The sequence below is a fragment of the Parapedobacter defluvii genome (assembly GCF_014642075.1).
GTDB classification, from domain to species: Bacteria; Bacteroidota; Bacteroidia; order Sphingobacteriales; family Sphingobacteriaceae; genus Parapedobacter; species Parapedobacter defluvii.
This window is the reverse complement of sequence record NZ_BMIK01000006.1, coordinates 115343-173013: the sequence shown is the minus strand read 5'-3', so window position 1 is coordinate 173013 and position 57671 is coordinate 115343. Positions and strand designations below refer to the sequence as shown.

Annotated in this window: 53 protein-coding genes and 1 tRNA gene (2 of these 54 running past the window's edge); 29 read left to right on the top strand and 25 right to left on the bottom strand. The window is 47.9% G+C overall.

The annotated features are described in order from the left end of the window. The 8 genes from lysA to IEX60_RS11220 form a co-directional block, all read right to left on the bottom strand. Positions 1-981 carry the 5' portion of a diaminopimelate decarboxylase gene (gene lysA, locus IEX60_RS11255; protein ID WP_188750604.1) on the bottom strand. Its footprint begins 201 nt before the window's first position, so 981 of the gene's 1182 nt are visible here — the first part of the coding sequence; the start codon lies at positions 979-981; the stop codon falls past the left edge of the window. A gap of 22 nt (positions 982-1003) precedes the next feature. After that, positions 1004-2317, bottom strand: a complete 1314-nt coding sequence (locus tag IEX60_RS11250) for an aspartate kinase (protein WP_188750603.1) — start codon at positions 2315-2317, stop codon at positions 1004-1006. Positions 2318-2336: 19 nt separating this feature from the next. After that, positions 2337-3284, bottom strand: coding sequence for a D-2-hydroxyacid dehydrogenase (locus tag IEX60_RS11245; protein ID WP_188750601.1), 948 nt, complete (start codon positions 3282-3284; stop codon positions 2337-2339). Between the two features lie 84 nt (positions 3285-3368). Further along, complete coding sequence (gene serC / locus IEX60_RS11240; RefSeq protein ID WP_188750599.1) at positions 3369-4436, bottom strand: 3-phosphoserine/phosphohydroxythreonine transaminase; 1068 nt, start codon at positions 4434-4436, stop codon at positions 3369-3371. 147 nt (positions 4437-4583) lie between these two features. Further along, complete coding sequence (locus IEX60_RS11235; RefSeq protein WP_188750597.1) at positions 4584-5951, bottom strand: sigma-54-dependent transcriptional regulator; 1368 nt, start codon at positions 5949-5951, stop codon at positions 4584-4586. 32 nt (positions 5952-5983) lie between these two features. Continuing rightward, the gene (icd, locus tag IEX60_RS11230; protein ID WP_188750594.1) at positions 5984-7276 is read right to left on the bottom strand and encodes an NADP-dependent isocitrate dehydrogenase; all 1293 of its coding nucleotides are present in this window, start codon (positions 7274-7276) and stop codon (positions 5984-5986) included. A gap of 6 nt (positions 7277-7282) precedes the next feature. Next, entirely contained in the window at positions 7283-9415 is a 2133-nt protein-coding gene (locus IEX60_RS11225) for a cation:proton antiporter (RefSeq protein ID WP_188750592.1), read from the bottom strand. A 178-nt stretch (positions 9416-9593) separates the two neighbouring features. Then, positions 9594-10796 carry an ABC transporter permease gene (locus tag IEX60_RS11220; protein ID WP_262892316.1) on the bottom strand — a complete coding sequence of 401 codons (1203 nt, stop codon included), beginning with the start codon at positions 10794-10796 and terminating at the stop codon, positions 9594-9596. An 89-nt stretch (positions 10797-10885) separates the two neighbouring features. Here IEX60_RS11220 and fmt point away from each other — a divergent pair, with 89 nt between their 5' ends. Both fmt and IEX60_RS11210 read left to right on the top strand, forming a co-directional pair. Beyond that, a complete protein-coding gene (fmt, locus tag IEX60_RS11215) occupies positions 10886-11827 on the top strand; it encodes a methionyl-tRNA formyltransferase (RefSeq protein ID WP_188750588.1) in 942 nt (313 codons plus the stop codon). 255 nt (positions 11828-12082) lie between these two features. Then, the gene (locus tag IEX60_RS11210) at positions 12083-12943 is read left to right on the top strand and encodes a sigma-70 family RNA polymerase sigma factor (RefSeq protein ID WP_090972378.1); all 861 of its coding nucleotides are present in this window, start codon (positions 12083-12085) and stop codon (positions 12941-12943) included. A gap of 77 nt (positions 12944-13020) precedes the next feature. On the opposite strand, the gene IEX60_RS11205 is transcribed toward IEX60_RS11210, so the two are convergent. After that, positions 13021-15852, bottom strand: a complete 2832-nt coding sequence (locus tag IEX60_RS11205; RefSeq protein ID WP_188750586.1) for a M16 family metallopeptidase — start codon at positions 15850-15852, stop codon at positions 13021-13023. A gap of 196 nt (positions 15853-16048) precedes the next feature. On the opposite strand from IEX60_RS11205, the gene IEX60_RS11200 reads away from it, so the two are divergent. The 9 genes from IEX60_RS11200 (at position 16049) to IEX60_RS11160 (ending at position 27104) form a co-directional block, all read left to right on the top strand. Then, a complete protein-coding gene (locus IEX60_RS11200; RefSeq protein ID WP_188750584.1) occupies positions 16049-18478 on the top strand; it encodes a heavy metal translocating P-type ATPase in 2430 nt (809 codons plus the stop codon). A 136-nt stretch (positions 18479-18614) separates the two neighbouring features. Further along, complete coding sequence (locus tag IEX60_RS11195) at positions 18615-18833, top strand: heavy metal transport/detoxification protein (protein WP_188750582.1); 219 nt, start codon at positions 18615-18617, stop codon at positions 18831-18833. A gap of 98 nt (positions 18834-18931) precedes the next feature. Beyond that, the gene (locus tag IEX60_RS11190) at positions 18932-19780 is read left to right on the top strand and encodes a DUF3347 domain-containing protein (RefSeq protein ID WP_188750580.1); all 849 of its coding nucleotides are present in this window, start codon (positions 18932-18934) and stop codon (positions 19778-19780) included. Beyond that, positions 19777-21915 (top strand): multicopper oxidase domain-containing protein, encoded by a 2139-nt coding sequence (locus tag IEX60_RS11185; RefSeq protein WP_188750578.1) that lies wholly within the window; start codon positions 19777-19779, stop codon positions 21913-21915. Before IEX60_RS11190 ends, IEX60_RS11185 begins: the two co-directional genes overlap by 4 nt. A 30-nt stretch (positions 21916-21945) precedes the next feature. Then, entirely contained in the window at positions 21946-22614 is a 669-nt protein-coding gene (locus IEX60_RS11180) for an HAD family hydrolase (RefSeq protein WP_188750576.1), read from the top strand. Further along, positions 22607-23362, top strand: a complete 756-nt coding sequence (locus IEX60_RS11175) for a sulfite exporter TauE/SafE family protein (RefSeq protein WP_188750574.1) — start codon at positions 22607-22609, stop codon at positions 23360-23362. The genes IEX60_RS11180 and IEX60_RS11175 overlap by 8 nt, the downstream gene beginning before the upstream one ends. A 77-nt stretch (positions 23363-23439) precedes the next feature. Continuing rightward, the gene (locus IEX60_RS11170; protein ID WP_188750572.1) at positions 23440-23856 is read left to right on the top strand and encodes a Fur family transcriptional regulator; all 417 of its coding nucleotides are present in this window, start codon (positions 23440-23442) and stop codon (positions 23854-23856) included. Between the two features lie 206 nt (positions 23857-24062). Beyond that, positions 24063-26033: a heavy metal translocating P-type ATPase gene (locus tag IEX60_RS11165; protein WP_229717528.1), complete on the top strand. Its 1971-nt coding sequence runs from the start codon at positions 24063-24065 to the stop codon at positions 26031-26033. A gap of 189 nt (positions 26034-26222) precedes the next feature. Continuing rightward, a complete protein-coding gene (locus IEX60_RS11160) occupies positions 26223-27104 on the top strand; it encodes a sugar phosphate isomerase/epimerase family protein (protein ID WP_188750568.1) in 882 nt (293 codons plus the stop codon). 22 nt (positions 27105-27126) lie between these two features. On the opposite strand, the gene IEX60_RS11155 is transcribed toward IEX60_RS11160, so the two are convergent. Continuing rightward, the gene (locus tag IEX60_RS11155) at positions 27127-29004 is read right to left on the bottom strand and encodes a vWA domain-containing protein (protein ID WP_188750566.1); all 1878 of its coding nucleotides are present in this window, start codon (positions 29002-29004) and stop codon (positions 27127-27129) included. 77 nt (positions 29005-29081) lie between these two features. Between IEX60_RS11155 and IEX60_RS11150 the strand changes: the two genes are divergently transcribed. From IEX60_RS11150 to IEX60_RS11140, 3 genes are all read left to right on the top strand, one after another. Next, positions 29082-29660 (top strand): RNA polymerase sigma factor, encoded by a 579-nt coding sequence (locus IEX60_RS11150; RefSeq protein ID WP_188750564.1) that lies wholly within the window; start codon positions 29082-29084, stop codon positions 29658-29660. Beyond that, entirely contained in the window at positions 29647-30759 is a 1113-nt protein-coding gene (locus IEX60_RS11145) for a TonB family protein (protein ID WP_188750562.1), read from the top strand. The genes IEX60_RS11150 and IEX60_RS11145 overlap by 14 nt, the downstream gene beginning before the upstream one ends. 75 nt (positions 30760-30834) lie before the next feature. Next, complete coding sequence (locus IEX60_RS11140) at positions 30835-32160, top strand: alpha/beta fold hydrolase (protein WP_188750560.1); 1326 nt, start codon at positions 30835-30837, stop codon at positions 32158-32160. On the opposite strand, the gene IEX60_RS11135 is transcribed toward IEX60_RS11140, so the two are convergent. Beyond that, positions 32130-33548 (bottom strand): DUF1501 domain-containing protein, encoded by a 1419-nt coding sequence (locus IEX60_RS11135; RefSeq protein ID WP_188750558.1) that lies wholly within the window; start codon positions 33546-33548, stop codon positions 32130-32132. The two genes, IEX60_RS11140 and IEX60_RS11135, sit on opposite strands and share 31 nt — an antisense overlap. A gap of 6 nt (positions 33549-33554) precedes the next feature. Further along, positions 33555-36023, bottom strand: a complete 2469-nt coding sequence (locus IEX60_RS11130; protein WP_188750555.1) for a DUF1549 domain-containing protein — start codon at positions 36021-36023, stop codon at positions 33555-33557. A gap of 242 nt (positions 36024-36265) precedes the next feature. Between IEX60_RS11130 and IEX60_RS11125 the strand changes: the two genes are divergently transcribed. The 5 genes from IEX60_RS11125 (at position 36266) to IEX60_RS11105 (ending at position 39858) form a co-directional block, all read left to right on the top strand. Next, on the top strand, positions 36266-36598 hold the full coding sequence (locus IEX60_RS11125) for a hypothetical protein (RefSeq protein WP_188750553.1): 333 nt from the start codon (positions 36266-36268) through the stop codon (positions 36596-36598). Between the two features lie 83 nt (positions 36599-36681). After that, positions 36682-36769, top strand: a tRNA-Ser gene (locus IEX60_RS11120). Between the two features lie 270 nt (positions 36770-37039). After that, complete coding sequence (locus IEX60_RS11115) at positions 37040-38152, top strand: helix-turn-helix domain-containing protein (protein ID WP_188750551.1); 1113 nt, start codon at positions 37040-37042, stop codon at positions 38150-38152. Positions 38153-38257: 105 nt separating this feature from the next. Beyond that, positions 38258-38938 (top strand): hypothetical protein, encoded by a 681-nt coding sequence (locus IEX60_RS11110; protein ID WP_188750549.1) that lies wholly within the window; start codon positions 38258-38260, stop codon positions 38936-38938. Further along, entirely contained in the window at positions 38935-39858 is a 924-nt protein-coding gene (locus tag IEX60_RS11105) for a hypothetical protein (RefSeq protein WP_188750547.1), read from the top strand. The genes IEX60_RS11110 and IEX60_RS11105 overlap by 4 nt, the downstream gene beginning before the upstream one ends. A 122-nt stretch (positions 39859-39980) precedes the next feature. Here IEX60_RS11105 and IEX60_RS11100 read toward each other — a convergent pair whose 3' ends face one another. From IEX60_RS11100 to IEX60_RS11090, 3 genes are all read right to left on the bottom strand, one after another. After that, positions 39981-40454: a VOC family protein gene (locus IEX60_RS11100; RefSeq protein WP_188750545.1), complete on the bottom strand. Its 474-nt coding sequence runs from the start codon at positions 40452-40454 to the stop codon at positions 39981-39983. A gap of 4 nt (positions 40455-40458) precedes the next feature. Continuing rightward, positions 40459-40848, bottom strand: a complete 390-nt coding sequence (locus tag IEX60_RS11095) for a DoxX family membrane protein (protein ID WP_188750543.1) — start codon at positions 40846-40848, stop codon at positions 40459-40461. A gap of 213 nt (positions 40849-41061) precedes the next feature. Then, the gene (locus IEX60_RS11090; RefSeq protein ID WP_188750542.1) at positions 41062-41310 is read right to left on the bottom strand and encodes a hypothetical protein; all 249 of its coding nucleotides are present in this window, start codon (positions 41308-41310) and stop codon (positions 41062-41064) included. Positions 41311-41859: 549 nt separating this feature from the next. On the opposite strand from IEX60_RS11090, the gene IEX60_RS11085 reads away from it, so the two are divergent. The 3 genes from IEX60_RS11085 (at position 41860) to IEX60_RS11075 (ending at position 43774) form a co-directional block, all read left to right on the top strand. Continuing rightward, positions 41860-42420: a hypothetical protein gene (locus IEX60_RS11085; protein WP_188750540.1), complete on the top strand. Its 561-nt coding sequence runs from the start codon at positions 41860-41862 to the stop codon at positions 42418-42420. 89 nt (positions 42421-42509) lie between these two features. Continuing rightward, positions 42510-42809: a hypothetical protein gene (locus tag IEX60_RS11080; RefSeq protein WP_188750538.1), complete on the top strand. Its 300-nt coding sequence runs from the start codon at positions 42510-42512 to the stop codon at positions 42807-42809. 140 nt (positions 42810-42949) lie between these two features. Further along, complete coding sequence (locus IEX60_RS11075) at positions 42950-43774, top strand: phytanoyl-CoA dioxygenase family protein (protein ID WP_188750537.1); 825 nt, start codon at positions 42950-42952, stop codon at positions 43772-43774. Here the strand turns inward: IEX60_RS11075 and IEX60_RS11070 are convergent. The 3 genes from IEX60_RS11070 to IEX60_RS11060 form a co-directional block, all read right to left on the bottom strand. Beyond that, entirely contained in the window at positions 43763-44629 is an 867-nt protein-coding gene (locus tag IEX60_RS11070; RefSeq protein ID WP_188750535.1) for an AraC family transcriptional regulator, read from the bottom strand. The two genes, IEX60_RS11075 and IEX60_RS11070, sit on opposite strands and share 12 nt — an antisense overlap. A gap of 239 nt (positions 44630-44868) precedes the next feature. Continuing rightward, positions 44869-45681 (bottom strand): alpha/beta hydrolase, encoded by an 813-nt coding sequence (locus IEX60_RS11065; protein WP_188750533.1) that lies wholly within the window; start codon positions 45679-45681, stop codon positions 44869-44871. 94 nt (positions 45682-45775) lie between these two features. Then, on the bottom strand, positions 45776-46657 hold the full coding sequence (locus IEX60_RS11060; protein WP_188750531.1) for a hypothetical protein: 882 nt from the start codon (positions 46655-46657) through the stop codon (positions 45776-45778). Positions 46658-46726: 69 nt separating this feature from the next. On the opposite strand from IEX60_RS11060, the gene IEX60_RS11055 reads away from it, so the two are divergent. Together IEX60_RS11055 and IEX60_RS11050 are read left to right on the top strand one after the other, a co-directional pair. Beyond that, positions 46727-48067 (top strand): MBL fold metallo-hydrolase, encoded by a 1341-nt coding sequence (locus tag IEX60_RS11055; protein ID WP_188750529.1) that lies wholly within the window; start codon positions 46727-46729, stop codon positions 48065-48067. Next, complete coding sequence (locus IEX60_RS11050; protein ID WP_188750528.1) at positions 48067-48564, top strand: rhodanese-like domain-containing protein; 498 nt, start codon at positions 48067-48069, stop codon at positions 48562-48564. The genes IEX60_RS11055 and IEX60_RS11050 overlap by 1 nt, the downstream gene beginning before the upstream one ends. Before the next feature lie 11 nt (positions 48565-48575). Here the strand turns inward: IEX60_RS11050 and trxB are convergent, their stop codons facing one another. From trxB to IEX60_RS11020, 6 genes are all read right to left on the bottom strand, one after another. Beyond that, positions 48576-49529 carry a thioredoxin-disulfide reductase gene (gene trxB, locus IEX60_RS11045; protein ID WP_188750526.1) on the bottom strand — a complete coding sequence of 318 codons (954 nt, stop codon included), beginning with the start codon at positions 49527-49529 and terminating at the stop codon, positions 48576-48578. 96 nt (positions 49530-49625) lie between these two features. Beyond that, positions 49626-50624, bottom strand: a complete 999-nt coding sequence (locus IEX60_RS11040; protein ID WP_188750524.1) for a 3'-5' exonuclease — start codon at positions 50622-50624, stop codon at positions 49626-49628. Positions 50625-50797: 173 nt separating this feature from the next. Beyond that, positions 50798-52084 (bottom strand): serine hydrolase domain-containing protein, encoded by a 1287-nt coding sequence (locus tag IEX60_RS11035; protein ID WP_229717527.1) that lies wholly within the window; start codon positions 52082-52084, stop codon positions 50798-50800. 88 nt (positions 52085-52172) lie between these two features. After that, positions 52173-52397 (bottom strand): hypothetical protein, encoded by a 225-nt coding sequence (locus IEX60_RS11030; protein WP_188750520.1) that lies wholly within the window; start codon positions 52395-52397, stop codon positions 52173-52175. Continuing rightward, positions 52394-52807 carry a hypothetical protein gene (locus IEX60_RS11025; protein ID WP_188750518.1) on the bottom strand — a complete coding sequence of 138 codons (414 nt, stop codon included), beginning with the start codon at positions 52805-52807 and terminating at the stop codon, positions 52394-52396. Before IEX60_RS11025 ends, IEX60_RS11030 begins: the two co-directional genes overlap by 4 nt. A 23-nt stretch (positions 52808-52830) precedes the next feature. After that, positions 52831-53379 carry an RNA polymerase sigma factor gene (locus IEX60_RS11020; protein ID WP_188750516.1) on the bottom strand — a complete coding sequence of 183 codons (549 nt, stop codon included), beginning with the start codon at positions 53377-53379 and terminating at the stop codon, positions 52831-52833. Positions 53380-53506: 127 nt separating this feature from the next. Between IEX60_RS11020 and IEX60_RS11015 the strand changes: the two genes are divergently transcribed. Both IEX60_RS11015 and IEX60_RS11010 read left to right on the top strand, forming a co-directional pair. Next, a complete protein-coding gene (locus tag IEX60_RS11015) occupies positions 53507-54643 on the top strand; it encodes a cysteine desulfurase family protein (protein WP_188750514.1) in 1137 nt (378 codons plus the stop codon). A gap of 74 nt (positions 54644-54717) precedes the next feature. After that, positions 54718-54918, top strand: coding sequence for a hypothetical protein (locus IEX60_RS11010; protein ID WP_188750512.1), 201 nt, complete (start codon positions 54718-54720; stop codon positions 54916-54918). On the opposite strand, the gene IEX60_RS11005 is transcribed toward IEX60_RS11010, so the two are convergent. Continuing rightward, positions 54919-55251: a tetratricopeptide repeat protein gene (locus IEX60_RS11005; RefSeq protein ID WP_188750510.1), complete on the bottom strand. Its 333-nt coding sequence runs from the start codon at positions 55249-55251 to the stop codon at positions 54919-54921. A gap of 120 nt (positions 55252-55371) precedes the next feature. Here IEX60_RS11005 and IEX60_RS11000 point away from each other — a divergent pair, with 120 nt between their 5' ends. The 3 genes from IEX60_RS11000 to IEX60_RS10990 form a co-directional block, all read left to right on the top strand. Further along, positions 55372-56109, top strand: a complete 738-nt coding sequence (locus IEX60_RS11000) for an electron transfer flavoprotein subunit beta/FixA family protein (RefSeq protein WP_188750508.1) — start codon at positions 55372-55374, stop codon at positions 56107-56109. Between the two features lie 45 nt (positions 56110-56154). Continuing rightward, complete coding sequence (locus IEX60_RS10995) at positions 56155-57126, top strand: electron transfer flavoprotein subunit alpha/FixB family protein (protein ID WP_188750506.1); 972 nt, start codon at positions 56155-56157, stop codon at positions 57124-57126. Between the two features lie 81 nt (positions 57127-57207). Then, on the top strand, positions 57208-57671 hold the 5' portion of the coding sequence (locus IEX60_RS10990; RefSeq protein WP_188750504.1) for a bifunctional nuclease family protein. It continues 145 nt past the right edge of the window; only the first 464 of its 609 coding nucleotides appear in the window; it begins with the start codon at positions 57208-57210; the stop codon falls past the right edge of the window.

Sequence of the window (57671 nt, the reverse complement as noted above, 5' to 3'; positions counted from 1 at the left end):
CTGCTCCTCATCGCTTTCCGTTGCTGCCGTGAGTTTTTCGATCTGATGATACGCCTGGTATAGTGCCGGCCGCATCAGTTCTGTCATTCCGGCATCAAGAATAAGGAAATTCTTTTTAAGGCCATTTTTTACATACAGCACCCGGCTGATCAGACTGCCACATTGCGACACCAATGCCCTTCCCAATTCAAAATGGACCTCCTGACCCGGTTTACGCTCCAGGAAATCATTAAATATGGAAAAATAAGACCGAAAGTCCGGAATTGGATGGACGTCGGGCTGATGGTAATCTACGCCGAGCCCCCCTCCTACGTTCAGCACACGTAGGCGGAACCCCCGTTCATCAAACCAATTGTTTAATTCGTTGACTTTTACGCAAAGACTTTTAAAAACATTCAGATCAATTATCTGCGAACCGATGTGGAAGTGAATACCGATTAATTCAAGATGTTCGGATTGACCGAGCACCTCCACGGCGTCTCCGAGTTGCCAGTACGCGATGCCGAATTTATTTTCATCCAATCCGGTAGTTATGTATTGGTGGGTCTGTGCGTCGACATTCGGATTAATGCGAAGAGCAACGCGTGCTTTCTTCCCCCGGTCGGCGGCTAATGCGTTAATGACCTTCAATTCTTCAATCGATTCTACATTAAATGCGAAAATATCGTAATCCAATGCATCACTGATCTCTTTGTCCGATTTACCTACACCCGCAAAGACAACATCACCGGCATTAAAGCCGATTTCAATCGCCTTCCTGACTTCGTTTCCGCTTACACAGTCGGCTCCGAAACCTGCCTCCCGGATCAGGTTAAGTATCCGGTCGTTGAAATTGGCTTTCAAAGCGTAATGTACCTGAAAGCCATGTACATCAGCCACTTGTTTTGCCGTGCTCAATGTTTTCTGAAGCAACGTCAGATCGTAGTAGTAAAACGGCGTCTCCTGAATGAAAAAAGACTCGATGAGGTTTGCATCAAACATAGTCGGTCACTCGCTTATTTCGTTAAAAAAGCCTGTTGTGTAAGGACCGTAGCGCCTCTGCCTTATGCTCCGTCTGCAACAGCATGGATATATTGTAGTTGCTACCGCCGTAAGAAATCATCCGTATGGGGATGTGTTTTACCGCATCCAGCACACGCGCGGCATAGCCGTGTGTATTCACTCCAAAATCGCCCACTACACATACGATGGTTTGATCGCGATCGATTTCAACAGATCCAAAGTCAGTTAGCTCACGTTCGATATCGGACAAGTATTTGACATCATCAATGGTCAGTGATATGGCTACTTCCGATGTAGTAATCATGTCGATGGGAGTTTTATACCGTTCAAACACTTCGAATACCCGCCGCAGGAATCCATAGGCGAGCAACATCCGTGAGGAATGGATCCGGATTGCAGTAATACCGTCCTTCGCAGCGATTGAACGCACAATTCCCTTTGCCGTGCCTTCCTTGTTAATCAGCGTACCCGGGGCATCGGGCTCCATTGTATTTAACAACCGCACGGGAACATTGTAGCGCTGTGCCGGAAAAACACTTTGGGGATGCAGAATCTTGGCACCGAAATACGCCAATTCAGCCGCTTCATTGAAACTTAGGTTGGCGATGGGTTTTGTGCCGTTCACGATACGTGGGTCATTGTTATGCATCCCGTCTATATCCGTCCATATCTGAATTTCATCGGCACCGATAGCTGCCCCGATCAAGGAAGCCGTATAATCACTGCCCCCACGCCGCAGATTGTCAATTTCACCAAAGGCATTTCGGCATATATACCCTTGTGTAATAAAGAGATTATGATCGCTCGATTGAAGTAATAATTCACTTAGGTTCTCGCGAATGAAATCAATTTTCGGCTCATTGTCTTCATCGATTTTCATGAAATCAAGTGCCGGCAATAACTTCGACCGGATCCCCAATTCGGTTAAGTGAAAATGGAAAAGCGTGGTAGAAATCAGTTCGCCCTGCGCAAGAATGATTTTTTCTTCGATGGGCGTAAAAAGATCACTTGAGAATGAGGCGATGAGATTAAAATGGTAATCAATCAATTCGGTTCCATTCTGAAGCCCCTCCTCCGTAGTGAAAAGATCGACAATAAGCGTCCGATAACGGTCGTGCAGCGTGTGGATCAGGGACGCTGCCCGATCTTTGTCGCCCGCTGCAAACGCTTGGGATATCTCAACCAGCGCATTGGTTGTACCCGCTACGGCCGAAAGCACGACGATCTGGCGTTCCTGCGGACGGATAATATCCAGCAATCCCTTGATCCGTTCAGCACTTCCTACAGATGTTCCCCCAAATTTCAGTATCTTCATCTCACCGTTTCCCGCTATGTTATTTCTTTAAGTGCTCAATAATCAGGTTAGCCAGCTCCTCTCCGATGCGTTCCTGCGCTTCATTAGTTGCCGCACCGATGTGGGGAGTTAGGGACACCTTCGGATGCGTGAGCAGTTCCTTCCTGGGAGTAGGTTCGTTATCGAATACGTCGAGACCGGCAAATGCTACTTTTCCGCTGTCAAGCGCCTCTATCAGGGCAAGTTCATCGATCACACCGCCGCGCGATGCATTGACGATTCCCACTCCCGGTTTGAGTAATGCAAACTCAGCGGAACCGATGATGGGTTTATCCGTAAAGGGCACGTGCAGTGAAATGAAATCAGCACGTTCCAATAAATCCGCAATTTCTACCTGTTGAATGGGAACATCTACGGTGATACCACCTGACAGGGTTAAAGGCAGGCTCTTGGGGGCTTCGAACAGATCACTTACAATGACATCCATACCGAGGCCCAGCCCCACCTTAGCCGTTTCCCGACCGATCCGCCCAAAACCGATTACACCGAGCGTTTTGCCGCGCAGTTCGACTCCTTTGGCATATGCCTTTTTGAGTCCTCCAAAATTCGTATCGCCTTCTACGGGCATTTTGCGTTGTGAGTCGTATAAAAACCGGACACCACCTAACAGGTGCGCAAATACCAGTTCGGCTACGGATAACGAAGATGCAGCTGGTGTATTGACCACCGCTACTCCTTTTGAACGGGCATACTCCACATCGATATTATCCATGCCTACGCCTCCCCTGCCAATGAGTTTCAGATTTGGGCATGCGTCAATCAGTGCCTGCCGTACTTTGGTTGCACTGCGCACGGTGATGGCATCGTATGCTTGCAATCGTTCTGCTAATTCTTCCTGTGGTATGTGGTTGGTATCTACGGAAAACCCTGCATCTTCAAGCAATTGTCTACCCAAAGGATCTATTCCGTCATTTGCTAAAATCTTCATTTTTTTTAGATGTGAGATGTGAGATGTGAGATGTGAGATTTGTGACCTAAGACAATCTCACATCTGGTGTCTCCTATCTTATATTTACGAATTTTTTTCTTCAAACTCCTGCATGGCGTCAACCAAGGCGTTGACCCCGGAAATACTCAACGCATTATAAATGGATGCCCTGAATCCGCCTACGCTCCGGTGTCCTTTCAACCCCACCAATCCCCTTTCCTTTGCCAGGTCAAGGAATGCAGCCTCATGGGCCTTATCTTCCGTTACGAAGGTTACGTTCATCCGGGAGCGATCCTCTTTTGCGGCTGTACCCTTGAAAAGCGGATTGCGGTCAATCTCGTCATAAAGTGTACGTGCCTTGATAATATTTTCCTGTTCAATCACTTCCACTCCACCCTTTGCTTTTAACCACCGCAGGTTTAGCATAGACACATAAATGGAAAATACCGGAGGGGTATTATACATCGAACCGGCTGCAATATGGGGTTGGTAATCAAATATCGTGGGCAATGTCCGTCCGGTTTTCCCCAACAACTCATCCTTTACAATCACGACGGTTGCACCTGCCGGCCCCATGTTTTTCTGTGCACCGGCGTAGATCAGTCCGAAATCGGACACGTTGATTTTGCGGCTCAGGATATCCGATGACATGTCAGATACCAATGGAATGTTGCTTTGCGGTGTTTCAAACACTTCGGTACCAAAAATCGTGTTGTTTGACGTGTAATGGAAGTATGCCGCATCAGCCGGGATGTCATAGCTTTTGGGAATGTATGTATAGTTTGCATCGGCAGACGACGCCACAACGTCTACACCTCCGATTTTCTTAGCTTCCTTGATGGCTTTGCTTGACCATGTTCCGGTGTCCAGGTACGCTGCTTTGCCCCCTTCGGGAAGCAGGTTCATAGGCACCATGGCAAACTGGGTACTTGCGCCCCCTTGCAGGAAGAGAATGGAATATCCTTGGGGCACGGAAAGCAATTCGCGCACAAGTCTTTCTGTTTCGGCCATTACGGCTTCAAATTCCTTACTCCGGTGTGAAATTTCCAGAATAGACAATCCGGTGTCATTGAAATTAAGTACTGCTTGGGAAGCCTCCTGGAAAACTTCCTGGGGTAATATGCACGGTCCCGCTCCAAAATTGTGTTTCATATACGCTTTTTTGTTAATCTCACGATAACTCGTGTTTATTTCAGCTGAAAGGTGTATGCTGTTTAATTGCCCGCAAAAATAATAATTATTTATTGAAATTCATTCAATAATTTTTATTGTTTGTTGCGAATAATTCAATAGAAAAGACTACTCAATGCCGTATTTTTCCATCTTGTTGTAGAGGGTCTTCCGGTCTATGTTAAGCATTTGGGCTGCTTTACTTTTGTTATACTTTGCTTTTTGCAACACATCCATAATCAGTTTACGCTCATGAGCCTCGCTATGCAGGCGCAGATCGGGATTATCGGAAGAGGGTTTGGGCGTTGCACTGTCCGGATTCTTGAGGACAAAGACCATTTCTTCGGGAAGCGCCGAAACTTCGGCCCGGCTACCGGTTGAAAGGAGTACCATCCGTTTGATTACGTTTTTCAGTTCTCTCAGGTTTCCCGGCCAATCATACGCACCGAAAATCTCCATCACTTCATCAGACAGCTCACTGACCTGCCTGCCAAGTTCTGCATTCGCCTTACTGATAAAAAAATCAACAAACTGCTGGAAATCGCTCCGTCGGTCCCTGAGTGCGGGCACAATAATTTCAAACTCGTTGATGCGGTGGTAAAGATCTTCCCTGAATTTTCCTGACCCCAGCAGGTCTTCGTTAGTTGCCGCGATAACCCGTACATCTACGTTGATGGTTTTATTCGCGCCCACAGGTTGGATCACTTTTTCCTGCAAAGCCCTCAACAATTTGACCTGCACATCGTAGGAAAGGTTGCCTATTTCATCCAAAAACAGCGTACCACCGGAAGCCTCTACAAATTGACCTGTTTTGTCGTTAAGGGCACCGGTGAAAGAGCCCTTGACGTGGCCGAATAATTCACTGGAAGCTAGTTCTTTCGAAAGCGTACCGCAATCGATCGACACGAAAGGCTTATCCGCCCGTTTGCTCATGCGGTGAATCGATCTTGCGACATACTCTTTACCTGTACCGCTTTCCCCACGGATCAAGACCGACATATCGGTGGGAGCTACCAGGGCAATGTAGTCATGCAGTTTACGGGCTGCCGCGCTGGTTCCCTCCACGAAGTCTCCTTCTTCCGCATTTGCTGCACCGCTGGGCTGATTGCGCAGCGCAGGGCGTTCCCGCTCGGCCGATTTGCCTTGCAGCGCTTCGTTTACGACCATCAGTAGCTCATCTGGATTAACCGGTTTGGTGATGTAATCAAAAACTCCCTGGCGGATGGCTTTCACGGCTGTGCGGACATCGTTGAAACTGGTCATAATAATAGAGGGAATCGTTTTGTCTTCCGCCCGTAACGCCTCCACAATATCCAGCCCGATGCCGTCACCTAACCGGTAGTCCAGCAGAATCAGGTGAAATGTATGGTGCTTAAGTGCCTCAATACCGCTTTTTACGCTGTATTTTACGACCACTTCAAAGCCCTTTTTCTTTAAAAAGTTTTCAAGTATTGTGGCAAACGTTGTATCGTCCTCTACCAACAGAATATTGGCCATGTATCAAAGATTAAAAATGTAGTCTGTCTGTTTTAGTATATCGAACGGTCAAAGCCGGCTTTTATTTTATCGACAATCGCCGTTGCGAATTCGCTCGTTTTTAATAATTTTCCATCGGTCATTTGATTAAAGAAATCCACGGTGACAGTTTTCTGCAGAATGGTTTCCTGCAGTGCTTCCACAATCGCCGTAGCTGCTTCACTCCAGCCGATGTATTCAAATAGCATAACGCCGCTCAGAATGACGGATGACGGATTCATGCTGTCTGTATCTGCAAACCTCGGGGCTGTACCATGCGTGGCCTCAAAAACGGCATAACCTGTATGGTAATTGATGTTTGCGCCCGGTGCTATTCCTATGCCGCCCACGATGGCCGCCAATGCGTCTGAAATGTAGTCGCCATTGAGGTTCAATGTAGCAATAACGGAATAATCTTTGGGATTTAATAGAATTTGCTGCAAAAAATTATCGGCAATCACATCTTTGACAATGATTTTCCCTGTGGTTTCCGCCGTTTTCAATTCCGTGTTTGCCTGTTGTTCACCCAGCGCCTCTTTGGTCCGCTCCCACTGCGCCCAAGTATAGGTATATTCGGCAAATTCGGTCTCCGCAACTTCATATCCCCATCCCTTAAATGCGCCTTCGGTATACTTCATGATATTTCCTTTATGCACAAGCGCTACAGAAGGTAATCTGTGTTGGACTGCGTGATTCAGGGCGGCGCGGATTAACCGCTTTGAGCCTGTCTCGGAAACGGTTTTTATGCCGATGGCTGTATCTTCGGTAAAGTTAAAATCCACAGCCATTTCGTAATGGAGGAAATCTTTCACGCGAGCAGCCTCAGCTGTGCCTGCGGGGAATTCGATGCCGGTATAGATGTCTTCCGTGTTTTCCCTGAAGATCACCATATCCACCAGTTCCGGATGTTTCACAGGCGATGGCACGCCTTCAAACCAACGGGTTGGCCGTTGGCAGACATACAGATCGAGCGCCTTGCGTATGGCTACATTTAGGGAACGTATACCGCCCCCTATGGGTGTGGTAAGCGGTCCTTTGATTCCGACCAGGTGATCCCGGATGGTATCTATGGTGACTTGCGGGAGCCATTCACCCGTTTGATCGAACGCTTTTCCACCAGCCAGTACTTCTTTCCAATTGACCTTGCGCGCCCCACCGTATACGGTTTCTACAGCGGCATCAAATACACGGACTGCAGCTCGCCAGATATCGGGACCAATGCCATCGCCGATGATAAACGGGATGTCCACGTGATCAGGAACGTCAAATGTTCCATCGGATTTTTTTGTAATTCTTGTAGGGGCCATGAAACATCAATGTTTATCCTTGGTAAAGATGCTACCGATACCTCTGCCAATCCGTTGCAAAATCGGTGCGGCGGATATATCTTCGTATTCGTCTAATGAGTATCCACCCCTCCTGCTCGGGAAAATCAATATCCGGTTATGCTGTGCATAAATTTTACCCAACTTTTTGGGAATACCGTCAAACGAGTGACGATAGGATACTTCGCCCTGACGCGCAGAGATAAACACAACAAAATCATTTTCTTTTACAAATGTGCGCAGCCCCGAGAGATCATCCCAATCCTGATAGCTCGAAAATAACACACGCGAACTATTTTTGTTTCGCTCAATGTATTCCGTAATGGCCCGCTCCGTCCGGGTATCACAAACATATAAAATAGGAATAGACAGTTCCTGACTTAATCTCAGTATCTTTCCCATGCAAAAATCGAATCCAAGTTCAGATTCAGATAACGGCGGGCAGAATACAACAATACGTTTTTGCATCACCAACGACTTATCCACATGACACATAAACAGGTTAGCGTCGGTCTGATTGAGGATACTTTCAGTTTTTTCCCCTACCATCTTTTCGATGATACCTGGTTTGCTCGGCCAGCCAAGCAGGATGCCATCTGCGTCTTCTTCCCGGGCCGCCCGGCTGATGCCATTCGCGATGTTATGATCAATTGTGGCAATCATGCTTACTTCGGTTTCACTACCTGATGCGTATTTGGCGGTCGAATCCAGATTTTTACGAGCTCTTTGCAGGTTCTGCTCCGCCATTTCATTGTTGGGGACAACCGTTAATACCGTAATCGGATGGGGGGAATGTTTGCTTTTAATCAGTGTTGCAAAATCCAACAGGGATTCCATGTTGTTAAGATTTGCAATGGGCAGCATCAACTGTTCTTCCCGCGCTATATTTTTCTCGCTGGGCACTTCATCCTGCTCACCTGCCAATACGACCTTCTTGGATGCCGCCTCCGTTGCCAAGGAAGCAACAATACAGGTTACCAAGATCAGCACGATGGTGCCGTTAAGTACATTTTCATCAATGATCCCGTATCTGTGCCCAACCATGATAACAGCCAGCGTTGCCGCCGCGTGCGCGCTGCTTAGTCCAAAAATCACTTGCCGCTGGGCGGAAGAATACCGAAAAGAAAGTTGTGTGAACCAGGCAGCAATCCACTTGCTAAAGATGGCTACCAACGTAAGTGTCGCCGCAATGATTAGGGCGGCGGGTCCATTCAGCAATACGCTGATATCTACGATCATGCCCACGCTGATCAAGAAAAAGGGGATGAAGATCGCGTTGCCGATAAACTCGATCCGATTCATCAGTGCGGACGAATGGGGAATCAGTTTATTGAGTGCCAGGCCAGCAACGAATGCGCCGATGATGTGTTCGAGACCAGCAATTTCGGCCAGAAAGGCAGCAAAAAAAACTACAAAGAGCACAAAAATATAATGTGCTGTCTTTTCTCCTTCTATCTTCTGGAAGAACCATTTGGCAATCCGGGGGATAACCCCGAACATAATCAGCAGGAAAACTGCAAATGAAAATCCAAGGGTTAGCCAGAACTCTTTTCCGAGCTGGCCCTGAGAAGCACCGATAATAACCGCAAGTATAATCAGTACCGCCGTATCGGTAAGAATGGTGCCACCGATGGTAATGGCTACCGCCTCATTTTTTGAGATTCCGTAACTGTTTACCACCGGATACGCAACCAGCGTATGTGTGGCAAACATACTGGAAATCATGATACTGGACAACACATCGTATCCCAGCACGTAGTAACAAACCGGATAACCGATGAGGATGGGAATTGCAAACGTGAAAAATCCGAAAAGAACACTTCTATGCCGGGTTTTCCGGAATTCATTCATGTCCAATTCCAATCCGGCAATAAACATGATATACAAAAGCCCGATGGTGGAAAATAAGTCGACTGCTGAACTTCTCTCCAGCAGGTTCAGTCCATGTGGTCCGATAACCACCCCCGAAAGGATCAACCCGATAATTCCCGGAATTTTTATCCTGCGTAATAATATGGGTGATAAAAGAATGATGAAAAGAATGAGTGCGAAAACGAGCACAGGGTTGCTCAAAGGGATGTCAAATGCGTGGCTGATATGGTCGAGAAAGTTTTTGATCATAAATAACAAGTTTCTTCATCGCAGCAATGCAATAAAGACGCCCTCAAACTTAGGCAAAGTTGCCTTTTTATGCAATTATAATCGCGTTAAATAAAAAGCAACTAGTGGAATTCTCCCCCGCTGCCAAGAGACGACTTTAGGGAGGAAATATAATAAAATCAGACCACAATTACCTATTTTATTGAAACTGGATGGCTTTAATCGGGCTGATTTTACTGATTAGATACGATGGAATCAACAATACGGCCAGGGTAACCACGACAACGCCTGCGTTGAGGAAAACCACCTCCAGCAAGGTGATGCTGACCGGAACATAGGAAACATAATACGACGCTTCGTCCAGTTTAAAATACCGGGTGTGATCCTGGAACCAATACAACCCTCCGCCCAATAGATTGCCTAAAAGTAAACCCAACCCAATTAAATAGGCCGCCTGATACAGAAAAACCTTTCGGATTCCCCCATCTGTATACCCCAACGCTTTTAACAGGCCGATCATGGACGTACGCTCCAAAATGATGATCAGCAGGGCGGATATCATATTTACGGTGGCCACCACCATCATGAGGATTAAAATAATGACAGTATTAACGTCCAATAAGTCCAACCACTGAAAAATTTCAGGTAGTTGGTCACGTACATTCACCGCATCCACTTCGATCGGCAGTATATCCCGGATTTCGTCGGTCACGTCGTTGAGTCTGTTGAAATCCGCGATGGATACCTCGTACCCCCCTACCTCGTCTTCGCTCCAGTCATTGAGCCTACGGATCAGGGAGAGAGAGCCGACCACGTAGGTTTTATCCAGTTCTTCCACCCCTGTATGATAAATGCCGGCAATCTGGAATTTGCGACGTCTTACAGGCTCCTGAACAAAATACATGATAAAATCGTCGCCCACGGTTAACTTCAGCCGATTGGCGGTATATTGTGAAATCAGAATCTGCCCGGATGCATGGGTACTGTCCGAAAAATCGATGGGCTGCCCGGCTACCAACAACCCGTTCAGAAAACGGGCATCGTATGTGTCATCGATCCCTTTAAGCAATACACCCTCCACCTCGTTGTTCACATTGATGATGCCGGGCTTTGTTGCAAAATAATGAATGGATGAAACACCGGAAATGTCTTTCAGTTCCTGCACCTCGGCAGTCGTAAGTGCAAACGGCGTAGGCTCGTATGACATATTGAGGTCATATTTGCTGAGTACGATATCACCGAAAAAGCCACGCTGTTTAGCTGTTATTTCACCTTTGAACCCTTTAAGCACCGCGATGGATAACAACATGGCGGCAACCCCCAATGTAATGGCCCCAATGGCAACCCGGACAATGAGTCCCGAGAAAGTCCGCTTGCCGCTGATGGCTGCCCGTTTTGCCAAAAAATAAGGGAAATTCAAGCCTTTCGATATATTTTGTACCTTTGCAAAGGTAAGACACGAGATTAGAAATACGAAATCAGAAATTCAAGATGCGCATTATTTTCATGGGAACTCCTGAGTTTGCCGTTGCTTCACTGGATGCGCTGCTGGAAGCCGGAGAAGATGTGGTAGCGGTGGTTACCGCACCGGACAAACCGGCCGGCCGGGGGCAGAAACTTCAGCAGTCGGCAGTAAAAACGTACGCTATTTCGCGCGGGATCCCGGTTCTCCAACCCATAAAGTTACGTGATCCTCAATTTCTAAGTAATTTAAAATCGTTAGGAGCCGACCTGCAGGTGGTTGTTGCTTTCCGGATGCTGCCGGAGGTCGTTTGGAACATGCCTCCTTTGGGAACGGTCAACCTTCATGCCTCCCTTCTGCCCCAATACCGCGGTGCAGCCCCCATCAATCACGCAGTTATCAACGGCGAAACCGAGAGCGGCGTCACTACGTTCCTCCTGCAACATGAAATTGATACCGGTAACATTTTGTTCACTGAAAAAGTGGCTATCGGCCCCGACGATACGGCAGGTGATCTACATGACAAGTTGATGGCGGTCGGTGCCGGATTGCTCGTTAGGACCGTAAAAGCCTTAGCAGCGGGGAAAACCAACCCCACTCCGCAGGGACGTCTGGCTCCGGGGGATGTGCTAAAACATGCTCCAAAAATATTCAAAGAAGATGGCAAAATCGATTGGAACCGACCGGTTGATGATGTATATAACCTGATCCGGGGGCTGAGCCCTTATCCTACCGCCTATACCGAACTGGATGGACAGGTGTTGAAGATTTTTAAGGCTACCAAAGAAAAGACCGCTGTTAACCACCCTGTAGGCACATACTTCACTGATGGGACGTCGTTCCTGAAGTTCGCGTGTCCGGATGGTTATATAAGCATACAGGAACTTCAGCTCGCCGGAAAAAAAAGAATGGACATTCAGGCATTTTTGAGAGGATATCGCTCAGATTCTGTCACAATTTTCTCACAATGAAACGATGAATGATCCCGCCTATTTCGCAAATAAAAACATAAATACCTAAAAATAAACATATTAATAAATAAGCCCAATTTCACACTGCCATTCTGACACAAATTATTTGGAACACTTTTTGTTAAAGAATACATTAAAAAAAAATCCGATAATTTCCTCTAAATCAGACAACTTTTTCCAAAAAAATCAGTTAATATGATGGAGAAAAGTCGTATTTTTGCAAACTTTTTAGAAAGGAAGGTACTAATATATTAAATGAGACAGCTCAAAATTACACAATCCATTACCAATCGGGAGTCGCAGTCGTTAGACAAGTACTTGCATGAGATTGGTAAAGTAGACTTAATTACAGCCGAAGAAGAGGTCATCCTTGCCCAGAAAATTCGGGAAGGCGATCAGGCTGCGTTAGAGCGGTTGACCAAAACGAATTTGCGTTTTGTGGTTTCTGTAGCGAAACAATACCAAAACCAGGGGCTTACCTTGGGTGATTTAATCAATGAGGGAAACTTAGGTTTAATCAAGGCCGCCAAACGGTTTGACGAGACCAAAGGATTTAAATTTATCTCTTATGCAGTTTGGTGGATTCGTCAATCCATCCTTCAGGCCATTGCAGAGCAATCACGTATTGTACGTCTTCCACTTAATCAGGTAGGTTCACTAAGTAAAATCAGCAAAGCCTTTTCCAAATTGGAACAGGAATATGAGCGGGAACCCTCACCGGAAGAATTGGCTGACATTTTAGAAACAACGGTAGACAAAGTTTCCGATACGCTGAGCAACTCAGGCCGTCATGTGTCAATGGATGCACCGTTTGTACAGGGTGAGGAGAATACGTTGCTGGATGTGCTGGAAAACAGTGATCCGGATACAGACAGTACGTTGATCGATGAATCGCTTTCTGAGGAAATCAAACGTTCATTGGCTACGCTTACCGAGCGTGAACGGGAAATCATTGTATTGTTTTTTGGCCTGGGTTCCAACCATCAGTTGTCGTTGGAAGAAATCGGCGAAAAATTCAACCTGACTCGTGAACGCGTTCGTCAAATCAAGGATAAAGCCTTGCAACGGCTCCGTCATACTTCACGCAGCCGGATCTTGAAATCCTATTTAGGTTGATTATTAATTTTATCATTTGTCAAAAAAAGCGCCCTGTTCAGGGCGCTTTTTTATTGACAGTGGTTTGGACGTGGTACTTATTGCGCCTCCGGCATTAACATGAATTTGAACAGTCGTTCTTCAACGAGGTATTTATTCGCCACCGCTTTTACGCTTTCTACGGTCACATTGCTCAACTCATCCAGGTATCTCAGGATATAGGCGGGATCTTCATTGTTTTGATACGAACCCGAAAGGTGCCCTAACCAAAAGCTGTTTTCCCTGAGCTGCACTTCCAATACACGTTTTTGTTCACTTACAAACTTATCAATATCGACCTGTTCCGGACCGTTTTGCTTAATTTTATTAATTTCATCCAAAGCGGATTTCATCAACGGTTCCACTTTGTCGGGGCTGGTGCCATACGCCACGCTGAACGAATAACGGTGGCGGGGATATTTGGTGTAAGAGGCACGTGCGGCCACACCGTAAACTCCGCTTTCAGCTTCCCGAAGCCGTTCAATCAATTTGATATTCAGGATACTTTCCAGTGCATCTAACTGCATGTTTTCGTCTTCCGAATAATCATATTCGCCGAAATAATACAAGCGTACGCTGGATTTTTGTTCTTTACCCCGGTATACGGTACGTTCCAATCCTTTTTCAGGCGGATAAATACCTAGATCGCGTGCTGCTTCCTTTCTTCCCACATTGGGCAAGCCTCCCAGGTATTCCAATATCAACGGCATAATCTCATCCTCGGTAAAGCTACCTACAATTGTTACTGTGAAATCAGTTGCATCCGCAAACCGTTCCTTATAAATCTCATAGGCTCGTTGGGGATCGATGAGATCCACCTGTTCAACCGTCATGCTGGTACGACGGATGTTATTGTGATATAAAACAGCGTTGATGGTATCCGCAAAAACAGCATCCGGATCATCCAGCCGATTGGCAAGCGAAGCCTTTATCCGTTGCATATACCCGTGGAAAACATCCATGTCCAGCCTTGGTACCGCAAAATATGCATAAATAAGCTCAAAGGCCGTTGGTAGATCCTTCTTGCCGCTGGAAGCACGGAATCCTTCGGTAAGCTCGCCAATGTAAGGTTGCACGGAAACATTCTTGCCACTTAGATACTTGGTAAGCTGAGTAGCGTTATACGGGCCGAGACCGCTTCCGCCCACCACCGAAGCGGCATAGGCAGCCGAAAGGAAATCGGTGTCGCTATACAGGGAAGTGCCTCCGGGACTGAAAGCTGTGATATCAATTTCATCGTTTTTGAAATCCGTCGGTTTCATCACGACCTTTACCCCGTTGCTCAATGTCAGTTCGGTTACTCCCAATTCGGGTTTCTCAACCCGTTTGCTTACCGTTCCGGCCTGCGGGGGCGTTTCCAGAAGGGGTACATCCTGCATGTTGTCATCATAAGGCGCTAGGTCAGCGTCCTTGATTTCCGTCATCCAGCCGGTTACCGCAGTTTCATCAGGCAGGCTGTCTTTATCTTTATCGGGTGCTAATATGAGGATATCACGGTTATGGTCTACGTAGTACTGCTTGCCCAATGCATTGACGTCTTCTATCGAAATCGTGCCGATGAGCTGTTTTCCAAGCTGATAGCGATTTTCGTTGCTCAATGCACGTTCTCCTTCCAAAAAATGGTTGAGGTAACTATCCACGTAGCTTTGTGACTTGCGCTTATCCCGCTCGGCATAAGCCGATTCCAGACCGGTCAAAAAATTGCTTTTGGCGCGATCCAGTTCAGTCTCCGTGAAACCGTATCTGCGGATGCGCTCGAATTCGGTCACGACCGACTCAAACCCACGTTTGATTTCGCCGGGTTTGGCAACCACATACATCGTAAATGCGTCCAATCCCCTCAAAAAACCACCGATACTTCCTCCTCCCTGGATAAAGGGAGGATCCGACTGGCGCGTAAGCTCTGCGAAACGTGCCCCCGCCATCTGGTTGAACAACGACTTCGATAGCTGCATACGGTAATCGGCTACGGTTCTTACTTTTGCTTCGGGATGCTTGACAACCACCTGCACCACCGTTTGTGGCATTTCCGGATCCGTCACCGCCAAAAATTGATTCTTGCCGGTCAACGGAATCTCGTATTCATCACGAGTCGGTTCCTGCTCGGGATTTTTCAGGTCAGAAAACAGTGTCTTGATCTGTGTTTCCATTTCGGATACATCGATATCACCCACAATTATGATCGCCTGCAGATCGGGCCGGTACCACTTGCGATGAAAGTCACGGAGTGTTTCGTAAGCAAAGCCTTCAATATTTTCCTTTGTGCCTATCGGCAACCGTTTTGCATAGCGCGATTGGTTGAGAATCATTGGCAGATACTGATCGCGCATACGCTGTTCCGCACCGCGCCCCCCCAGCATCTCATTAAGCACCACACCACGCTCCTTGTCAATCTCCTCTTCATCGAGTAAGGCATCCTGCGCCCAATCGCGTAGCACCTGCAGTCCGTTTTTGAGCAGCTCGGGATCATCCGATGGTATCGGCAATTGGTACACCGTTTCATCAAAACTTGTGTAAGCATTCAGGTCTGATCCGAAACGTACACCCGCCTTCTGCAAGTAGTTCACCAGCTCATTCTTAGGGAAGTTTTTCGTTCCATTGAACTGCATGTGTTCGAGGAAATGTGCTAGTCCCAGCTCGTCTTCCGTTTCGAGTATAGACCCCACCTTCGTAGCAAGGTACATCACCACACGGTCTTTGGGTTCCTCGTTATGACGGATGTAATAAGCAAGTCCATTTTCAAGCCGCCCTCTCACCACCGTCCCATCCATCGGCAGGGTGTCAGTAAGCGGAACATTGCCGGCTTGTTGGGCGGTTGACGCCTGGATTGAAAGCAAAAGGAACAGGAGTGGTAACACCACCGCACTGATCAATCCGTTTTTGTTATGCATACGATATTATTTAATTCAAAAGGTATTAACTTGATTCTGAACATATGGTTACGGCTCAAAAATAGTATTTTTTTGCACTTTCCGGCACACGGTACATCCGATAAATTTATCCATTAAACCATAAACATTTCCCATCATTCCATAAAACTTCCGGTAAGTTAACACCGACATTTGTAGTGTTCAATCAGAAAAAGTTATGGGACACACAAACAATACGATATACTTGCCACTTGAAAACGTCGACAGCGAGCACTGTGCAATGATTGTAGATAAGGGATTGGCAGAGATACCGGAAATCAGCAACCATCACGTCGAACTGAACAATCGCCGTGCTGTAATTACATCCGGCAATGCGATTGATGCCATACCCCGGGCCGTAGAAAAAATCCGTGATCTGGGTTATGGCGTTTCCACCGTAAAACAATCTTTTCCGGTGCTAAATCTTTCCTGCGCTTCCTGCGCCAACAGCACGGAAACCATCCTCACGGCTCAGCCCGGCGTGCTTTCTGCAACGGTCAACTATGCCAATGCCACTGCGCAGGTGGAATACGTACCAGGCATCACGGATGCCCAGCAATTGAGGGCAGCCGTTCAATCCATCGGATATGACCTGATGGTTGACGACTCGGCAGAAGCCGCTGAGTCGCTGGAGGCATTGCAACAGTCTCACTTCAAGTCGTTGCAAAAACGTACGATCGGTGCCATCCTGCTATCCATACCGTTGGTCATCATCGGAATGACCCCGGCACTGATGAACCAGGGATGGGCCAACTATAGTATGTGGTTGCTGGCTACACCCGTCGTATTCGTATTCGGTCGGCAATTTTACGTCGGCGCATACAAGCAGGCTAAACACCGCTCAGCCAACATGGATACCTTAGTAGCCCTGAGCACCGGCGTTGCATACCTGTTCAGCGTGTTCAACGTGCTCTTCCCCGGGTTCTGGCATAGCCGTGGATTGCATGCACACGTATATTTTGAATCGGCCGCTGTGGTCATCGCCTTCATCTTACTGGGTAAATTGCTGGAGGAGCGGGCAAAAGGAAATACTTCGTCAGCCATCAAAAAATTGATGGGTCTACAGCCGAAGACTGTAACCGTGGTGCATGGAGGCGGCCATCAACAGGAAATCCCTATTGCTAAAGTTACTGTGGGTGACATACTCTTGGTAAAGCCCGGCGAAAAAGTCGCGGTTGATGGTACTGTAGTCTCCGGCAACTCCTACGTGGATGAAAGTATGATCAGCGGTGAACCGGTACCCGTAGCCAAGCAGCCGGGAGCTGCGGTCTTTGCCGGCACCATCAATCAGAAAGGGAGCTTCCAGTTTAAAGCGGAAAAAGTAGGCGGAGCCACCTTATTGGGTCAGATCATTAAAATGGTGCAGGACGCCCAGGGCAGTAAGGCCCCGGTACAGAAGCTGGTCGACCGGATAGCCGGAATTTTTGTGCCGATCGTGATCGGTATCGCCATTCTCAGTTTCGGACTGTGGATCGTTTTCGACGGGCAGGAAGGATTTACGCACGGCTTGTTGGCATTGGTTACAGTGCTCGTTATCGCCTGCCCCTGTGCGCTCGGGCTAGCCACCCCTACCGCCATCATGGTGGGCGTGGGCAAAGGCGCCGAACAGGGCATCCTGATCAAAGACGCCGAGAGCCTGGAACTTGCAAAGAAGCTGGATGCCATCGTGCTTGATAAAACGGGTACCATTACGGAAGGCAAACCAGATGTCGTAGCCCTGCATTGGTTTGTACCCGAAACCGGCGAACTGCGCAACCTCCTATATAGCATTGAGAAATCGTCTGAGCATCCATTGGCCGATGCGGTGGTGAAGACACTTGCCGACCAGGCCGCTTTCCTTCAAGGCATAACGGTAGAAAACATCACCGGACAGGGTATACAGGGCACCTACGGCTCGAAGAATTACCTGATTGGCAATGCCGTGCTATTGAAAGACCATGGCATTGCAGTAAATGAGCACGCACGGCAGTGGATCGATGACCAATTGGAACTTGCCCATACCGTCATCCATTTTGCGGACGAATCTACGTTGCTGGCAGCCGTTGCCATTGCCGATAAGATAAAACCTACGTCGGTAGAGGCAATCAGCAAATTGCAGTCGGCCGGCGTAGACGTCTATATGCTAACCGGCGACAACGAGCAGACGGCGCAGGCGGTTGCCGAACAAACCGGAATCAATCACTACAGGGCGAACGTACTACCCGCCGAAAAAGCAGATTTCGTGAAGGAGTTGCAAGCAAAGGGGCATGTCGTGGGCATGGTGGGCGACGGTATCAATGACAGCAATGCCCTTGCCCAGGCCGATGTGGGTATTGCGATGGGCAAAGGCAGCGATATCGCCATGGATGTTGCTAAGATGACGATCATCTCAAGCGACCTTACGCGAATTCCCACTGCCATCCAGCTTTCGAGGAAAACGGTGGCTGCCATCAAACAAAATCTTTTTTGGGCGTTTATCTATAATATCATCGGTATTCCGATTGCAGCCGGACTGTTATATCCCATCAACGGATTCCTGTTGGACCCGATGATTGCCGGTGCCGCCATGGCACTCAGCAGCGTGAGTGTGGTGAGCAATAGTCTGCGGCTTCGGTTAATTGATAATTGATAATTGATAATTGATAATTGTTAATTGTTAATTGTTAATTGTTAATTGATAATTGATAATTGATAATTGATAATTGATAATGATGGTTAGGGAAAAAACAAAAACACAGCAAACAAAAACACATTTAAAAAACAATATGGAAACTACACTTAAATTCAAAACAACGATTAACTGCGGTGGCTGCCTGGCGGCCGTAACACCTTCTCTCAACCAGTCTGTTGGCGAAGGAAATTGGCAGGTAGATATTAACAATCCGGATAAAATCCTGACGGTAAATGCCAATGCTGCCGATGCGGATACGGTTGTTGCGGCGGTCAGCAAGGCCGGGTTCAAAGCAGAATCTGTAGTACAATAAATGTAATAAAACACGGACGACGCAGAAAAACAACACCTAAATCAGCGGAAAAATCCGTTCAATCCGCGTCATCCGTGTTCAATCAAAACTAACTTGTCATGAAGATTACTTTGTTATTATCGATGTTACTCCACATAGGGAATATGGCACCCGCACAGCTCCCGAATGCGAAGACAGAAACCTTCCGTATCGCAGGCAATTGCGGTATGTGCAAGCAAACCATCGAAGCTGCCGGCACCAGGAAGGGTGAAAGTGTCCTATCCTGGAATGCAGATACCCATTTTGCGGAGCTTACCTACGATTCCGCAGCAACAACTGCCGATGTGGTACTGAAACGGGTAGCCTATGCTGGTTACGACAACGAACATTACCTGGCTCCTGCCGAAGCTTATGCTGCATTAAAAAACTGTTGCCAATATGAACGTGCTCCACAGGCTACCGCGCTAACAACGAACAATGACCCGGCACGCGTTGAACACGGCATACCCCATGCCGATCACCCATCACCGACCACCGGTCACCATTCACCTGTAGACGGTGTGCTTCCCTCCTACTTCAAATTGAAAGACGCCCTTGTAGCTGGCAATGCGAAAAATGTGTCTGCCGTTGCAGCGGATCTGTCCAAGCAGCTGGAAGGGCTATCGGCACCGGAAGCCAAAGAGGCGGCCACCCATGCAGCCGCGGTAGCCAAGGCCAAAACCCTCGAAGACCAGCGGATCCGATTTGCCGCGCTGTCTGAAAGCCTGTATCGCTTCACGAAAACGAATTCGCCTTCGTCTTTGGTTTATTATCAGCACTGCCCGATGTATAACAAAGGAAAAGGTGCCAACTGGCTGAGCAACGAGAAAGCCATCCGGAATCCTTATTACGGAGACCAGATGCTAACCTGTGGCAATGTCGTTGAAACACTGGGTGGAAAGGATGCTGAAACACATTCACACGAATGAGGGGCATCCATAACATACATAGGGTATTATTGGTCTTGTTGTTGACGGCCAGTATGTCGGTGGCTACCGCACAGCAGACGGTCCGTTACGATCTCGACGTCACCGATACGGTGGTTAACTACACCGGGAAAACCCGGAAGGCCATCGCCATCAATGGGCAGCTGCCCGCTCCTACCCTTCATTTCACCGAAGGTGACACCGCGGAAATCCACGTGCACAACCACATGCATCACGAGACATCCATCCACTGGCATGGCATTCTTTTACCCAACGAACAGGACGGGGTTCCTTACCTGACCACGGCCCCGATCAAAGGTATGAGTACCCACGTATACCGGTTTCCCATCCGGCAAAGTGGCACGTACTGGTATCATTCACATACCATGCTGCAGGAGCAGATCGGCCTATACGGCGCGTTCATCATCCATAAAAGAAATGAGCGCCCGGTAAATGAGGAGGTCATGCTGCTGAGCGATTGGAGCGACGAAAATCCCCACCAGATCGAGCGGTCGCTGCACCGGGCGACCGACTGGTACGGCATCCGGAAAGGCGCTGCCCAAAGCTATGGCGAAGGATTGATGTCCGGACATTTGGGCACCAAATTCGTAAATGAGTGGAAACGGATGCATGCCATGGACGTGAGCGATGTCTATTATGAACGCTTCTTTGTGAATGGCCATGCGGAAGAACAACGTCAACACTACCGCAAAGGCGATAAGGTTCGGGTACGCATCATCAATGGCAGTTCATCCACATATTTCTGGCTTACCTATTCGGGTGGACCCCTTACCGTGGTGGCTTCGGATGGCGCCGACGTAGAACCGGTAACCGTAGACCGGCTTATTGTAGGCGTATCAGAAACCTACGATATAGAAGTGACCATCCCGGCAGACGGAGCTGCTTACGAGTTGGCGGCGACTTCTGAAGACCGCATGGGCCAGGTATCCCTGTGGCTAGGCGATGGCGTCAAACAGCTGAAGCAACCGCTCGGCAAACTGGATTATTTTGAAGGGATGAAGATGATGAACGGCATGATGACCGTGGGTGGCAATATGAAAGATATGGGCATGAACATGAGCCTGCAACAGATGGACATGAATGTGGTCATGTATCCCGAAGGAAACAGTCCGAAGACGCTCAATTACGCCATGCTGCGGTCGCCCCAGCCCACTACACTACCAGACAAGCCTTTCCGGACACTCCATTTTGAGCTGACCGGCAACATGAACCGCTATGTGTGGACCCTGAATAACCGCACGGTGTCCGAGAGCGATAAAATCCGGATCAAAAAGGGAGAAAACATCCGTATTATCCTCACCAACAATTCCATGATGCGCCACCCGATGCACCTGCATGGTCACTTTTTCCGGGTAATCAACGGGCAGGGCGACCATGCGCCATTGAAAAACGTATTGGATATCATGCCCATGGAAACCGATACGTTGGAATTCAACGCCTCGGAAGAATACGGCGACTGGTTTTTCCACTGCCACATCCTCTATCACATGATGAGCGGCATGGGCCGGATCTTCACGTATGAACATTCGCCGCCCAATCCACAGATTCCCGATCCGGAAAAAGGCCTGCGTAAGGTATACGCCGACGACCGGCGATTTTACCTAGGTGCTGAAATCGGTATCGAGACCAACGCGAGTGATGGCGACGTTGTGCTGGAAAATACACGCTGGGCCTGGCAGACGGATTGGCACCTCGGCCCCAACAAGCGCCGTGGCTACGAAGTCGATACCCGCTTCGGTAGGTATCTCGACCGTAACCAGTTCCTAATGGTCTTTGTTGGAGGAGAATGGCGCTACCGTGAAGGTGGACATGCCGACCGCAACTGGTTTGGACAGGTTAATACGAAAGATGACCGCACGGCTTTCAACATCGGATTGCAATACACGCTCCCCTGGTTCATCGTGGCCGATCTGCGTGTGAACCACAAGGGATACGTTCGTCTGCAGATTGAGCGGGATGATATTCCCATCACTACACGGCTGCGGCTGCGGGGACTCTACAACAGCGACGGCGAATACACCGTGGGTGCGAAATATATCCTCACCAAATACCTGGCGTTATCTAGCCATTACGACAGCGACATGGGTTGGGGAGGTGGATTAACATTTACGTATTGATTCGTATCAAAAAGCCTTACATTTGGGGCCATGGATAACTACGCGGTCATTTTTGACATGGATGGTGTCATCGCGCACACCAATCCTTACCATTCCGAAGCATTCAGGCAGTTTTTTGACAACTATAACGTTCCCTATACCGATCAGGAATTCGAGGACCACATGTATGGCAAACACAACGACTACATCATGCGGTATTTTTTCAAGCGTGAGCTCAGCGACGAAGAAGTCAAACGCCTGGCTGATGAGAAAGAGGCCTTGTTTCGTGAAATCTACCGCTCCCATTTAGAGCCCATCGCTGGATTACCGGAATTCCTCGCCGCACTCAGATCCGAGGGGATCCACATTGGTGTTGCCACATCCGCGCCGCGCGCTAATCTGGATTTTATCCTTGATGGCCTCGCCTTACGGCCGTTGATGGATTCCGTCTTAGCTAGTGAAGACGTAACTGCCCATAAGCCTGACCCGGAAATTTACCTGAAATCAGCTGCAAATCTGGACACCCGGCCCGCGAACTGTGTAATTTTCGAAGATTCTTTTTCAGGCGTATCTGCAGCCATCAATGCCGGAGCCAAGGTGGTCGGTGTGCTTACCTCGCATACAAAAGAACAGCTACCTCCCTGCCAACACTATGTCCGGAATTATTACCAGGTTGACGTAGCAAAAATCAAGCAAATGCTGGCAATTCATCATGCCTGATTTTTCCAACCTGCTGCATGGCCCCGGAGAGTGGGTTCTTTTCTTCTTCTGCGCGATGCTCATTGGTATGTCTAAAACAGGCGTCCAAAATATCGGTACGGCAACCATACCTGTTTTCGCATTGCTTTTCGGCGCCAAACACTCGACCGGTATTGTACTACCTATGCTTTGTATGGCCGACTTATTGGCTGTCATCTATTACCGGAAAAAATTCCATCGGGATCTCGTAATCAAGCCCATGCCCTGGGCACTGATGGGATTGGTTGTTGCCCTTATACTGGGACATATGGTTCCTGAATCGGGCTTTAAGATACTAATGGGTGGATGCGTTCTGCTGGGTGTGGTGACAATGGCCGGAATGAATCGTCCCGAATCGCTGAACAAGGTTACAGCATCACGTTGGTTTGCACCGGTAATCGGGTTTGTCCTCGGTTTTTCCACCATGATTGGCAATGCTGCCGGCCCTATCCTCACCGTCTATCTGTTGGCCATGCGGCTTCCCAAATTTGCATTTGTAGCAACGGGTGCGTGGTTTATCATGATCTTAAATTACCTAAAAATACCCCTTCAGATTTTTGTTTGGGATAATGTGTCCTGGGCAGGCTTTACGCTCAGCCTAACTGCTCTCCCTTTTATTCTCGTGGGCGGCTTTGTTGGCATCCGGATTGTCCACATCCTACCGGAGCGACATTTCAAAATACTCATGATTACGTTAACAATCGTATCAACCTTATTTTTGCTGATTTAGCGGGATTACTTTAAGGTGGATACACAAAACGGTCGGCATCCGATTAATTTATGTACCTTTGTATTGCTGGGATACCGATGAATGAGAAGCAACTGACAACGATTTTGAATGCCCGCTCGGTTAAGCCAACTGCGATGCGGTTGTTGGTGCTTGACATGCTCGCACGGCAGGAAACTGCGATCAGCCTATCAGATCTGGAGGAACAGTTTGACAAAGTAGATAAAGTCACCCTATACCGCACACTGAAAACCTTTGAACAGCACAAGATCATCCACAGCATAGATGATGGCACCGGATCCGCAAAATATGCCCTATGCAGCGAAGGGTGCGAGTGTAATCCGGGCGACCTGCATGTTCATTTTCATTGTCAGCTCTGTAAACGGACATTCTGCCTCACAGAATATACCATTCCGGCCATAAACCTGCCCCATAAATTTATACTGAAAGAAATGAATATGGTATTAAAGGGGCTGTGTGAAGATTGCTCGAACTAAATTTGCAAATCGATTGCATACTTTTTGGGATTATCTTTGTCATACTATGGATATAATGACCTGACATGTCAGTGCCTCATTCAAAAAGGTGCTGAAGGCAATAAGTCCCGATGGAAACTCGGGTTCATTAAACCATATAAAAGCAAACTGCGAGGCATTCATGATGCCATATGAAAGCAGACAACTGAATGAATAATGATTTTCTAATGAAACCTCAAAACCATACGACCTGCTGCTCATCGGAAGACAGTATTTCTAACCACATACATGTTGATGGAGACGGTCATAATCACGTTCAAAGCAGCGGTCCTTCCCTATTCAGGCTTTTCCTTCCGGCTATCATCAGTTTTGCGCTCCTGCTATTGGGCCTGGCCTTTGATAACGGATGGCTTCCGCATCCTCCTTTTTTCGGCGGTTGGGTACGTTTCATAGGGTATGCCGCTGCCTATGTTCCCGTGGGCGGGCCGGTTATTCTGGAGATGTTGCAGGCCTTCCGGAAGAAAGAAATCTTTTCGGAATTCACTTTGATGGTCATCGCCACACTGGGAGCCTTTTTTATCGGGGAATATCCCGAAGGCGTGGCGGTCATGCTCTTCTATACCGTGGGTGAAAATCTGCAAGGTATGGCCGTACGCCGAGCCAAGGGAAACATCAAGGCACTGTTGGACCAGCGGCCGGACGAGGTGACCCTGATAGAACAGGGCAGTCCCCGCACCATAAAGGCCAAGCAGGCTCGCATCGGACAAACCTTACAGCTTAAGCCCGGTGAAAAGTTGGCCTTGGATGGGGAATTAGTTTCCGACCGCGCGGCCTTTAACACCGCAGCACTCACCGGCGAAAGCAAGCCGGATACAAAAATAATGGGCGACACGGTATTGGCAGGCATGATTAACCTGAACACCGTAGCGCAGGTACGTATCACCGCTGCGTATAACGACAGTAAACTCAGCAAGATCATCGCATTGGTACAAGATGCCACGTCACAAAAAGCACCAACTGAACTATTCATACGTAAGTTCGCCAAAGTTTATACGCCCATTGTGGTATTGCTTGCCCTGCTGATCACCGCGTTGCCTGCCCTGTTTGTAGCTGATTACATGTTTACGGATTGGCTGTATCGAGCGCTGGTCTTTTTGGTTATATCCTGCCCCTGTGCGCTTGTCATCTCCATCCCGCTGGGATATTTCGGTGGTATTGGGGCCGCCAGCCGTCACGGTATCCTGTTCAAAGGAAGCAATTTTCTGGATACATTGGCCACTATTCAGCAAGTCGTAATGGACAAGACAGGTACCCTCACGAAAGGGGTATTTACCGTGCAGGATATTTTCATTTCGGAGGAGTTTGATCGGGATGAAGTACTCGCGTGGACCAATGCATTGGAACGCAACAGCACCCACCCGGTTGCCACAGCCATCCATGATTATGCCGGCCCCGTAGATGAGGCCCTTCGGTTGGAGGAGATCGAGGAAATTGCGGGCTACGGTTTGCGGGCCATGTTAGACGGCAAGGAACTTCTGGTAGGTAATTTCAAACTGCTCGACCGGTTCGGGGTTAAATACGATGTTTCAATCGGCAATACCGCTCAAACCCTGGTTGCCGTCGGTTATAGTGGCCAGTTTGCTGGATACCTGACTATAGCCGATGAAATTAAACCGGATGCGACTAAGGCCATCCGTGAACTGAAGGCATTGGGTGTCACCCCCACGATGCTCAGCGGCGACCGCACAACCGTTGTCCGCGAAGTAGCTGACAGCCTGAATATATCCCAGGCATATGGAGATTTGCTGCCAGAAGATAAGGCAGAGAAGATCAAGGAAATGAAAGCATCCAATTGCCGGATTGCTTTTGTTGGCGATGGGGTAAATGACGCCCCCGTTGTGGCACTAAGCGATGTGGGCATCGCAATGGGTGGTCTAGGCAGCGATGCCACCATTGAAACGGCCGATGTGGTCATTCAGGATGATATGCCCAGCAAGATACCCGTGGCAATTCGTATTGGCAGGGCTACACGCCGTATTGTATGGCAGAATATTACAATGGCTTTTGTTGTGAAGGCTGTAGTCCTTATTCTCGGGGCAGGTGGGCTGGCCAATATGTGGGAAGCCGTCTTTGCGGATGTAGGGGTGGCCTTGATCGCCATTGGCAATGCCATCCGCATTCAGCGGATGCATTTCTGAGGGTATTGGCTTTTGGTAGTAAGTCGCTTTTCAGCGGCAGCCGAGTAGACCGCTAAATGCGTAGCATTCATGTACCGATGGAAGCAGGCCGTAGCGAATAACGTTGCTTTTTATTGAACACAATTATAATTGCATATAAAAGCAACTTTATCTAAGTTTGTCCATTACTACTTACCAATTGATAAAACTATGTACAGTATTAATAGAAAGCAATTCATTAGCACGATTTCGCTATTGGCCGGTTCATCTTTGCTTCCTGCCTCTACTTGGGCAGCAGCGAAGGGAAAATATGCGACAAAGATGAAATTGGGACTTGTCACCTATCAATGGGGGAAAGACTGGGATGTGCCTACGTTGATCAAAAACTGCAAGGATACGGGAGTACAGGGAGTCGAGTTGCGGGTAGACCACGCCCACGGGGTAACCCCCGAAATGACTAAGCAAGCGCGTTTGGCCGTCAAAAATCTATTTGCTGACAGTCCGGTAACGTTCGTGGGCATGGGGACCAATGAACAATACGATTTCCCGGATAAGGATAAACTTAAGGCATCCATTGCACGAACCAAAGAATTCATCCAATTAAGTGCAGATATTGGCGGTAGCGGGGTCAAGGTCAAACCGAATGCCTTTCACCCGAACGTGCCAGGGGAACAGACGATGGCCCAGATTGGTGCAGCCTTAAACGAACTGGCGGCTTATGCAGCCGATTTCGGCCAGCAACTCCGCCTGGAGGTCCATGGTAACGAAACGCAGGAACTGCCAAACATCAAGACCATCATGGATCATGCCGATCACCCCAACGCCACGATTTGCTGGAATTGTAATCCGGAGGATCTGAACGGCCAGGGATTCCAATACAACTTTGACCTGGTAAAGGACCGTCTGGGCGATACCATCCATGTGCGGGAGCTGGATCGTACGGATTATCCGTATGCGACGTTGCTGAAAAATCTGGCCGACATGGATTATAAGGGCTGGATCCTGCTGGAATGTCATACCAACCCTGCAGATAAAGTTGGATCCATGCGGGCACAACGAGCTGTGTTCGATCGCATGGTATCCAAACTTTAACGGATTATATGGTGTTGCAGATTCAATCTTGTACGGCTAAGCTGTTGTTTCCGGCAAGTAATTTGGCACTCTCCGCCAAGCGGATAAATTCAGCCCGATACCCTTCATCATCGGTACCCTTCGATGCCTTAGCACGCATAATCAGCTGATCATAGTCTGCTTGTTGTTTATAATCCGAGTTACGTAGCAACATGCCCAGCTCGGCCACGGCGCTGGCAAAACGGAAATCCATGCTGGCGTTGGCAAGTTCCACTGGTCTTTCGGCCACAGCCACCTGCTGCAGACGGCTCTTGTCACCATCGGGATCCTTGTAGCGGAATTTGACCGTTGCCACCTCATTGCTGGGTGCCGCCGTTGGCCGCTCTTTCACCGGCTGGTATTTCAAGGGATCGACCTGACCCGGATAAGCACTCTTAACGCCCACCGGCACGATTTCATACAGCGCGGTTACGGCATGCCCCACCCCCATATCACCCCCTAGTTTCTCATCGTTGTTGAAATCTTCTTTTTCCAGCAAACGGTTTTCATATCCCAGTAATCGATAAGCCTGCACCTTTGCAGGGTTAAACTCCACCTGTACTTTCACATCTTTTGCGACGGTAAAGAGTGTACTGCCAAATTCGGTGACCATCGCCTTGCGGGCCTCGGTGATATTGTCGATATATGCATAATTGCCATGCCCTTTATCGGCCAGCAATTCCATCTTACTGTCTTTTAAATTACCCATACCAAAACCCAATACAGATAGGCTGATACCGCTTTGCCGTTCTTTGGCAATCAATTGCTCCATATCGCCATCACTGGATGGACCTACATTAAAATCCCCATCGGAAGCTAGGATAACGCGGTTGTTCCCCCCTTTGATAAAATGCTGGCGGGCGATGCGGTATGCCAACTGCAGTCCAGCGCCGCCGGCCGTGGATCCTCCGGCACTGAGTGCATCAATGGCATCCTTGATTTTAGTTTTCTGATTGCCCGGCGTGCTTTCAAGTACCACACCGGCCGATCCGGCATACGTCACGATGGCAACGTGGTCATTATCACGAAGCTGATCCACGAGCATTTTCATGGACGCCTGTGCAAGCGGCAGGCGATTTGCATCCATCATGGAGCCCGACACATCGATCAGAAAGACCAAATTCGATGCAGGGAGTTCATCCGCAGGCATCGATTTTGCTTTCAGTCCAATGCGCAGCAGATGATGCTGGGAATTCCAGGGTGCGACTGCCAATTCCGTGTGGATGGCAACGGGTTCACGATTGCTGGGGCCTTCCAGTTCGTACTGGAAATAATTAATCATTTCTTCAATCCGCACCGCGTCCGTAGGGGGTAATTGTCCGTTGTTAATGAACCTGCGGAAGTTGCTATAGGAAGCCGCATCCACGTCGATGGCAAAGGTTGACAATGGCTCGTCCAACGGATTCAGGAAGCGGTTTTCCGTAATCCCTTTGTACGATTCGGTGTTTTCGGGATAGCGCGGGAACCGGTCCGGAACGTACATCTTGACGGATCTGTTTCCAATAGTGAGGCCTGTAGCGCTTCCAACCAATGCAGACCGCTCCTGTGTACCCAAACCTACCCCCACCACTTCGTCCAGCGATGTCTGTGACTGCACAAGGGACACATCCAGCATTTTCTTTTTTCCCACCTTTATCCGCTTGGTTTCGTAACCGATGTAACTAAACAGCAGGAATTGTCCGGCTTCAGCCGAAATGGCGTATTGCCCATTGGAGTCCGTTTGAGTGGCTAATCGGCTCCCTTCTACCGAAACGGCAACCCCAACCAAGGCTGCTCCTGTGTGTTGATCGTAAACCTTGCCGCTAATTGTAAGCGATGTGGGGGTGCGGTATCCCACTAGGGATAGCGTCAGCACCGTTGTAAAAAAGATGATCGGTTTCATAATACTGAATTTTGGCGAAGGATGCGTGGCTTTCCAAATTTCCATAAACCAGAAAAAAAAATTATTTTCACCCGGCAATGAGCAGGTTCGGCAAGTCTAAAAAGAAAGTCGATGACGACGATACGCTTTTAAAGCGCTATCGTGAAACAGGCGACCTAACCGTGTTGGGCGAATTGTTCAATGTGCATGCAGAAATGGTCTACTATGTATGCAAGCGTTACCTACAGGACAATGAACGCAGCAAAGACGCCGTCATGCAAATATTCGAAGAACTCATCCATAAGATAAATAAACAGGAAATCCAGCGATTTGGCAGTTGGCTTTATGTACTCAGCCGCAACCATTGCCTGATGCAATTGCGGTCCGAGAAAAATAGACACCAAGTTTCCATCGATGAATTTGTGGAATTTTCCCTTCCCGTGCATCCTGCGGACGATGCAACAGAAAAAGAGGAACAGCTCACGGCGTTGGAACACTGTATGGAACAATTGCCCGAAAAACAAAAGCGCAGCGTCGATTTGTTCTATCTAAACGAGAAGTGTTACAAGGAAATTGCCGAAATCACGGGATATAACATGAACGAGGTTAAAAGCTACATCCAAAACGGCAAGCGAAATTTAAAGTTGTGTATGGAGGCCCGCCATGGCAAAAGATAAGGTAGACATCGAGATAATCAGGCGGTATATCCGTGGGGAGCTTACCCCCAGGGAAATGCATTCCCTGGAACGCCGGGCACAGGATGATCCCGCGTGGATGGATGTTATCCTGGGCATGGAAAGCGATACCGAAGCGGTACATGATGCGAATATAGCAGCGCTACGCGAGCGTGTTGCATCACGCATCGGACGTGGCCGTGTACGGCGACTTGCCCCCATCCAGCGCTGGGCCATAGCGGCAACTGTACTAGTAGCTTTTACGCTCGGCACCTTATGGTTCAGCCAGTGGCACACGTTGGATGAAAATCAACCAACCATCGCATCAGCACCCGCTGATACTGGAACACAGCAAGCTGAACAGCGGGCCGTCTCATCCCCCCATGAAACCCTCCGGAAAAACGCCGCGGAGGAAACCACTGCAACAGCGCCTCCATCCAAACCGCCAACGTCTGCCACAGAGGCAGACGCAGCGTCAAAATCAGCGGCGGCTCCGGCAACTGTCACCAAAGAACAAGCCAGTGACACGTCTGAACCTCTCGTGGTGATCGGATATGGGCGGCAGGAAAGATCCGGCGTTGTGGGGGCCGTTACCCTGCCGCCGGACACCGAACAAACAAAACAAGAGGAATATGCGCTAAATGCACGGACAACCGATTCCGCCGGTCGATTTACCCTTGCGCAGCCACCGGATACCCTTCAAGCCCAATTGATCGGCTATGAAGAACAGACGGTAACACTCACGGGTCAGGATAGCCTCACGATTGCCCTCCAACCCGATGTGGCGGCACTGAGTGAAGTGGTCGTGGTCGGGTACGGCGATAAGCGTAAACCGGAAAGAACCTTTCACCCTGAGCCGGCAGCTGGCTGGAAGGCGTACAACCGCTACCTTAAAAAGGGTGTGCGCCAAGCAGAAAGCTTGAAAGGAACTGTGGTATTGACCTTTACAATTGATGAACAAGGGACCCCCACCGATATCCGGGTTATCCGTTCAACCCACCCGGCACTTGGTGAACGGGCTACGCAGTTAGTCCGCGAGGGGCCCAAATGGCAGCCGGGTAAAAACGGCGAACGGAAAGTCGAATTACAAGTGAAATTTTAGAACTTTGAGGGGTTGCTACCGTTAATGAATGTTAAAAAAGCGCATAGCACTTGCCAGCTGACTATCTTTGCATGCATGACACGTTACATACCCATAGCCATCGGCTGGTTGCTCCTTCTGCCCTATTTTTTGTTGGCTCAGCCGGCTGATGACTGGGGCGCCTTTGCCCAGCGTATTCCGATTGAATCACATCACGGCAAACTTTTCCGACTCCAGGCCGCCGTCAAAGTGGACCTGATCGATTCCACCGCCGAAGCGGAGATCTGGGCTCGGGTGGACCGAAAAAATAAACGAGTGGGCTTCTTCTATAACATGATGGATAAACCCATCCGGAAGAGCGACTGGCAAGTGTATGTCATCGAAGGTAAAATCGATAAAGACGCTGAGTTTCTGGCGTTCGGCGGACTCTATAGCCGTCAGGGCCGGTTCTATTTTGACGATTTTCAGTTATTTGTCGAAAATGAGGAGGGAAACCTTGAAAAGATACCGATTCCCTCCGGCGATTTTGAAGGTGACAGTGTAGCACAACACTGGGGCTATTTGCAGCAACATGAAGGATTTACGCTTTCCGGCACTACGGAATCTCCTTATTTGGGCAAGCGATCGGCACTGGTTGATGGCTCTGGTTTTAAGAAACCAATTAGGTATGGCGATAATGACAGTGCCGGGCATCGGATAACGGTTAATGGGATCGAATTGTATTACGAAACCTACGGCCAGGGCGAACCCTTGCTGCTGCTTCATGGCAATTCACAATCTATCCAAGCCTTCACCCATCAAATCCCGGAGTTTGCGAAACACTACCAGGTTATCGCTGTGGACACCCGTGGTCAGGGCAAATCATCTGAAGATGGGAAACCGTATACGTATGAACTTTTTGCCGACGACATGAAAGCGTTGCTGGATAAGCTGGAACTAGACAGCGTCAATGTAGTTGGATGGAGTGATGGCGGAAATACGGGATTACTTCTGGCAATGAAGCATCCCGCCAAGGTAAAAAAACTCGTCACCATGGGTGCCAATATCTACATCAATGATCAAGTAGTAGACCGCAATGTGCTTCAGGAAATTGAAAAACGCCGGGAAGCATTAAAAACAGATACCAGCCGAACCTCCCAAAACACCGCACGTTTGATGACATTGCTGTTAACGGAGCCGAACCACGTGTACGAAGACTTACGGGCAATCCATTGCCCAGTATTGGTGATGGCCGGTGAAAACGACATCATTCACGAAAACCATACCCGCGAAATCGCCACCCATTTACCCAACGGGAAACTGTATATTGCAACGGGTGAAGATCACTATTTCCCCGTAAATAATCCGGCGAAGTTCAATGCCGTAGTAGCCGATTTTCTGATCACCCAACCTTACGCAAAGAGCTCTAATTCCGGTTTGTGAACACCGTCTGGTGTTGTATAAAACGGTCGTCCTTCAATAACTTCATGTTTTTGGGGGTCTATGCCCAACGCATGGTAAATAGATTGATGCACCTGCTCAATCCGGATCGGTTTTTCGATGGTTTTGCACGGCCGTTCATCGGCCGTCTTCCCGTAGACAAACCCCTTTTTTATACCACCGCCGAACATCAACATCGAGCATCCGTCCGTAAAATGCCGGTGCATGCCATAGTTTTTGATGTCATTGATCACATCGGGTTGGTCTACCTGGTGTTTCACTTCCGCACCCGGACGCCCTTCCATCACCATATCCCTGCTGAATTCGCTGGCGATGATGATCAGCGTACGGTCCAGGTGTCCGCTACGGTCCAGATCTTTGATCAGCTGCGCGACCGGAGCGTCAATCAATTTCTTCATATCGCGGGTTCGGACATGCCCATTTTCGTGGGTATCCCACCCCATAAATGGCTCATACTCTGTAGTTACACTGATAAACCGTGCACCTTGTTCAATCAACCTGCGTGCCATCAGGCACCCCAGTCCAAATCGACCCGTATTGTAGATGTCGTAGCTATCCTTCGGTTCGTCATTCAGGTCAAATGCCTTGGCTTCAGGGGATTTAAGTAACATGTAAGCCTGTTCCATGGAACGTTTGAACGATTCCTTTTGGTAATCACTTCCATATTCTCCAATTATATTTTGATTCAACAAATCTGTGTACAGCTGATTACGTCGCTCAAAACGGCTGAACGACATCCCTGCCGGCGGTTTTACCGCATCCAATCCGGAGGACGGGTCAGGAATCATAAATGGACCATATTCGCTGCCCAGGAAACCAGCTGTATGAAAAGCTTTAAGCTCTTCGGCCTCCCCCACCGTCATCCGTTGACCGATGTCGATGAATGCCGGTATCACCGGATTCTTCGGCCCCAGTTCCTGCGCGATCCAGGCCCCGATGTGGGGAGCAGCCACGGTTTGCGGAGGCTCGTAGCAAGTATGCCAATGATATTGGTGCCGCGAATGGAGGATATGCCCCAAATCCGCTGCCACATACGAACGGATTAGCGTCCCCTTATCCATCAATGCGCCGATGGACTCCAATCCTTCTGAAAAATGAATACCGTCCAACGCCGTGGGAACGGACTTGAATGTACTTAATACCCGATTGGAATCCAGCCCTTTCTCAAAAGGCGTGTACGCTTTGGGATCAAAAGTGTCTGTATGCGCCATACCTCCCGCCATCCACAACAAGATGACGGCATCAGCTCCGCCTTGCTTACCGGAACAAGAACTCAAGAATCCTGACATCGGAGCTCCTGCGGCAAGGGCAGCCAGGGTCCCTGCACTTGCAGTTTTTAGGAAGTCTCTTCTGTTATAGTAACGCTTCATAGTATTTTATTCAATAAATTGAAATTCAGGCAGCAATATTACAGCCCATAATAAATCTTGAACGGCGTTGGTATCCACGCCATTTTCTAATATCTCGTTGGCAACGCGCCGCTCGTCTTCCGAAGGGGCGCGTCCGAAGCTCTGTCTAAAGACCGCTTCCGTGAGTGATTCGGGGCTTTGATGGTCATCCGCCCATTCCTTAGCGCCCGCTATCAATGTCTCATTCAGCAACTTCCCGTTTGTCAGTTCCATGGCCTGTAGAAGCGTAGCCTGACCTTCCCGTGCACTGATGATATTCTCGCGGCTTGGACGTCCCAAAGCGGTTAAAAACGGGTCGTTCTGCACCAAAGCCGCCCGTACAAAAGAGTTAACGTTTTTGAAGGCCTCTTCGTTTCCAAGGGGATTGTATTTCAGTGCTTCAACTGAATATATCGGGTGAACAACCATGCTGACCGCATCGGCAAACTGTTCGGCCGTTAACTTCCGTTTCAACATTCCTGTAAAAACAAAGTTGTCCGCATTGATGGTAGCAGGGTCGGCCACCGTTACGGAAGGCAACTGATACGTCTTCGACGTGGTAATCAAGTAAAGCAGTTTTTTGATGTCATACCCTTCTTCTGCGAAATAGACCGCCATCCAATCCAGCAAATCCTGGCTCCAGGGTTGCTTGTCCATTTCATCGGTCGGAGCCACAATCCCGCGTCCCATCAGTTGGCCCCATATTCGGTTCACCAACGTTCGGTAGATCCGTCCATTTTCGGGTTGGGTGAGTGCACGGGCTAATTCTTGAGATTTTTGCTCAACCGAACCACTGGATGGGATGTTTCCCAGTTCAGGCCACAGTAAACGCGTGTCGGCCATTTTTCCGGTTGGAATATCGCACCGGTTTATTTCCAGTGGCGTTTCCGAAAAGATATTGGCAAAGGCATAAGCATCGTCCAATTTCCAGTCGCTCACAAAGCTATCGTGGCAGGAGGCACATTTCAGATTCACGCCCAACAATGCCTGAGACACATTCTGTGCGGCCTGCATTGCCGTCGTTTGGCTGCTGTTGACCGCTCCCCGCCATTCAATGCCCTTAATAAATCCTTTGGATGCCTCGCTGGGTGCCAGCAGTTCCCTCACAAACTGGTCGTAGGGTTTGTTGCTGGCAAGAGACCTATACAGCCAGTCCGAGATATTGAATCGCCCGTTGGTAATATAACCCGGTCCCGTATAATCGTTCCGCAGTAGGTCGTTCCAAAATGTAGTCCAATGCGTGGCATAATCGTTATCCCTAGCCAGCAATTCCGCTACGATAAGTTTCCGTTTATCGGGTCTTGTATCAGCTTGGAAATCTGCTAATTGCTGCGGACCAGGCGGAAGCCCGATCAGATCGAAATAAACGCGTCTCAGGAATACCCGATCGTCTACAACGGTTGGCCATTGGATTTCATTCTTTTTAAAATATTCATTGACCCACAGGTCCAACGGATTTTCCAGTCCGACCACCGCAGCAGGCAATTGAGGTTGCCGTGGTGCCAACGGCGCTACCCTGAAAATACCCTTCGCCTGATCCGGCCATGGGGCACCTTTTTCGACCCAAAGTTTTATTAAAGCGATTTCATTATCGTTCAAAGGCTTGCCTTTTCCCGGCATCGCCTCCTTATGCCCCGGGGGCAAGGTAATCCGGCGTACCAGTTCACTGTTCTTCACATCCCCCGGGTGGATGACTGGCCCCGACTCACCGCCTTGGAACACGAATTCTTTTTGGTCAAGCCTTAGCTCCCCTTCTGTTTTGTCGCTACTATGGCACTGATAGCATTTGTGAGCCAAAATCGTACGAACTGCCAAATTGAGATTCATTTCCTGCTCATCATCCAAACTATCCAAGCTAGCAAACGTCTGCCAGTCGACGGGTGTTGAAGGACCTTCGGCACCTCCCAATAGTTCATCGTCATCCGAAGCCCAAGGCGTGACGCCGAGCAAATAATCCTGTCCGTGCGTAAGGGAGCCTCCATAATGCCCCGCTACCGAAACCCCCACGGTAGCAAGCAGCAGCAGTGCTTGATACACCTTCACAAAGCCATAGCGTTTTTTCCGGATAATCAACCAAAGAAAGAAGGCCACCAGTATCCCCAGTACCGCCGTAGCGATCCCAACCCATTGATGGGTGGCAAACGTATCTCCGCCATAGCTTCCGGACGATGCCAGTAACCAGCCGAATACAGCAGATATGAGCGCACCACCGGCACCGACGAATACCAGCCAATTGATACCCGTACGGAGTGACGACTGAAATTTGCGGAAGGTCATTACTTCCATGACTGCGGCGATCAACAGCAATGACACAGGAAAATGCACCATTATTGGATGCAATCGTCCTAAAAATTCCCAACCCCACCAAGCTTCGCTTGCAGATGCGGGTACATCCGCAGGTACTGATTCCGCCACAGCATTGAATGCATATACGAGCAAAATACTTATGCATCCCATTATCTTCCCGTTTCTAACAAATGTCACTTCTTAGCTTCTTTTGGTTTATAAATCTGTTGAAGAAACAAAATATTCCCCGAAAGGTTATCCTGTACTTTCCTGCATGGGAGTTCTCCCCGGACGATGACACCTCAATCCCATTGAGTTTGAATGCATCGGAATATCGCTTTTTCCGATACATTTTTTAGCATATAATAATGATAAAAACGAAAACGTTATGTATTACACAGCATACTGTAATTATGAATCTGAAAAACACATCAACAGACACATCATACCTGCCGGTAGCATGGGAATACCGGGAAGTTATCGAAGAAGAAATCAAAAAGAAAACGGTCGGTAAAATATTTTATTTTTGCGCCAGTGAGGGAATTTGCGAAGCGCAGGGACGCATTATAGACCTAAAGGAAGAAAAAAACAGTGGACTGTTTATCTTTCTTGATACCGAAGTCAAAATCAGGATAGATAGAATCATAACGTTGTTTGGCAAGCCAGGTGCTGCTTACGATGAATACGATGCTTACGCGAATGCTTGTATGGATTGCATGGGAGGTTATGAAAAAGACGAACTGTAACCGAAAAATGCGCCACAAATCACCCCGACCGATATATTTTCATTTGAAATACTAAAATAAACGTGTACTTTTGCAGCCCACTCGGAGAGGTGTCAGAGTGGTCGAATGAGCACGCCTGGAAAGTGTGTATACGTGTTGAGCGTATCGCGGGTTCGAATCCCGCCCTCTCCGCACCCAAAATGAAGCCCGACGTAAGTCGGGTTTTTCTGTTGAATAGGGTGAGCCAAACTTGTTTTGAGTGAAGCCTGTTCAACAAAAAAAGGAATGAGCGTAGCGAATGGCTTCATTTTGGTTGAAACCTCCCCACAGGGAAAACCAGAGGTGACAGAGGAACCTACTTGAATCAAACGGTTAACCTGTACCAATGTATCCAAATGAACAAGGTGTGCATCGTATTTCATACTTTTACCGCAATACGAAGCAACTAAAAGTTTAGTGATTATGAATCCGTCGTTTCTTTGGTATTCATTATCTGCGGGAGCACTGATCCTGCAGGGTTTCATTCTAATAACCAATGTAACGCATGTCAACAAGTTAGCGAACAGGTGGTTGGGGTTATTCTTCCTCTGCGCCGCTACTATTTTTATCCAATTGTTAGTAGAAGCGGCGGCACCGGAAGAAAGTAATCCCTGGTTTTGGCTTATCCCATTCTTGGAACTACCCCGTTGGGCCACATTCCCTTATTTTTTCCTCTCTTTAAGAAGCTTTGTCAACCCAACGGTCTCTATCCGAAAAGCCACTTGGCATTTCGTTCCGTTTTTTTTGTTTTGTTTGTATGCCGCATTCGTGCTATTTCCCGACGCCTATGCCGATAACCAGATCATCCTAAATCTACCTGCATGGGTGGCATGGGTTATCCGGTATCTGTTTCTCGGCCAAGCGATTGTATATTGCACATTATCGTTCTTATTACTACGGCGCCACGAACGTCAAATTAAGCGGTTTTCCGCTATTATTGAGCATGTAAATCTCGCGTGGATAAGATGGATCATGTATGTTGTGTTGGGGATGACCACACTTTGGATCCTTGGCAAGAACGATCCGTCTATTGCCGCGCTAGTCCCGTTTGGGTACTTCGCGCTCATCCTATTCATGGCTTATCATTCCCTAAACCAACAAGCAATTTATCCCATAAGCCAATCCCAACTTCCCGAAGTGATCGACGCAATAACCCTACCCGATAAGCGCCACGCACGTCTTACCGACGATCAGGTAGCGCTTCTCCAAAAAGAGGTGCAGAAAGCAGTCGTTGATGAGAGGCTTTACTTAGATCCCTTGCTCAATTTGCCTGCGCTATCGGAAAAGGTGGGCCTCGGTACCCATGAATTATCATTTGTTCTCAATCAGGGCTTCGGTAAGAATTTCTACCAATACATCAATGAACTGCGGGTGGAAGAGGCAAAACAACTATTGGAAAGCGAGGCATTTCGGGATCAGGATATGGCTAGTATTGCCGTACATGCTGGCTTCAATTCCAGAACCACGTTCTATACCGCATTCAAGAAGATTGCGGGGATGACCCCCAAAGCATATCTTGAACAATTTAACACCTGAGTATTTCTTCAATCCGGCATCCAAATTTATCCATCTGTATCCAGTCGAACAGATGTTCCCTTTTTGATACGGAATATTGTGTCATCAAATCAATAGGTAATAATTATGACAACAAAAACAGCAAAACACGGATCAGTAAAGACTTGGGTGCTTATCGTCGCAAGTTTGGCGATGTCAAGCGGTACGGTTGCCGGACCGAGAACAACGCTTTCACCTACGATAACCGCCGCCCCCCAAGCAGACACCGTTTCATGGGAGGCAATGGCGGGGTATTATCGGTTTCCCAATCGGGCCGCCTACATCCGCTTTTTTGATCAAGAAGACGAGTTCGTTGCACAGCAAGTGTGGGATGGACGTACGTATCCATTGCATCGTACAGGCTCACTCACTTTTCAGTCCAGCGATGAGGCCTATGAGATCGCATTTATGGAAGGAAAAGCAGGAGTAATCGACAAGGCTAAGATTCTCGGCCGCATAATCTTGGAAAAAGTGTCTTACAACCCTACCCGGTATATCAAGCCTACTGCAGAGCAGCTCAAACCACTATTGGGCCTGTACCAATTCCAAAAAGACAAAAACATGGAAATTAGCCTGTCGATTCAGGGTGGGAAGCTTGCCCTCCGACAACAGTGGGATAACCAAACGATCTTATTTGAAGCGTATTCTCCCACGGACTTTTTCAATGAGGAATTGACTTTCCCCTTGACATTCGATATTGAAAACGGTGCAGTAAAAAAACTTACCTGCTTTGAATCTGACGTATGGTTAAAAAAGGAGGCTAAATGACCTGCAGCCGATTTCAAGCGTTGTTTTGGATAGAATTGCTCTTTTCATGCACCCCGTTATTTGCCCAAAGCGTAGCCGATCCGGATTTCCGCTTTGAGATCATGAACCCCCGTTACATCGAAGGCAGAGGCCCTCTTGTCCTGTATGACGAGGGGCACAACAACCCCCTCAGTATCAAAGGACAATACGCCGCATTTGCCCATGTACTCGAAGCAGACGGTTACCGCATGGCGACCCAACGTGAAACCATCACAATGGAAACCCTGTTAAATGCTCGGGTGTTCGTTACCGTAAATGCGCTGTACGACTTGGAGAACTGGAACCTGCCGACGGGAAATGTCTATACGGACGAAGAAGTTGAAATCCTATACGATTGGGTGTATCAACACGGGGGAGCCCTTTTCCTTGTTACCGACCACATGCCCTCCGCAGGTTCGGTCAGTAATCTTGCTGCACGTTTCGGGTTTAACTTGGTCAACGGATCTGCTCAGCGAAAAGACGGCCAACCGGAGATATTCTCACGTGCACGGGGCAACCTCACGGCCAATCCGATCACCGATGTCAAAGGTTTTGAAATAGACAGTATCCGATGTTGGGGAGGAGCCGGCTTTTTTCCACCGCCGGAGGCCATCATTGTTTCAGCGTTGGGTGAAGACTATGAGATATTCCTTCCGTCGGACGTGTCCGAAATATATCATCCTATTGCTGCCTCTGTTCCGAAAATCACGGGCATGGGTTTAGCCAATGGTGCTATCCTGCAATGCGGACGCGGCAGCGTATGCCTGTTTGCTGACGGTGCACCGTTTACCGCCCAGTTACAAGGGATCAAAAGCAACAAACGGGGTATGAACCATCCGGATGCAGCTCAACATGTACAATTTCTTTTGAATATCATTCATTGGCTGGATGCTCAACATTGAAGGCCGCGGAAAAACGGCATAGTGGCATAACCTTTTAATTTATAATCTCCCCTTTGTTATTCGTTATTTCAAAATTTCCTGTCGGCTCAACGATTGAAGGCAGAGTCAATTTCACTGGACCGTTAAAGTGGCTCACGACGACCGCTAACGCCATTGAGTTGTTCTGCAAGCCCGATAAGAATCCCCTCAGTTCCACGAATATAACAGAGGCGATAGGAATTTTCGTATTGAACCACTTCACCTACAAGTTGAGCTCCATGCCTAATAAGCCGGGAGACCATCTCGTCAATATTTTCAACGGCGAACATGACGCGTAGATAGCCGAGCGAATTAACTGGCGCTGTCCGGTGGTCGGAAACGGTTGTTGGAGTAAGAAACTTCGAGATCTCAAGTCTACTGTGTCCATCGGGAGTAACCATCATCGCAATCTCTACGCACTGAGATCCCAGTCCCGTAACACGACCAGCCCAATCACCCTCGACCGTGGCTCGCCCTTCGAGCTTTAGGCCTATTTCCGTGAAAAAAGAAATGGCATCATCTAGGGATTCTACAACAATGCCGACATTATCCATTCTGAGTAATTTGTTCTTTGCCATCGCCCTAACTCTTTGTGTATCCAATCAATGCCCGATATCTTTGTTTGTTGTCAACAATAATCCAAAGTAATATCACCCAGATTACCAATGCGATAGGAAGTCCATCTGGTGCTACAAAAATGTGCGTTAGCAATACCCCAACCATAACAGGAAATACCACCAATACACCCAATGCCCTTGTTTTGGGAAATAGAATAAGCATCCCTCCCAACAGTTCAGCTGAAGCAATCAAGGGGATCAGCCACGAAATTTCAGCCAAGGCGGCATTGTCTTTTACCACTGCCTCGGGCAGGTTTTCGGGAGCAGGCATATAGTTAAAGAATTTACTCAACCCCCCGTTCATTAGCAAAAGTCCAAATAATACAGACAATACGTTTAAAATTTTTCTTTTCATTGGTTATTTTTTAAAGGTAAAAAGCAACTATTTCCCGTACGTGTTTTTGGGTATTCTGATAGATGATGCTACGATACAAAAATAGCGCATATCTATTAATTATCTGGTGGTAGATACGACAATCGAGGGGGGTAAATGGGAAAATTGGAAAAAGTCAATGTTTGTCAAAAAAGGAATGTACCCAGGCATAATAAGCCTCCGTGGCTTCCATGTTTACGTTATGGGCAGCGTTCGGAAAGACGTGCAACTCCTTGTCGCCCGCTGGGACATTTTCCAACCCCCACCCCGCTGATCCAGGTATACAAAAAGGTAATCGTCTTCGAGGAAATCCCGGTTAAATTCACGATCGAATCCTGAAAAAGCTCCCGGCCCCCCGTGTAAATTGATCACCAAAGAGCCTTCAGGATTGCCAACGACCCGTGCATATAGTTTCGATTTTTCAACCGGAATGTAAATTTCCATATCGGTGTTTTTCGGTTGATCTTTGGAGCGGGAAGTCCATTCGCAGGACTCCATAGAATAGCCGATATGCCCAGTATAGCCACACTTACTTTCATCTGTAAATAATTTTATTCCATCGGTCAGATGGAGCTTATCCTATTTAAAATTTACATTTCCCTGTGTGATAAAAATGAAATTTTAAACATGGACGGTTCATACTAAAAAAACGAGAAAAGAAGTTAAAAAGTATCATGAAACGGGCTCAGAACTGAGCCCGTTGTCATTTACCTGACGAATTAAACCGCTGTTTTCGTCGCAAGGTTTTAGTCCAACGAATATTTAGCACTGCCGTTTATAAGTATTGAAATGGCTAAGCCAAGGACCAATAATGACCTTTAGAATTGCGCTCGGCGAGTTTGTAGATACTTTGTATATCCCCAAAAGTGCATAGGTAGACACCATGTATCATGAGTCATAGCCTATATTGGTTTTTTATGCGGATATTTACCTCATCCTATCGTATATCCAAACGGCAAGATGGATCTTGATAACAATCACGGATAAAAACAAATGACAGCAAAGAAAATAATGGGCATCATCGCATTGGTCTTCTGTGGAGGGATCGGGCTATTCATTTTTATGCTTTATGCTACGATAAAAACAAAGTCCACAAATATCAACACAAACAAACCTTTCAAAGAATGGGTGGGTCAAACCGTCACACTGCACCGTCAAACCTTCCTTTTTGAAGAAAATATAAGGATGAACACCAATGGCCGGTATCCGTATACCTTGTTGGATAGCCTGCATCCACAATGGCAATATGTTGAAGAACGCAAAAACCTTGCAGAGCCCGATTTAGTGGAAATAACTTCATTCCCCACCGGCACCAAACTGAGGATAGAAAAAGCGACACAGTATACCAATGGTGTCTCGGGATCGTCGTATCCGACAGTATTTGGAACGATCCATCACAACGGTCAGGAATACAAAATAGCCTACCAATGGGGAACACAAGATATAGGACGGCGTTTTGACAAGATCAAAGAAAGCTGGAAATTCCACCAGGCACCCTGGCAAACGCAGCAGGATACAGTCCATTACGCTTTGCCAGACGCTAAAGTGTGGTAGTATCCCCACCTACCGCAATAACGTTGGTGACCCGATACTTCAAACCTTTTCTTCCTTTTACTGTTTATTCAGAATAAAAATTAGGTGTTATGGATAAATTGAAGAAATTTGAATTGATGGAAAAGATCGTCCGGGAACTGGAGGATCTTAGGCGAAGCGGTCAAGCCGTACTCGAAAAAATCGGCAAAATCGAAGTAGATAACATCGAATTAGGAGACAGCCGTTTGGAAAAGGTGCTGCCGGATATCTATCAGCGCACTGCCGAGAATTCGGATGCAATTACTGAATTGCTAAATGCTTTCGCCGAAAAAACCGAAGATTTCGGGGTGAAAAACAACGTGGATCAACTTCGCCAACAACAGGAAATCGAAGGAAACCGAAATACATAGTGGGCGGTTAGTCGCTTATCTTGTTCACAATAAGTCTTGCCACATTAACAATTGGACAACATAATCCACAATTTGGTTAAATTACTCATTTTTTACAACCGGGTTGTTTCCTTCATTTGTTGTCAATAAACTACAATCAGATGGAAACAGCTTTGGAATCTTTACCCGATTTGAACGATCGGTATGAAATTAGCGATGCACAGGTTCGGGAATTTGGGCAAAATGGTCATATACAGACGTTGAATTTGCTCAACGAAGAAAAGGTAACCGCTTATCGGCGTGTGATCAGTGAAGCCGTAGATCGTTTCAACAAGGAAACAAGGAGTCTTGCCGAACGTGATACGTATGGTAGGGCTTTTTTACAAATTATGAATTTATGGCGTGTGGATGAGGGTGTGAAAAAATTTGTGTTGGCCAAACGTTTTGCGCATGTTGCTGCTGCATTGTTGGATGTGGAAAATGTACGTTTATATCACGATCAGGCGCTTTTCAAGGAAGCAAGTGGAGGACCAACACCTTGGCACCAGGATCAGAATTACTGGCCATTGGCCACCCGCAAAACCGTCACCATGTGGATGCCCTTAGTTGACATCCCCAATCCGGAAATGGGCATGCTTACCTTTGCTTCCGGATCTCATCGGGAAGGGGCCGTATCTGATCTGGTAATCTCTGACGAATCTGAAGATGCGTTTGAACAGTATGTACGTCAACATCGATTCCCGCTGGTTCGGCCCGCAGCGTTAAAAGCAGGTGACGCGACCTGGCATAACGGCTTTACCATACACAATGCGCCAGGAAATCACAGTGACCGGATGCGTGAGGTAATGACCATTATCTACTACGCAGACGGTACCCGGATTGCAACGCCGCAGCATCAATTCCAGGAAAACGACTTAAAAACATGGCTTGGCAATAAAACGCCGGGATCATTGGCCGATTCAGATCTGAACCCGTTATTGCTTTAAGGTCGCATGAAAATGGCGTCGGTAATTTAGCGGACTGACGCCCATTTTTCTTTTGAATGTCCGATAGAAAAACGATACGTCAGAAAATCCACTCTGATACGAAATATCGGACACGGTGTTTTCGGTCTGGATCAACTGCTGCGCGGCATAATTGATCCGGTACTCGATTACCGTTTCCATGAAGGTTTTGCGCGTGGTCTTTTTGAAGTATTTGCAAAAGGCCTGGGGTGTCATATGAGCTAAGGAAGCGGCTTCCTCCAAAGAAACCTTGTACCGGAAGTTGTCAACAAGATATGCGAACACCGGACTTATGCGCTGCTGCGATCCGGGGGATTGTAAAGCACCGGTGTTTTGTTGGTTGAATACCACATAAGCATCTTCTTCGGAAAGCTGTTGGAGAATCTCCAGTAAGCCGATAAAGCGATAAAATTCAGTTTTTTCATGTAATATTTTCAGCCTCTCCCCGATTTGGCCGGAGATCGATTCTGCAAAACAGACAGCAATTTCGGCACGTTGCAGAAGTCTGCTGATCTCTCCCAATTCTCTTTTTGCCAATAGAGCGGTGCCGAGTGTATTTGCCGAGAATTGAGCTACAATTGCTCCCGCATCGCACGGATTGGATTGTGTTAACTTCCAGCAATGCGGAATATCCGGACCGATAAGTACCAAATCGCCCGGGCCAAAATCGTCCTGATGACTCCCGATGTACCGTTTACCAGCGCCACGTGCAATGTAAGTCAGCTCATAGACAGAATGGAAATGATACGGCGCATCGAATGCTTCCGACCCAAACCTACGCAGCAGAAACGAATGGTCGTCCTGAGAGTCGATGTATTCCAACGAAGCCTTCAACATACTTTTTCAAACTTAGGTAAGTTGACCCGTATATGCAAGCCGGGTCCGCAACAGAAACAAAAAGCCCCGGTTACTGAAATAACCGGGACCTGTTTAAGTTTATAATTAGTCGGTTTGCGCAATAAAAATATGGAAAATTAGTTGACTTTGTCAAGTAATTTATTCAAAAAAGTCAGTATTTTTTAGTCAATCACTGTAACTTCCTGTTAATCAAATCGAACCTAAAGAAACAGCATCCATTAGTTACCTGCAAAAAATTTATGGAAATACAAGAGCTGATAGCAGATGGATTGTTGCCAATACTCCCAGTTATGTGCTCCCGGTCCGGTAATATAGGTATGTGGTATGTTCCTTTCCAGCAATTTCCGGTGCAGTTGCTCATTAACACCATAAAAGAAGTCACTCGTTCCGCAATCGATTACCAGTGCCAATGCATCGGGGGTAAGCCGGTGCAATAGGTTGATGACCGTATGCTTCTCCCATCTTTCCGGATTGTCTGCGTAACTACCCAGCCGTTTGGCCATGTCCCAGTTGAGTGGAAAAGGACGGATGTCCACACCTCCCGCTGTGCTGCCCCCCGCGCCATACACATCCAAATGCCGTATGGCTAGATACAGCGCGCCGTGGCCTCCCATGCTTAATCCCGTAATAGCCCGTCCTTTCCGGTTCCGTATGGTCTTATAATTGGTATCCACCCAATCCACCAATTCTTTAGACACGAAGGTCTCGTATTGGAACAAGGGATCCACCGGACTGTCCCAGTACCAACTTCCGTATCCGCCATCGGGGCACACGATGATGAAGTGGTACCGGTCGGCGAGGTCCTTTATTTCAGGGGCTTTGTTTACCCAATCCGCATAATTTCCACTGTATCCATGCAGCAAGTACACCACGGGCAGCGAATCAAGTGCGGAATAATTTTCCGGTACAATGACCACGGTTTTAATGGCTTTGTTCATAGCGCGGCTATCCACAACGGCTGTATCCACTTGAGCAGCCTGCGTAGCTGTCGCGCACCACATGACCAACAGGAGTAGTAAGTAATTTTTCATTCGAATAAATTGTTATTAAGTGGCAATGAAGCTTGCATGAGCGAATTTATTCGCATTTTTTTTGAGAACAGCTCATGTAGGTTTCATCGGAATATTAACGTCGCTGGTAAAAGTACAAAATTGCATTCAAACCCAATGCTGATTCGCCTAAGGTATAATAACCCTTGCCATCCCGCGAAAAGGCAATGGCCTCGCCTTGCGGTTCCGGCCGGTACGGCAGGATAACAGCCGGCCGTTTCAACGCCTGGGGTACCGATTCTGTACGTTTCCGGTTCCAATAGAAAACACCCAACAGATTTTTCATCAATATCTCCGTTCCATCTGCACGGATATCAGCCGAAGTGACAAAAGTGTGAGGTATGGTGCCGACACGTTTTAATATCAATGTATCCGTTGGGATTTCGGGAAGAATAGTGCGGTAAATTCCTGCCTGAAGCTCTCGTTTACCGATGACGTACAGATAATCGTCCACCGGATCGAAGAACAGCGACTCGGCGTCGCGTGGCCCGTCTTCATATTTCATTACAAAGGTGGTGATGTTTTCCTTGGGAATTGTGTCAATACGTTTGGTCGCCCCGTTTCCTGTAGGTTCCTCAAACAGATGTACATAAACAAATGGATACCGGTTCTTATTGTCACCGATGTCTCCCACCAGCAGGTAATTTCGCTCCGAGCGTTTCACCATCGCAATGTCTTCCCAATCGCGGGCAACGATTCCCTGCAGGTAATAAGTTGCCCGGAGCCGCGCAGAATCATCAATTAGAAATATTCGTGCCGCGTCGCCGCTGTCATTGTGTGTCCAAAAAAAGCCGGCATTCTCCGCTGAACCTATCAATCCCGATGCCTCATTAATTTCCGTGGAAGTAATCCTACCTTTCGGCTGCCCATATCCGAAGAGCATATTTTCTTGTGCCCATGCACCTGTCGCTACCAGGATACCCGGTAAAAATAGTAGGTATTTGCGGTTCCACCTCATGCGGCCAAATTACAAATTAAATTCCCAAAAAACATTTTACCTATCTTTGTTTCCTAAACGCCCACATAGATGAATATACACCAATTTTACGATAAAGGACTGGCGCATGCTTCCTATGCCATCATCAGTGGAGGCCAACTAGCGCTGATAGACCCGGGGCGGAACCCCAAACCGTACCTTGATTTTGCGGCAAGCCAACACGCACGCATATCGGCTATCATTGAAACACACCCGCATGCAGATTTTGTCAGTTCACATGTCGAGCTGTACGAAATGAACGAGGCCCCGATTTACATCAGTGGCTTGGTTGGCGCTGAATATCCACATATACCGTTTGACGAGAATGACCGCATTCCATTGGGCAATGTGCAGCTGCAGGCCATCCATACTCCAGGTCATTCTCCCGATAGCATCAGCATTCTGCTATTGGATGAAGCCGGACGGCCCCACGCAGTATTCACCGGCGATACACTATTTGTAGGAGACGTGGGACGACCGGACTTACGGGAGAATGTAGGGAATATTCGCGCCGAAGCCAGAGCTTTGGCCAAACAGCTGTACCACACCACACGCACCAAATTGATGAAGCTTCCACACGACGTTTTGGTCTATCCCACCCATGGGCCGGGTTCGCTGTGCGGAAAAAATATCGGTAACGACCTGCACAGTACAATTGGCAGGGAAATCCGCGAAAATTATGCCCTACAGCCCATGAGTGAAGAAGCCTTCCTTAACCTGATACTGGACCAACAGCCTTTCGTACCTAACTATTTTGCCTACGATGTGATGCTGAATAAACAGGGAGCGGGTTCTTTCTTAGCGGGCATTGAGGCGATTCCCGCACTTACCGGCCCCCAAGAGATGGAACCTCACGCAATTGTCGTGGATGGCCGTCCGGTCGAGCAATTCCGCTCAGGGCACTTCCCCGGGTCATTCAATATACCGGACGGTTTGCGATTCGAAACCTGGCTGGGTTCTGTCATTAATCCGGATGAACGGTTCTATTTATTGGCTGACAGCGCAGATGAGCTGGGAAAATTACTTGAAAAGGCTGCTAAGATCGGCTATGAACGCCTGATAGAGGCAACACTAATTACCACTGGTGGCTCCTTACAATCCATTCCGTTTGATCTTAAACATTTTTCAGACCATCCGGGAGAATATACGATTGTGGATATCCGGAATCGTCAAGAATCCGATTCAAACCCAATCTTCCAACAGGCCATCCGAATCCCTCTGCCCGAATTACGCGAGCGTATACACGAAATTCCTACAGATAAGCCGATTGCCGTGCACTGCGCAGGAGGTTACCGGTCAGCCATTGGTTCTAGCATCCTGGCCGCTGCATTGCCCGATATCGCCGTACAAGATATCGGTACGAACATTTTGGATCTGGAACGAGCAAACTGATGTGGAAATTAGTTGCGCTAGCCCACCTGATTTGGGGAAATATACAGCAGGATTCGATCCTGAATCCGGAATTTGCCGACCGGCTTAACAGTGTATACCGCCACAGTGTGCCTACGGTGACGGTTAATGGCCTAAAAACGATGATGAAGCAGGGTGTTACCTTACTGGATACGCGAGAGGACAACGAGTTCGAGGTAAGTCACATCCGGCATACACGTCATGTCGGCTACATTTGGTTTGACATGCGTGATGTGTATGACATTCCGAAGAATGATACGCTTGTGGTGTACTGCGCTGTTGGCAACCGAAGTGAACGCATTGGTGAGAAGCTTCAAAAAGCGGGTTACCGGCATGTATATCTGCTACTTGGAGGCATTTACGAATGGGTCAATCAGGGGAACCCGGTATACAACAACCACGATATACAAACGACCGAGATCCACGTGTATGATGAAAATTGGTCGCGATGGCTTGAAAGGGGCTCACCGGTCTACTAAGACACCCGAAATTACATCATTGAATACTCCTTCGCAGCAAGGTAGCGCTCCGCTTCCAAAGCGGCCATGCAACCCGTTCCCGCAGCCGTTACGGCTTGCCTGTATATGTGATCCTGTACATCGCCGCAGGCAAACACGCCTTCAATGTTGGTGCGTGTGCTATCCGGCTGGGTTATCAAATATCCATTGATATCCATATCCAATATCCCCTGAAACAACTCGGTGTTGGGTTTATGTCCGATGGCAACAAAAAAACCGGTAACCGGCAGTACCCTTTCGGCAAGTGTTTGGTTGTTATATATTAAAACCCCGGTCAGATTTTGCCCATCGCCTACAATCTCCTTAGTTTCGGTATTGTAATGGATCTCGATATTGGGAGTATTCAATACACGGTGTTGCATAGCTTTTGATGCCCGGAATTCATCCCGGCGCACCAGCATGTGTACCTTATTGGCAAGTTTGGCAAGATACGTGGCCTCTTCAGCGGCGGTGTCGCCAGCCCCTACAATCGCTACATCCTGTCCTCTGAAAAAGAAACCATCGCACACCGCGCAAGCCGAAACACCGAAGCCGTTATACTTTTGCTCGCTTTCCAGACCCAACCATTTAGCGGTGGCACCCGTAGCAATAATCACGGTATCCGCTGTAATGGCGTGTTCGCCATCTATCACAACCTTATGTACATCTTCCGAAAAATTGACCGATGTAACGTAACCGAAGCGTATATCGGTACCGAAACGTTCTGCCTGCTTCCTGAAATCTTCCATCATTTGCGGTCCCTGTACACCGTCTGGATAGCCTGGAAAATTCTCTACTTCTGTGGTCTGTGTCAATTGACCGCCGGGCACAATGCCGGTATACAATACCGGTTTCAAATCAGCACGTGCCGCATAGATAGCGGCGGTATAACCTGCGGGACCTGAGCCGATGATTAGGCATTTTACATGTTCGTTTTCTTGTGGCATGGTATGAAAAGTCAAAAACTAATAGCCGATAGCCGATAGCTAAAAATTAAAAGCACAAAGATAGCGGATTCACGGAATCCTTTCAACATCCTGCTGTCATTTCCCAAACTTAGCCTGTAGATTTTTCAGCATATCATCCGTTATGGGGCCGGGTTTTTGTTTTGTACGGGATTGCGGATGGTGGTGATGTTTATCTTTATCGGGCCGCCTTTCTCTGTTTGGATGTGAGGAGGCTGTGGGAGGCGTATCACGGACAGAAGGCTCTTTTTGGGTCTGCCGCTGTTCTTTCTGTTTGGAACGGAACCGCTGCCATACTTTATCAAGGCACTTTTTCGTGTATAAAGGAAAGTCACCCTGCATCATCCACGAATAATAGCTGGGCTCGATCGTAAATACCTCTTCAACTGCGCGCCCTTTATGCTTTCCGAAGTTAAATATTTCTTCCCCCTGTTCATTGAATACCATTCTTCCGGCAAAGTCTACCGGGCGACTCAGGTTGGTGAACTGGTGCAGCGCCTCAACGTCATTGATAACCGGAACACATTTGTTGCCCAACTTATCCTCCCATTCCATATTTTCATAGCGGTCCAGTTGAGATTTCAACACTTCATAGGTTGCCCGGACGTCATGCTCCGCACTATGAGCATTATCGAGATCTTTCTCGCAATAAAAACGGTAGGCAGCTTTCAGCGTGCGTTGTTCCATCTGATGGAAAATATTCTGTACATCGACAAAATGGCGGCCATCCAGCGAAAAATCTACACCTGCTCGGATAAATTCCTCCATCAGCATCGGGATATCGAACTTATTTGAATTATAACCTGCTAAATCCGCATCCCCGATGAAGGAAGCCAATTCATTGGCAACGGCTTTGAAGGTAGGTGCCTCTTTGATGTCGTCGTCGTAAATCCCGTGGAACATCGATGACTCCAATGGAATGGGAATTTCAGGATTGATTTTCAGGGTTCTGACGGCTTCCTCACCTTCCGGAGAAATCTTCAGGATAGAAATTTCAACGATCCGGTCTGCAGAGATATTCACGCCGGTTGTCTCCAGATCAAAAAAAGCCAACGGGCGTTTCAATTTGAGGTTCATGTTTTCTGTTAACTAAATACTACAATCCCCAATAGAATACCAATTGCCATAATCACATAAAGCAGTATTTCATTTCCAGCAAAACGCTTATACCTTGTCCAGAAGGTATATTCTTCTTTTTCCGGTTGTTGGCTTTCCATTGTCTGGCAAAGGTAAGCAATATTTCTTATCCATCAATCATCGATGGCCGTTACGATAAGTTGCCTGAACTTCCAGGCGGTTTGGTCGTCTACCGGGCCCTGCGTCTGCTTCATCAGGATGCCGATGGTTTGCTCTTTGGGGTCGGCAAAATATTGGGTATTAAAATATCCGCCCCAGGTAAATGTCCCTTCGCTTCCTTGTCCGCCTTTCATCGCCCCTTGGCCGGTCAGCACACCAAATGCCAGCCCATAGTATTGATCAGTACCCATCAACTCGCCGACCTGATTGGCCATCAGGCTGGCGATCGTTGTCCGGCTAAGGATTCTCACGCCATTGAGTTCACCGCCATTGAGATACATCTGCAGAAATGTCGCGTAATCTTTCGCTGTGCTGGAAAGACCACCCCCGCCGGAAAAGAATTTACGTGCACCCGTAATGGGGTAATCAGGATCGTAAAATGTGTGCGGATAGTTTGCCCATTTATCTTCTTTTTTATGCTGAATGGCCACTAGGCGGTTCGCCTTTTCATCGGGCAGGTAAAACCAGGTATCGTCCATTCCCAACGGATCAAATAAACGTTCCCGCAGAAAACGGTCAAAGGGAAGACCTGAAATTACTTCAACAAAGTATCCCAGCACATCTTGTCCCATGCTGTAGGTGAATTTTTCGCCCGGATCGTGGTGAAGCGGCAATTTAGCCAGCTTTTTCACCACGCTGCCAATGGACACATCACTGGTACTGAACAGATCGGTTGTCCCTGCTTTTTCATAGATCATTTTCATCCGTTCATCGCCATCAATGACGCCATATCCAAGCCCTGATGTATGGGTAAGCAGATGCCTGATGGTAATTTCCCTGCTAGCAGGGCGGGTCGTGTAACTCGTATCTGCATAGTGGAAGGACTGCAACACCTGTGGGTTTTTGAATTCCGGAATGTATTTAGAGACGGGGTCGTCTAACTGGAATTTCCCTTCTTCCCAGAGCATCATGACTGCCGTTGCCGTTATCGCTTTTGTCTGGGATGCAATCCGGAAAATATCGTCTCTTTTCTGTGGCCGGCCGGTGTTAGCATCCGCCGTACCGAAAGCTTTGTAATATACTATTTTGCCTTTCCGCGCAATCAATGCAACGACACCCGGAATCTGCCCGCCGGACACGGCCTGCTGCAACATTTCGTCTATCCGATTTAATCGATTTGGAGAGACGCCTACACGGGTGGGATTTGCTTCCGTAAGCGGTGCGGATTTTTGGATTGAAGGAGTCTGCGCACCAAGCATCAATGCCGATGTGACAAGCAGAAAGGTCAAAAAGGATTTCATCTGCATAAGTTAGGAATACATTAGCGGATCAAACTTAGCTAAAGTTACTTTTATATGCAATACAATGGGATACCTAACCGAAACTTTTCTATAGCTCGTATTCCAGTGGTTCGCAGAAAATCCCTGCCTCTTCCAATAGAAGTGCCACTGTTTCCGGTTGGAGGCCAATGGCCTCTATCCGTAGAATCTTATCGCAGTCTTCCAAGTCAAACGTCCAATGCTTGATCGACACCATACGTTCAAAAAGTAGCTCGACTTGCCTGACGTGCACCGGCGTGCTTACATTGGTTTTGTAAATGAAGATATCTGTCATTGCCTGTGTCCTTTCTCTTCATGTTGGTGTTGGTCTCCGTCGTTACGATTTGGATCTGCACCTGTGTTAACCGGTTCTCCCCAAGACTCCCACCGGCACCAATCCCGCTGCATGTAGGCGTTGAACCGCGCTTTGTCCGCTACGTCCATTTGGGCAAATTTCCTGCGCATGGCCCTTTTGCTCCATTGCGGACCGCCACGCCTCGGACCTCCGCCCCCGAAGCCGAACAGCAACTTACAGAGGAAGAATAAGGCCATCGACTGCCACAGGTTGATGGCCTTAACCCCAAACAGCGCCGGTAATGTGTAATTCCAAAGATGCATCACCGCAAAGCTTACCAAAAAGAGGAAGCCAATGGCTAGAATGGGAATAAAAATAAACCGTATTCTACTTCTAAATAATTTTTTCATGTTTTTCTTTGTTAACTTACTCGTTATTTTACCATTAATTCATCATAAAAGATTTTCAGCCGTTTCCTCAGGTGCAATACCGCATAATGCTTTCGGGAAATGAGTTTACCCACTGGCTCACCGGTAACTTCAGCGATCTCTGCGAAAGACAGGTGTTCTAACTCGTGCCAGATAAATACATTCTTTTGCGCAGGCGGAAGCTCTTCCAACGCCCGCCATAACTGCTGCCAAGCCATGCGTTCCTGAAAAGCAGTCTCCGGATTGTCGTCGGCCACCGGCGTGAATTTGCCGAATTGCTGTTCCTCACTGTCCTCATCTGCCAGGTGGTTCCAGGTAGATTCGGACTTCTTACGCCTCTTGTCAATGATCCGGTTTTTTGCAACGCGGTACAACCAAGCTCCCAATTGCTCCACCGGCCGCGTATTGATCACTGCACTCAGTTGGTACCATACATCCTGCAGAATATCTTCCGCGTCGGCATCGTTGCTTACATGTTTCCTAATGAAGCCGAGCAACCCCTTCTTGTGTGAGGCGACGGTTGCCGTTATTTTTCCTTGCTTTTCATTAGTCATTTTCCACGTATGTGAGACGATTTTCCAATCCTTTGTATCTATAGACGAACGAACCCTTAAAACATTTCAAAAAAATTTCACTTTTTATCGAGCGCATTCTAAATGCGAATCTTCGTACCTTTGCACCATGCAAGTGTATTTTGACAACGCCGCCACGACGGCTCTTGACCCTCAGGTTATCAAGGCCATGGTCGAAACCATGGAGCTTAGCTATGGAAATCCTTCATCGATTCATGCACATGGGCGACAGGTAAAAACGATCGTGGAACGAGCGCGCAAAACGGTAGCTGGATTGTTGAACACTTCACCGTCGGAAATTTTTTTTACATCGGGCGGAACCGAGGCCGACAATACTGCGATCGTTAGGGGCATTGTAGACAACGGCATTAAACACGCCATCACTTCGCCTCTAGAACACCATGCCGTACTGCATACATTGGAAGCACTTGAAAAAAACGGTACGGTTAAGTTGACCCTACTTAATGTAGACGGGAAAGGCCAAGTAGATTTGCAACAATTGGAACAATTACTGAAAGATAACCCCCGTTCATTCGTTTCGCTGATGCATGCCAATAATGAAATCGGCACGCTTACAGATATTGAATACATATCAGCCTTGTGTAAGCAATACCAAGCCATTTTCCATTCGGATACGGTGCAGACCATGGGGCATTACAAGCACGATTTGACCAAGTTGCAAATCGATTTCATAACAGGTGCTGCTCATAAATTCCATGGTCCCAAGGGAGTTGGGTTTCTATATGTGAACCATAACACCAAGATAAACCCCTTTATTTATGGGGGTGCCCAGGAGCGCAACATGCGGGGGGGCACCGAAAACGTGTACGGCATCGTGGGCCTGGCAAAGGCGCTTGAAATCTGCTATGCTGAAATGGCGGAGCACCGGCAGCATATACAGGGTTTGAAAGACTATATGATAGCCCAACTGAGGGAAAACATCCATGACGTTCAGTTCAATGGCGATATCACACCGGAAAACAGCTTGTATACGGTGTTGAATGTATCATTTCCCTGTACCGATATCGCGGATATGATGCTCTTCAGCCTGGATATAGCGGGTATATCCGCCTCAGGCGGAAGTGCCTGCAGTTCGGGGTCTGACATCGGCTCTCATGTATTGCGAGCAATCGGTGTAAATTCCGGCCGACCGAGTGTACGCTTCTCCTTCTGCAAAAACAACACTCGTGAAGAAATTGATTTCGTGGTTAGTAAATTAAAGGAACTGTGTCTGGAAAAAGCATAATATAGGCAAACAATAAAAAAGGTTGGTTGTTATCTTCTACAGCGAAATTACTAATAGTAGAAAGGAGAACAGTGATGGAACGGAAAAATCAATCAACGAGCCCTTTAAAAGAGGATCGGTATCGTAAACCAATCCCAAAAAAGGGAAAGGACGAAAATGACATAATAGCAGAGGCTGAAGAAGTAACAGATATTGATAAGGAAAGTTTCTCCGACAGGAAGTATAAAAGAAGACATGATTCCCCTGCTGATGTCAGCAATCCCGGCACCGTTTAATTATTCATCTTCATCATCCATTCCGGTAGCCGTACGGTAAGCGGCCTGCAATTCGGATAACGCATGCATATCGCGTTTGGTTCGCGCACTATGCATGCCTTTTTCGTAAACGGCAATCGCATCTTCCCTCCTATTCAGCGCCTCGTATAATTTACCGAGGTGATAATATGTGCCCACGTATGCAGGATGTTTAACAACTAATTCTTCATAGTATCGCAACGCCTCTTCGGTATGCCCCAGTTTGAGGTGTTCCGTAGCAAGTGCGTAGGTAAGAAACGGGTCATTCGGATTCTCAGCTAAAAAATCAGTCAGTTGCTGTAAACGGTCGGTCATAACAAACGGTCAAACTATCGTATAAGAAGCAAATCTATCATTAAATAAGCAACTACACAATCCCCTTTTGGTTTGCATATCCACAGAAGTTTGCCGATGTTTGTATAAAACCAATTTTTTATGAACATATTAGTTTGTATCAGCAACGTGCCCGACACGACTTCCAAAATAACGTTCACGAGCGACCACACGTCATTGAATACTTCCGGAATCCAGTTCATTGTAAATCCCTATGACGAAATAGCTTTGTCAAAAGCCATTGGCCTGGCCGAAGGGGGCAATGGAACGGTCACCGTGATCAATATTGGAGAAACCGGTACCGAAGCAACGATCCGCAAAGCCCTAGCCACGGGGGCCGATCAGGCTGTGCGTGTAAATGCCGTGCCGCGTGATGCGTGGTTTGTAGCCCATCAGATTGCAAACTATGCAAAAGACAAGGGATTCGATCTGATTCTTACCGGAAGAGAATCCATTGATTACAACGGTGCCCAGGTAGCGGCTTTTGTGGGCGAACTGCTGGGTATTCCTTCCATATCCACTGCCAAGAAAATTGACATCGATGGCAATGCCGCTACGGTGGAACGTGAAATCGAAGGTGGCAAGGAAGTGCTTTCCGTCCCACTGCCCTTGGTTGCGGGCACGGCGGAGGGCGTCGCCGAACCCCGTATTCCCAATATGCGGGGAATTATGAGCGCACGTACGAAACCACTCGATGTCATCGAACCGGTTGAAGTGCCTGTGTTGTCCAAAGTGGTGCGCTATGAAACTCCCGAACCCCGGGGCGCCGTTACATGGGTGGACGCTGGCGAAGTAGAAAAATTAGTAGACCTGTTGCACAACAAAGCAAAGGTGATTTAGGTTCTCCAGTATTTTTATTTTTTTACTTTTTACTTATCCCCGAATATGTCAGTTTTAGTATATACCGAAAATAACAACGGCTCGTTTAAGAAATCCGTATACGAAGTGGTTTCCTATGCAAAAGCCCTAGCAGACAGCCTGAATACCTCTCTTACCGCTATATCCATCGGTAACGTTGATCAGCCGGCATTGGCTTCATTGGGAAATTACGGTGCCTCCCGGGTGCTGGATGTGTCCAATGACCAATTAAAACAATTCATCAACCAGGCATACGCATCGGTGATTGCCGAGGCCGCCAACTACGTAGGGGCAGATCTCATCGTTATTTCCAACTCCTTCAGCGGGAAAGGACTGGCACCACGCGTGGCAGCCAAGCTGCAAGCCGGATTGGCTGACGGGGCCGTTGAGTTGCCGCAAATTGATGGCGACAAAATCACCGTGAAGAAAACCGCATTTTCCGGTAAAGCATTTGCCCTTACTGAACTTACCTCCGCGAAGAAGGTAATTGCATTGAACCCGAACGCTTTTGAACTACGGGAAACCGGGGGCAATGCAGAGATCGAACCGTTCCATCCAACGATACCAAACAACGATTTTGCAACCGCTATTCAGGACATTGTCCGCACCACGGACAAAGTAACGCTGCCGGACGCTGAAATCGTGGTCTCCGCCGGACGTGGGCTCAAAGGACCGGAAAACTGGGGAATGATCGAAGAATTGGCAGATGCGCTGGGTGCAGCTACCGCTTGTTCTAAACCGGTATCGGACGCTGGATGGCGGCCACATTCCGAACACGTGGGCCAAACGGGAATCACCGTAAGCCCGAATCTATATATCGCAATCGGAATCTCGGGAGCTATTCAGCACCTGGCCGGCGTCAGCGCTTCAAAAACCATTGTGGTCATTAACAAAGATCCCGAGGCTCCCTTTTTTAAAGTAGCTGATTATGGGATTGTTGGCGATGCCTTTGAGGTGGTACCCAAACTTACGGCAGCCATTAAGGCTTACAAAGGCTAACTTTATACGATAAAAACAGGTAAGGTAACGGTATTTTCAATAACTATTCGCATCTTTGTGTGTCCCGTAGGGGAATGATGTATGAAGAAGATTAAGTTAGATATTGTCGGTTTGTCCTATAGCCAGACCCAGTCCGGCGCTTATGCATTGGTGTTGGGCGAAGTGTCGGGCCGCCGGCGCTTACCCATCATTATCGGCGGTTTCGAAGCACAGGCTATCGCCATCGAAATTGAGAAGATGACCCCAAGCAGGCCCTTAACCCACGATCTGTTCAAAACCTTTGCAGAAACCTACCACATACGAATCGATGAAGTAATCATTTACAACCTTGTCGATGGTATCTTCTACGCAAAGATCATCTTTAACGACGGGCACAAGCAAACCGAAATCGATGCCCGGACATCGGATGCCATTGCACTAGCCGTACGGTTTAAGGCACCGGTGTATACCTATGAATTCATTTTGGCTTCTGCCGGTATCGTCATCGAAGGGAATGATTTCGTGTTTCTTGAGAACATTGAATCGTCAGGAGCCGGCGACCCGGA

Excerpts from the sequence above, each read along its gene's own strand:
- IEX60_RS11250 (WP_188750603.1), bottom strand. The coding sequence starts at position 2,317 with ATGAAGATACTGAAATTTGGGGGAACATCTGTAGGAAGTGCTGAACGG.
- IEX60_RS11245 (WP_188750601.1), bottom strand. The coding sequence starts at position 3,284 with ATGAAGATTTTAGCAAATGACGGAATAGATCCTTTGGGTAGACAATTG.
- serC (WP_188750599.1), bottom strand. The coding sequence starts at position 4,436 with ATGAAACACAATTTTGGAGCGGGACCGTGCATATTACCCCAGGAAGTT.
- IEX60_RS11235 (WP_188750597.1), bottom strand. The coding sequence starts at position 5,951 with ATGGCCAATATTCTGTTGGTAGAGGACGATACAACGTTTGCCACAATA.
- icd (WP_188750594.1), bottom strand. The coding sequence starts at position 7,276 with ATGGCCCCTACAAGAATTACAAAAAAATCCGATGGAACATTTGACGTT.
- IEX60_RS11225 (WP_188750592.1), bottom strand. The coding sequence starts at position 9,415 with ATGATCAAAAACTTTCTCGACCATATCAGCCACGCATTTGACATCCCT.
- fmt (WP_188750588.1), top strand. The coding sequence starts at position 10,886 with ATGCGCATTATTTTCATGGGAACTCCTGAGTTTGCCGTTGCTTCACTG.
- IEX60_RS11210 (WP_090972378.1), top strand. The coding sequence starts at position 12,083 with ATGAGACAGCTCAAAATTACACAATCCATTACCAATCGGGAGTCGCAG.
- IEX60_RS11205 (WP_188750586.1), bottom strand. The coding sequence starts at position 15,852 with ATGCATAACAAAAACGGATTGATCAGTGCGGTGGTGTTACCACTCCTG.
- IEX60_RS11200 (WP_188750584.1), top strand. The coding sequence starts at position 16,049 with ATGGGACACACAAACAATACGATATACTTGCCACTTGAAAACGTCGAC.
- IEX60_RS11195 (WP_188750582.1), top strand. The coding sequence starts at position 18,615 with ATGGAAACTACACTTAAATTCAAAACAACGATTAACTGCGGTGGCTGC.
- IEX60_RS11190 (WP_188750580.1), top strand. The coding sequence starts at position 18,932 with ATGAAGATTACTTTGTTATTATCGATGTTACTCCACATAGGGAATATG.
- IEX60_RS11185 (WP_188750578.1), top strand. The coding sequence starts at position 19,777 with ATGAGGGGCATCCATAACATACATAGGGTATTATTGGTCTTGTTGTTG.
- IEX60_RS11180 (WP_188750576.1), top strand. The coding sequence starts at position 21,946 with ATGGATAACTACGCGGTCATTTTTGACATGGATGGTGTCATCGCGCAC.
- IEX60_RS11175 (WP_188750574.1), top strand. The coding sequence starts at position 22,607 with ATGCCTGATTTTTCCAACCTGCTGCATGGCCCCGGAGAGTGGGTTCTT.
- IEX60_RS11170 (WP_188750572.1), top strand. The coding sequence starts at position 23,440 with ATGAATGAGAAGCAACTGACAACGATTTTGAATGCCCGCTCGGTTAAG.
- IEX60_RS11165 (WP_229717528.1), top strand. The coding sequence starts at position 24,063 with ATGAAACCTCAAAACCATACGACCTGCTGCTCATCGGAAGACAGTATT.
- IEX60_RS11160 (WP_188750568.1), top strand. The coding sequence starts at position 26,223 with ATGTACAGTATTAATAGAAAGCAATTCATTAGCACGATTTCGCTATTG.
- IEX60_RS11155 (WP_188750566.1), bottom strand. The coding sequence starts at position 29,004 with ATGAAACCGATCATCTTTTTTACAACGGTGCTGACGCTATCCCTAGTG.
- IEX60_RS11150 (WP_188750564.1), top strand. The coding sequence starts at position 29,082 with ATGAGCAGGTTCGGCAAGTCTAAAAAGAAAGTCGATGACGACGATACG.
- IEX60_RS11145 (WP_188750562.1), top strand. The coding sequence starts at position 29,647 with ATGGCAAAAGATAAGGTAGACATCGAGATAATCAGGCGGTATATCCGT.
- IEX60_RS11140 (WP_188750560.1), top strand. The coding sequence starts at position 30,835 with ATGACACGTTACATACCCATAGCCATCGGCTGGTTGCTCCTTCTGCCC.
- IEX60_RS11135 (WP_188750558.1), bottom strand. The coding sequence starts at position 33,548 with ATGAAGCGTTACTATAACAGAAGAGACTTCCTAAAAACTGCAAGTGCA.
- IEX60_RS11130 (WP_188750555.1), bottom strand. The coding sequence starts at position 36,023 with ATGGGATGCATAAGTATTTTGCTCGTATATGCATTCAATGCTGTGGCG.
- IEX60_RS11125 (WP_188750553.1), top strand. The coding sequence starts at position 36,266 with ATGAATCTGAAAAACACATCAACAGACACATCATACCTGCCGGTAGCA.
- IEX60_RS11115 (WP_188750551.1), top strand. The coding sequence starts at position 37,040 with ATGAATCCGTCGTTTCTTTGGTATTCATTATCTGCGGGAGCACTGATC.
- IEX60_RS11110 (WP_188750549.1), top strand. The coding sequence starts at position 38,258 with ATGACAACAAAAACAGCAAAACACGGATCAGTAAAGACTTGGGTGCTT.
- IEX60_RS11105 (WP_188750547.1), top strand. The coding sequence starts at position 38,935 with ATGACCTGCAGCCGATTTCAAGCGTTGTTTTGGATAGAATTGCTCTTT.
- IEX60_RS11100 (WP_188750545.1), bottom strand. The coding sequence starts at position 40,454 with ATGGCAAAGAACAAATTACTCAGAATGGATAATGTCGGCATTGTTGTA.
- IEX60_RS11095 (WP_188750543.1), bottom strand. The coding sequence starts at position 40,848 with ATGAAAAGAAAAATTTTAAACGTATTGTCTGTATTATTTGGACTTTTG.
- IEX60_RS11090 (WP_188750542.1), bottom strand. The coding sequence starts at position 41,310 with ATGGAAATTTACATTCCGGTTGAAAAATCGAAACTATATGCACGGGTC.
- IEX60_RS11085 (WP_188750540.1), top strand. The coding sequence starts at position 41,860 with ATGACAGCAAAGAAAATAATGGGCATCATCGCATTGGTCTTCTGTGGA.
- IEX60_RS11080 (WP_188750538.1), top strand. The coding sequence starts at position 42,510 with ATGGATAAATTGAAGAAATTTGAATTGATGGAAAAGATCGTCCGGGAA.
- IEX60_RS11075 (WP_188750537.1), top strand. The coding sequence starts at position 42,950 with ATGGAAACAGCTTTGGAATCTTTACCCGATTTGAACGATCGGTATGAA.
- IEX60_RS11070 (WP_188750535.1), bottom strand. The coding sequence starts at position 44,629 with ATGTTGAAGGCTTCGTTGGAATACATCGACTCTCAGGACGACCATTCG.
- IEX60_RS11065 (WP_188750533.1), bottom strand. The coding sequence starts at position 45,681 with ATGAAAAATTACTTACTACTCCTGTTGGTCATGTGGTGCGCGACAGCT.
- IEX60_RS11060 (WP_188750531.1), bottom strand. The coding sequence starts at position 46,657 with ATGAGGTGGAACCGCAAATACCTACTATTTTTACCGGGTATCCTGGTA.
- IEX60_RS11055 (WP_188750529.1), top strand. The coding sequence starts at position 46,727 with ATGAATATACACCAATTTTACGATAAAGGACTGGCGCATGCTTCCTAT.
- IEX60_RS11050 (WP_188750528.1), top strand. The coding sequence starts at position 48,067 with ATGTGGAAATTAGTTGCGCTAGCCCACCTGATTTGGGGAAATATACAG.
- trxB (WP_188750526.1), bottom strand. The coding sequence starts at position 49,529 with ATGCCACAAGAAAACGAACATGTAAAATGCCTAATCATCGGCTCAGGT.
- IEX60_RS11040 (WP_188750524.1), bottom strand. The coding sequence starts at position 50,624 with ATGAACCTCAAATTGAAACGCCCGTTGGCTTTTTTTGATCTGGAGACA.
- IEX60_RS11035 (WP_229717527.1), bottom strand. The coding sequence starts at position 52,084 with ATGAAATCCTTTTTGACCTTTCTGCTTGTCACATCGGCATTGATGCTT.
- IEX60_RS11030 (WP_188750520.1), bottom strand. The coding sequence starts at position 52,397 with ATGACAGATATCTTCATTTACAAAACCAATGTAAGCACGCCGGTGCAC.
- IEX60_RS11025 (WP_188750518.1), bottom strand. The coding sequence starts at position 52,807 with ATGAAAAAATTATTTAGAAGTAGAATACGGTTTATTTTTATTCCCATT.
- IEX60_RS11020 (WP_188750516.1), bottom strand. The coding sequence starts at position 53,379 with ATGACTAATGAAAAGCAAGGAAAAATAACGGCAACCGTCGCCTCACAC.
- IEX60_RS11015 (WP_188750514.1), top strand. The coding sequence starts at position 53,507 with ATGCAAGTGTATTTTGACAACGCCGCCACGACGGCTCTTGACCCTCAG.
- IEX60_RS11010 (WP_188750512.1), top strand. The coding sequence starts at position 54,718 with ATGGAACGGAAAAATCAATCAACGAGCCCTTTAAAAGAGGATCGGTAT.
- IEX60_RS11005 (WP_188750510.1), bottom strand. The coding sequence starts at position 55,251 with ATGACCGACCGTTTACAGCAACTGACTGATTTTTTAGCTGAGAATCCG.
- IEX60_RS11000 (WP_188750508.1), top strand. The coding sequence starts at position 55,372 with ATGAACATATTAGTTTGTATCAGCAACGTGCCCGACACGACTTCCAAA.
- IEX60_RS10995 (WP_188750506.1), top strand. The coding sequence starts at position 56,155 with ATGTCAGTTTTAGTATATACCGAAAATAACAACGGCTCGTTTAAGAAA.